We start from the raw sequence: 56,009 nt of genomic DNA, 5'->3' as shown, positions 1-56,009 counted from the left end.
CGGCCAACTGCGTCAACGACCAGACCGAACGCCCGCAGATCTTCATCCAGAATGAAGGCGGCAAGAACAAGTACTACCTGTTCACCATCAGCCACCAGTTCACCTACGCGGCCGGCATGCGCGGCCCGGACGGTGTCTACGGCTTCGTTGGCGACGGCGTGCGTTCGGACTACCAGCCGATGAACAACAGCGGCCTGGCCCTGGGCTCGCCCACGGACCTGAACCTTCCGTCCGAATCCCCGGAGGCACCCACTCCGAGCCAGAACGGCCGCCAGTTCCAGGCCTACTCGCACTACGTGCAGCCGGGCGGCCTGGTGCAGTCCTTCATCGACAACGTGAACGGCGTCCGCGGCGGATCCCTCTCGCCCACGGTGAAGATCAACTTCCGTGACGGCGTGTCCCAGGTGGACCGCAGCTTCGGCAAGAACGGCCTCGGCCCGTTCGGCTACCTGCCCACCAACCTGAAGGTCGGCGGCGAGGGCCTCTACAAGTAGCCCGCACCGCGGAACTCACCACCCGCAGTAGCCTCAACACCCGCAAGTAAAGCAGGGGCGTCCGGAACTCATCCGGGCGCCCCTGCCTTTTGTCCCTCTATATAGGGACAAATCCATAGAGGGACAAATCGGGCGATGCCACGTGGAATCCCGCAGCCCATCCGGGCTAGACTCGCACGCCGGGGACAGAACGCCATTGCCGCCCGCGGCCGGACACGGACCGGGCGGCGCAATCTCAACCAGAAAAGTGACCCTTGAAAAACCTTTCACGCCCTCTGACCGCAGCCGCCCTCTTCGCCGCCCTGGCACTCACCGGATGCTCCGCCCCGGAAGCCGGCAGCGCGCCGTCGTCGTCCGCCCCGGAAACAGCCGCAGCACAGGCGACGCCGAGCCCCAGCAAGAGTTCCGGCCCGTACGGGGACTTTCCGTCCGCCGCGGAGGCGTGCACCACCATCTCCGAGCAGGCCACCGGGGCTTCGCTGTTCCCGCTCTCGGCCGCGCAAGGCAAAACCGCGGAACTGGAACAGCTCAAGGCGGAGCTCAGCGAAACCGCGGAACGCGTTCCGGACGACCTCAAGGCCGACTTCGCCAACCTCAACGAGGTGGCCGTCGCCGGGCTGAGCGACCAGTCCGTGTACTCCAGCGGAAAGTTCGACGCCGCCATGACACCGGTTACTGCCTGGCTCGCCGCCAACTGCGCCTAGCAATTTTCGGCCCGGCGATTTTCCCTGGCGTCCGGCCGCTTGTCGCGGCCAAGGGATAGGGTGGTGTTCAAGAGAAGGGGAGTGCCTGATGGAATACCAGAATCCACATCCCGCGCCGGGGGCCCACGCTGATCCAGCCGTTGCCCTGACGGCCGGAACCGGACGAACCGTCATTTCCGAAACAGCCGTTGCCAAGGTTGCCGGCATCGCAGCCCGCGCCGTTCCGGGGGTGTATTCGCTCGGCACCGGTCCGTCCCGTGCCCTCGGAGCCATCCGGGACGCCGTCGGCAGCTCGGACCACGCCGCCGGAGTCCACGCGGAAGTCGGCGAGACGCAGGTGGCCGTGGACATCAACCTCGTGGCTGTCTACGGGACGCCGCTGCATTCCCTGGCAAACCAGGTCCGCGCCGCCGTCTATGCTGCCGTTGAGGAGCTCGTCGGCCTGCAGGTCATCGAGGTCAACGTGGAAATCAACGACGTCTACGTGGCGGGGCCCGCAAAGCCCGGCCTGCCCATGGAAGCCCCGGTTCAAAGGGAGGCCCTGCAGTGAACCTGACCGTGGTGGGAATAGCGGTGGGCGCCTTCGTGGCGTTTATGTCTTTCCAGTTCGGCGTCTGGGGCTTCCTGGTCTCGCTGCTGTTCATGGGGATCGGTGCCCTTTTTGGCCGCGCTGCGGAAGGAAAGCTTGACCTGCGCAGCGTGTTCGATGCCATTACAGGCCGGCGCTCCTCCTCATGAGCAGCACGGCCGGAACCGTGGCCGGTGGCTCCGTGATGGCCGGGCACAACCGCATTAGTACGCAGGCGCTCACCAGCCTGGCACGGGCCGCCGCCGCTGAAGCGCTGGGCGTCCCGGCGCATGACGTCCGGGCTGAGTGGTCCGACGACGACGGGCTGCTGGCCCTCTCGCTGGTCCTTCCCCTCAGGATCCCTCCGCTGACCACGGTCCTGCGGGACCCCGGCCGCGTCGGCGGCTTCGGCGGGTCCATCCGGGAGCGCGCCGTCGCCGCCAGACCGGTGATCCTGAACCGCGTTGCGGAACTTAGCGGGGCGCAACTGAGCCGGGTGGATATCCGGGTCAGCGGCGTCGCCATCAGCGAAGGGGGAAGGGTCCAGTGAACAACGCCACCGACGTCCGCTCCAAGGGTAGCCACGCGGCAGGAAACGGCGGCTCCGGTCCTGCTGCCGGTTCCCTTGCCGATACGGGAACCCCGGACTCCCGGGGTTCCGGCATGCGCCGGATCCTTGACCGCGAAACGCGCTCATCCCGTGCCGCCGTGTCCGGGATCGCTGCGGTCGTGGTGATTATCCTGTGCGGATACGGGCTGCTCGAAGCCGCGGTGCGTGCGATCGGGCAGCCGCCGTGGCTCATCGATCCGCAGACCGCCGCGGAACGCATCATCGCCCTCCCGCAGGGCATGCCGCCGCTGCTGCTTGGCGTCATCGGCGCCGTGACGGCCATGGCGGGTCTGTTCTTTTTCCTCAACGCAGTGCTGCCCGGCCGCCGCGCCAGGCACCTGCTTCCGGACCGCCGCGCGGGGGTGGTGGTTGACGATGAAGTCATCGCCTCGGCCCTGGCCCGCCGTGCCCGGCTCGCCGCGAACGTCACGCAGGAGCAGGTTATGGTCATCGTGGCGCAGCGCCAGGTGACCGTCAACGTGCGGCCCACCTCAGGCGTGCCAGTCAGCGAGAATGCCGTCCTGGCAGCCGTCCTCGACGAGCTGCGCGAGATGGCTCCGGAACCCATGCCCGAAGTGCGCGTCAACGTTGCTGCGTCAGGGGTGATCGGGGCATGAACAACACCCCCAGAACACTGAACAGGATCCTGATCGGAATCCTCGGACTGAAGCTGCTGGTCATCGGGCTGCTTCTGGTCCTGCTGGCGGCCGTCCCGGCGGTGGCGCAGTGGTGGCAGCAGTGGTCAGCCGGTGTGTGGAGCGGAATGAGCCAGCTCTTCCAGCGCACCGCAGTTCCGGGCCGAGGGGAAAGCTGGTTGTGGGCCGTCATCGCCCTGCTGCTGGCCGTGGTTATTGCCCTGATGGTCGCCTGGGTGGCCCAGCAGGGCAAAGGCCGCGCCAGCCTGATCCTCGCCGAGGACGACGCCGAAGGACTCCCCGGCAACGTGCGGATCGGCGGCGGTGTTGCCGAACAGGCACTGAGGGCGGCGTTGGCCGGGCGGCAGGACCTTGCCGGTGCCACGGTGGCAACCTACGAAATCCGCGGCGAACCTGCCCTGAAGATCCGGCTGCAGCCCCGCCAAGGCGTGCCCCCGCACCTGCTGGCAGCGGAGGTATCGGCCCTCGTGGAGGCGCTGGACGCCGTGGTCGGCAACCGGATCCCGGTGCTGATCCACATTGGCGTGGGTACACGTTCGCGGTTCAGCCGGGCCGAACGCGTGCGCTGAGTGCAGCCGTAGCAGCACCGTTCCAACATCAAAGGGCAGGGGCGCCTCCTTCCTTCCGGAAGGGGGCGCCCCTGCTGTACCGCTGCCCCTGTGGGTCGAGGCGCCGCGGGTCGAGGCGCCTGCCCGCGGGTTAGCCGGCTACAAGGTAGGCCGCCGAGTTCGGCGCGAGTTTCCGGGTGTCACCCGTGCCCGGCGCAGCGTGGGCCGGTCCGCCCGTTACGGCCTCCCGGCTGCTTGCGAGGGCAACCCGGTAGCCCTCCGGCAGGGGTGCGGAAGCAAGGCCCATGTTGGCGACCACCAGTACGTCCCCGTTGTGGAAGGCCAGCACGCCGTCAGCAGGCGCGTGCACGTCAGCCCAGCGGAAGCTTCCGGCGCCCAGCCGGTGCTCCTTGCGGAGCGCCAGGGCGGCACGGTACAGCTCCAGGGTGGAACCTTCGACGCCGTCCTGCCGGTCCGCGGCCAGTTCGCCGAAGGACTCCGGCTGGGGGAGCCAGGGGGCGGCCGGCGCGCTGACTGCGGATACGGACGCGAAGCCGTAGCCGGGCTCGGCGGCTCTCCACGGCAGGGGCACACGGCAGCCGTCGCGTCCCCGTTCCACGCCGTTGGTCCGGAAGAAGGTGGGGTCCTGACGGGCCTCGGCGGGAACCGTGGTGTGTTCCGGCAGGCCCAGTTCCTCTCCCTGGTAGAGGTAGGCCGAACCCGGGAGGGCCAGCGAAACCATCGTGGCGGCGCGGGCGCGGGCCAGGCCCAGCCGGGCGTCGGGCTGCTCGTCCTCGGCGGCAATGCCCTTCGGAAAGGTGGTGGGGTCCTTCAGCCCGAAGCGGGTGGTGTGCCGGACCGTGTCGTGGTTGCTGAGGACCCAGGTGGTAGTTGCCCCGACCGTGGCGGCGGCGCGCAGCGAATCCTCAATGGCCACCGCCGTCCGTTCCGCATCCCAGCCGGCCAGCAGGAAGTCGAAGTTGAACGCCTGCTGCATTTCGTCGGGCCGGACGTACCTGGCCAGCCGTTCGGCCGGTTCAACCCAGGCCTCGGCCACCATCATGCGGTCGCCGTCGTATTCGGCCAGCACCCGGTGCCAGTCCCGGTAGATGTCGTGCACGCCGTCCTGGTCAAAGAAGGGCGACGGCGGGTAGAGCGGCGAGACTGCCTGGTGCTCGTCGTCGGCTGCTGGCGCGGGCGAGTCGGCGCCAGCCCCGGCTGCTGCTGTGACCGGTGCAGGGTGCGCGCGGTGCGGCTCCTCGGCTTCGGAGTGGCCGCCATGGGCTTCGCCCGGAAGGTCGGTGGCTCCTTCCACCATGGCTGCCGAGCCCTCCCAGTCCGGCAGGCCCGCTTCCTTGACCATGCCGTGGGCCACATCCACGCGGAAGCCGTCCACGCCGCGGTCCAGCCAAAACCGCAGCACCGAGCGCATTTCCTCTTTAACCTCGGCGTTGTCCCAGTTCAGGTCCGGCTGCTTGGTGTCGAAGAGGTGCAGGTACCACTCGCCGGGTGTGCCGCCGGACTCCGTGACGCGGGTCCAGGCCGGTCCGCCGAAGATGGATTTCCAGTTGTTCGGCGCCAGGCCGCCGTCTCCGGAACCGGGAACGGAATCCTTGCCGGGCCGGAACATGTACCGGTCCCGTTCGCGTGAGCCCGGCGGCGCAGCCAGTGCTTCCTGGAACCAGACGTGTTCGTCCGAGGTGTGGTTGGGAACAAGGTCAACAATGACCTTCATCCCCAGCCCGTGAGCTTTCTGCAACATTTCGTCGAAGTCCGCCAGGGTGCCGAACAGCGGATCCACTTCGCGGTAGTCGGCAACGTCGTACCCGGCGTCGGCCTGCGGTGATTTGTAAAAGGGGGACAGCCAGACGGCGTCCACACCGAGCCGGCTCAAATGGTCCAAATGCGCCGTCACACCGCGGAGATCGCCCATTCCGTCGCCGTCCGCATCGGCGAAGGACCGGGGGTAAACCTGGTACACCACGGCCGTGGCCCACCATGCCGGGATTGAGGAGCCGTCTGTCGGTACTGGGCTGTGTGCCACAGATATCCTTTCCATAAACTTCGGTGTAAACGCTTGCATTTCTCACCGCAACGTTACTAGTGTGATGGGCACCACTTCAACCGCACCGCCGATTTTTGCTCGACACTCAGCGAGGAGTCTCTTCATATGAAAACCCCTAAGTTCTTACTGCCGGCAGCCACCGCCGGTGTCCTGGCGTTAACCCTTTCCGCCTGCGCTGGCGGAGGCGGTGGCGGCACCACGGCCGGCGGCGGCGACGCTGAACAGGGCCTCGACGGCCGCGGCCCCATCACCTACGTCCAGGGCAAGGACAACAGCAACGTCGTCCGTCCGCTCATTGAGAAGTGGAACGCTGCGCACCCGGACGAGAAAGTCACCTTCAAGGAACAAACCGACGCAGCCGACCAGCAGCACGACGACCTGGTCCAGAATTACCAGGCTAAGAACCCCAACTATGACGTCGCCAGCGTTGACGTTGTATGGACGGCGGAATTCGCCGCCAAGGGCTGGCTCCAGCCACTGAAGGACAAGATGGCGGTAGACACCAAGGGGATGCTGGAGCCCACCATCGAGGCCGGCTCCTACAAGGGCACCCTGTACGCAGCGCCCGTGTCTTCGGACGGCGGCATCCTGTACTACCGCAAGGACCTCGTTCCCACTCCGCCCAAGACCTGGGACGAGATGATGCAGATGTGCTCCATCGCCAAGGCCAACAACATCGGCTGCTACGCGGGCCAGTTCAAGAAGTATGAAGGCCTCACCGTCAACGCCTCCGAGGCGATCAACTCCTTCGGCGGCTCCGTGCTGGACAAGGACGGCAAGCCGAGCTTGAACACTCCGGAAGCCAAGACAGGCCTCGAGAACCTGGCGAAGGCCTACGCGGACGGCAACATCCCGAAGGAAGCCATCACCTACCAGGAAGAGGAAGGACGCCAGGCATTCCAGGACGGCAAACTTCTCTTCCACCGCAACTGGCCGTACGTCTACAACCTGGCCACCACTGAAGCGTCGTCCAAGGTCAAGGACGTGCTGGGCATGACCGCCCTGCCCGGTGCTGGCGGCCCCGGCGCCTCCTCCCTTGGAGGCCACAGCGCGGCTATCAGCGTGTACTCCAAGAACAAGGCCACTGCCTTGGACTTCGTGAAGTTCCTGACGGCCGAAGAGCAGCAGAAGTTCTTCGCCACCCAGGGTTCGCTGGCGCCCGTGCTCGGTGACCTCTACGAAAACCAGGAACTCGTCGCCAAGCTGCCGTACCTGCCGGTCCTGAAGACCTCCATCGAAAACGCTGTTCCGCGCCCCGTCACGCCGTTCTACCCGGCGGTCACCAAGGCCATCCAGGAAAATGCCTACCCTGCCATCAAGGGAGAAAAATCCGTGGAATCTGCTCTGTCTGACATGCAAAAGTCCATCGAATCCGCTAGCGCGGGACAGTAGCTACTCATGGCTACCGAATTGGGCCCGACGCCGGTAAAAAAGCCGGCGTCGGGCGGTACCCCGGTCCACCACGGCCCTAAGGGAGTCGGGGAGGACAACAAGATCCTGAGCCAGGGCAAATGGGCTTCCTGGCTCCTTGCCCCCACCATCATTGCCCTCGCGGTGGTGATCGTTTACCCGATCATCAGCGCAATCGTGATGTCCTTCCAGAAGGATGCCGGGCTGGATCCCGTCACGGGGCTTTTCACCGCCGGTGGCCCGGCGGGCGTCCAGAACTACGTGAATTGGCTGGCCCAGCAGTGCTCCGCTCCCGGCGGCGGCACTGTCGCCTGTCCGCCAGGTACGCTCGGCGCGCAGTTCTGGTCCGCGACTGCAACCACCTTCTTGTTCACCGTGATCACCGTGACCCTCGAAACCGTGCTCGGTTTCTGGATGGCCCTCATCATGGCGAGGACGTTCCGCGGCCGCAGCCTGGTCCGTGCAGCGGTCCTGGTCCCGTGGGCCATCCCCACCGCCGTGACCGCCAAGCTCTGGCTGTTCATCTTCGCTTTCGAAGGCATCGCGAACAAACTGTTCAACACCACCATCCTGTGGACCGGCAGCGAATGGCCGGCCAAGTGGGCTGTGATCATCGCCGATGTCTGGAAGACCACGCCGTTCATGGCTTTGCTCATCCTCGCGGGCCTGCAGATGATCCCGGCCGAGGTCTACGAAGCTGCCAAGGTTGACGGCGCCAGCACATGGCAGCGCTTCCGGATGATCACCCTGCCGCTGGTGAAGCCTGCGTTGATGGTGGCGGTGCTCTTCCGCACCCTGGATGCGCTGCGCATGTTCGACCTCCCGTACATCCTGACTGGCGGCGCCAACAACACCACCACGCTCTCCATCCTGGTGATCAACCAAATCAGGCAAGGGTTCAACGCGGCGGCAGCACTGTCCACCATTACGTTCATCATCATCTTCCTTGTGGCGTTCATCTTTGTTCGCTTCCTGGGAGCAAACGTTGTGGAACAAAGCGGAGCCACCGGTAAGAAGGGGAAGAAATGAGCGCCGCACCAGCCGCGACCGCCCTGAGGGCGGAGCAGGACAGGGGCAGGAAGGCTGCCCAGAACCGCGAGAAATGGGCGCAGGGGCGCACGTACATCAGTGCCGCCGTCGTTCTCATCTGGTGCTTGGCGCCGGCTTACTGGATGGTCGTGACGGCTTTCCGCGATGTGGACTTCACCTACGACACGTCGATACTGCCGACGCATATCACGCTGGACAACTTCAACACTGCATTCGATACGTCTTTTGGCAACAGGTTTGGGCAGGCACTGCTCAATAGCGTTTTCATCGGTGTCGTCGTCACGCTGGTGTCGTTGCTGATCGGTGTTTTCGCGGCCTACGCCCTGGCCCGGTTGAACTTCCGGTTCAAGTACCTGGTGCTGGGTTTCATTTTGGGAGCGTCCATGTTCCCGGGCGTAGCCCTCATCACCCCGCTGTTCCAGCTCTTCACCAACATCGGCTGGATGGGCACCTACCAGGCGCTGATCATCCCGAACATTTCGTTCGTGCTGCCGCTGACCGTTTACACCATGACGTCCTTCTTCCGGGAGATGCCGTGGGAACTGGAGGAATCGGCGCGGGTGGACGGCTGCACCCAGGGGCAGGCGTTCCGAAAGGTGATCCTGCCGCTGGCCGCACCGGCCATCTTCACCACGGCCATCCTGGCGTTCATTTCCTCCTGGAATGAATTCCTGATCGCCAGCCAGCTGTCCAGCGACGCGACGCAGCCGGTGACCGTGGCCATCGCCAGCTTTGCCGGCGCACAGCCGAACCAGATTCCGTACACGGCCATCATGGCCGCCGGAACCATCGTCACCATTCCCTTGGTGATTCTGGTCCTGGTCTTCCAGCGCAAGATTGTTGCCGGCCTCACCGCCGGTGCCGTCAAGTGACAGGATCGGCTGCGGGCGGGGAACGGAACCACGGACTGGTCCGCAGTGAACACCGGCGGGCGCGGTCCGGTGAGGACTTCGACATCATCATCGGATTCCTCGGGTTCTGGGCCGTTGTCCTGCTGGCGGTCACCGTCTGGATGGAGGTGACCGCCCAGCCGGCCCTCGGCTGGGCGCTGGGCCTGCTGGCCACGCTATTGGCGCTGTACGGGATGGTGCGGCTTCGTCGCCGCCTGCCCGCAAGGACCGCTACGCGTAAAAAATAGGAGCCGGTCAAGGGCTCAAGGCGGGGCAGAGTAGCAAGGCTGGGCAGAATAGACTGGTTTGTTGCCGCAGGGAAGCACAGGTAGCAAGAATCTGCGAACAGCTAGCAAGGGGAAACCGTGGCACGCACAACAGACAGGGCTCAACGGGGCGGCCACTCCGGCGTCAGCATTGAGGACGTCGCAGCGGCAGCCGGGGTTTCCACCGCCACAGTTTCGCGCGCAGTCCGCGGACTGCCCAGGGTTTCGCCGGCCACCCGGGAAAAGATTCTTGAGGTGGCCGGTGCCTTGGGCTACGTGGCATCGTCATCCGCGTCCGGCCTGGCCACGGGCCGGACCAAAACCATCGGAGTGCTGGCCCCGTTCGTCAGCCGCTGGTTCTTCTCCAAAGCCATTGAAGGCGCGGACCGGGAACTGCACGCCCGCCAGTACAACCTCTCTTTGTTCAATTTGGGCGGCCACGGCAGTAACCGCGAGCGGCTCTTCAGCAAGACCATGGTCTACAAGCAGATTGATGCCCTGCTGGTGCTTTGTATGGCGCTGACCCATGAGGAACTCGAGCATCTGCAAAAAATCGACATCCCACTGGTGGTGGTCGGCGGCCACGTGGAGGAGTGCCCCTATATCGGGATTGACGACTACGCGGCAGCGTCCACTGCCGTCCGGCACCTGATCAGCCTGGGCCACAAGGACATTGCCCTGCTGCACGGCGACGACGAAACCGACCTTAATTTCGATGTTCCCCGCGTCCGCATCAAGGCATTCCAGGATGTCATGGCGGGATCCGGGCTGACTGTACGCCCGGAATGGGACGAGTGGGGAGATTTCACCGTCCGCAGCGGTCAGGAGGCCTTCACCAGGATGTGGTCCCGGCCCGGGCCGAAGCCCACCGCGATCTTCTGCGCGTCGGACGAGATGGCCATGGGCGTGATCTTCGAAGCCAACAAGACGGGCGTCCGCATACCGGAGGACCTGTCCGTCATCGGGATCGACGACCATGATTTCTCGGACGCCATGGGGCTGACCACCGTGCGTCAGCGGCCTGACGAGCAGGCCGAACTCGGCACCAAGATGCTGCTGGATGAGCTGGACGGCGCTACGGGTGCCGTCCACTCAGAGGTGGCGCCGCACCAGTTGATCGTGCGGAGGACGACGGCGCCGCCCCCGCCTGCGGGCCAGGCGCCCCCGTCCGCGGCTTAGGAGGCGCGCGCCAGCTGCCTGATGGGGATCCACCGCGAAGCCAGCCTGCGGTAGGCCGCCGCGGCTCCGGTCATGTCGCCCTCTGCCAGGCATTCGATACCCAGGCGCACATCCATCGGGGACTCATCGGGATAGACCTTGTCCGCCACCGCGCCGTAATCAAGTTCCACCACTGAACCGGGGTGGAAGAGTTCCAGCCATTCGGTGAGCTGGGTCATGTCGTCCAGCATGTCCAGGTCGGGAGCGGCGAGGGCCAGATTGGCCACGGCGTAGCGGACGCGCTCCAGGGCCGCGCCGATGGGTGCCCACACGCGGACCGTGACGATTCGCCCGTCCGCTTCCACCACGTCTTGGGGATCGGATTCCTGGAAGAGTGAAAACCAGCTGAAAGGGATGCCCCAGGTGGAGGCGCGGGTGTGTACGCGGGTGGTGCCTTCACGGGCTTTGACCAGGTCGATGCGTTCCTGGTGCTTGTCCCGCTGCTCCTCCGGGATCAACAGTTCCGCGAGCGGGCCGTGGATGCCTTCCATGAGGGCGTTGGCGGCCAGTCCTGCCCGCAGCACCAGCTGGCTGGGGCAGTACAGCAGTGCCTGGTCCGCACTTCCGGCATCGGCACTGTCGGCGCCGGCAACGGCGTCACCCGGCCCGCCGGCGTCGGACGCTGCTGCAGTACCCGGTTCGCGCGACGCCTTCCGCTGCTGCGGCTGCTCCGGCTCAGCGGGAGCCGGAATGACGCGCACCAGGTCGGTGCGCCCGGTGGGGAAGGGATCGCCGCCCGGGCGGGTGATCCGCCCGAGGGAGGCCTGGAGTTCGGCGTTTTCCACGGCTGCACGGGACGCAGCCCGGGCGCCTGCCGCCCGGAGCGCGGCACGCTGCTCTTCCGGGAAGGCAGAGAGCGGCTCGTAGATCCGCAGCGCGGAGGAGAAGGGCAATCCTGCCTGGCCCCGGTAAATGTTGCCCGTCATCGCGGCCCCATCAGTCGGCCAGCTCCACGATGACCGGTGCGTGGTCCGAAGCGCCCTTGCCCTTGCGTTCCTCGCGGTCAATGGACGCGCCGGTCACGCGGGCAGCGAGTGCGGGGGAGGCGAGGACGAAGTCGATCCGCATGCCTTCCTTCTTGGGGAAGCGGAGCTGGGTGTAGTCCCAGTACGTGTAGACGCCCGGGCCCGGAGTGTGCGGGCGGACCACGTCGTGGAATCCGGCGGCTTCGAAGGCGTGGAAGGCGGCGCGCTCCGGCTCGCTGACGTGGGTCATGGCGTTGGCGCGGAAAAAGTCGATGTCCCAGACGTCGTCATCCTGCGGGGCGATGTTCCAGTCGCCCATCAGGGCAATCTGCGCCTCGGGATTTTCGGTGACCCAGGACTGCGCGTGGGTTTTCAGCATGTCCAGCCAGCTGAGCTTGTAGGGCATGTGTTCGTCGTCGAGCGACCGGCCGTTGGGAACGTAGAGGCTCCACACGCGGACGCCGCCGCACGTGGCGCCGATGGCGCGGGCTTCCTGAACAGGGTCTTTGCCGTTCTTGCCGAACACCGGCTGGTCCAGGAAGGAGCGTTCCACGTCTTCCAGCCCGACGCGGGAAACGATGGCCACACCGTTCCATTGGTTGACGCCGAAGTGGGCCACCTCGTAGCCCATGCGCTCAAAGAGTTCCCAGGGGAAATTGTCGTCCTTGCACTTGGTTTCCTGGATGGCCAGGACGTCGCAGTCGCTGCGCTCAAGCCAGGCCTCCACGCGGTCGGCACGGGCTCGGAGGGAGTTCACATTCCAGGTAGCAATCTTCACAGTCCCTAACTTACCGAACTTGGGCGCCCGGCATCTGTCCAGCGCAGCTGTTTGCCGCCGTCGTGACCCTATTTCGACAGGAAGGCGCGCAGACACGCGAGGTTCGGCGGCGGGTCTGCGAACAGACGTCGGCAAAGAAGGTCACGACGGCGGCGGGGCGCCTGTGGGTGTCCGCCCGCAGTCTGGAATTTAGTAGGAAGTCCGAGTATATTCAGCAACGAGGATGATGTAGGTCACATGCAAAGGAGCATTCCGCCATGGTTCGCGAGCTTTCCCATTACATAGACGGGCAACGGGTTGACGGCACCTCCGGGCGCTTCAGCGACGTCTACGATCCCTGCACCGGGCAGGTCCAGGCCAGGCTGCCGCTGGCCAGCGCCGAGGAAGTCCGCAATGCCATCGCCAGCGCGGAGAAGGCCCAGGTTGAGTGGGGCGCCATGAATCCGCAGCGCCGCGGCCGCATCCTGCTGAAGTTCGTGGACCTGGTGAACGAGCACATCGACGAACTTGCCGCGCTGCTCTCCTCCGAACACGGCAAGACCCTCCCGGACGCCAGGGGGGACATCCAGCGCGGCATTGAGGTGGTGGAATTTGCCGCCGGCGCCCCGCACCTGCTCAAGGGCGAGTTCTCGGACAATGCCGGGACCGGCATTGATGTGCATTCGCTGCGCCAGCCGCTCGGCGTGGTGGCGGGGATTACGCCGTTCAACTTCCCCGCGATGATTCCGCTGTGGAAGTCCGGGCCGGCCCTGGCCGCAGGCAACGCGTTCATCCTCAAGCCCTCGGAGCGTGACCCCTCCGTACCGCTGCGCCTCGCCGAACTCTTCACCGAGGCGGGCGTTCCGGACGGGGTGTTCAACGTGGTCAACGGGGACAAGGAAGCCGTGGATGCGCTGCTCGAGGATGAGCGTGTCAAGGCCATCGGCTTCGTGGGGTCCACCCCGATCGCCCAGTACATCTACGCCACGGCGGCCGCCCACGGCAAACGGGCACAGTGCTTCGGCGGCGCCAAGAACCACATGGTGATCATGCCGGACGCGGACATCGACATGGCGGTGGATGCGCTGATGGGTGCAGGTTACGGGTCAGCCGGCGAACGGTGCATGGCCATCTCGGTGGCGGTCCCGGTGGGAAAGGACACGGCGGATGCCCTGGTGTCCAAGCTCGAAGAACGGGTCAAGCACCTCAAGGTGGGCCACAGCCTGGACAAGGACTCGGACTTCGGGCCGGTGGTGGCGGCGTCCGCCAAGGAACGGATCGAAGGCTACATCCAGTCCGGTGTGGACGAAGGCGCCACCCTGGTGACGGACGGCCGCGGCCTGACCGTGGACGGCTACGACGGCGGGTTCTGGGTTGGCCCCACGCTCTTCGACAACGTCACCAAGGACATGAAGATCTACAAGGAAGAGATCTTCGGCCCGGTCCTCAGCGTCCTCCGCGCGGCGGACTATGACGAAGCGCTCCGGCTCTGCAGCGAGCACGAGTTCGGCAACGGCGTGGCCATCTTCACCCGCGACGGCGACGCCGCCCGTGACTTCGCAAGCCGCGTGCAGGTGGGTATGGTGGGCATCAACGTGCCCATCCCGGTACCCATCGCTTATTACACGTTCGGCGGCTGGAAGGCCTCCGGCTTCGGGGACCTGAACCAGCACGGGGCCGACGCGTTCCGTTTCTACACCAAGACCAAGACCGTGACCACCCGCTGGCCCTCCGGCATCCGCCAAGGCGCCAGCTACGTGATGCCGGAAGGCAGCTGATGACCGCAGGACCTACCCCACGTACGAACACTGCAAGTTCCGCAACGCCCACGGACGAAGTTCTGTTTGAGCGGCGCGGCCACCTCGGCGTCATCACGCTGAACCGGCCCAGGGCCGTCAACGCGCTCACCGCCGGCATGGCCGCCGCCATGCTTGACCAGCTCACGGCATGGGAGGACGACGACGGCGTGGCCACCGTTCTGGTGCACGGCGCCGGGGAGCGGGGGCTGTGCGCCGGCGGTGACATCGTGGCCATCTACGAGGACATGCTGGCGGGCGGTGAGGCCACGGCGGACTTCTGGCGCACCGAGTACCAGTTGAACGCGCTGATCGCCGGATACTCCAAGCCCTATGTGGCCTTCATGGACGGCCTGGTGCTGGGCGGCGGCGTGGGGATCTCCGCCCACGGGTCCGTCCGTGTGGTCACCGAGCGCACCCGCACCGGCATGCCGGAGACAACCATTGGATTTGTGCCCGACGTCGGCGGCACCCTGCTGCTGTCCCGCTCGCCGGGGGAGTCGGGCACCCATGCGGCCCTGACGGGCGCCCACCTGAGCGGTGCGGACGCCTTGTTCCTGGGCCTGGCGGACCACTTTGTGTCGTCCGGAAACCTTCCTGCGCTGGCGGCCGCGCTGGAGACCGAAGCGGCGGAAGACGCCGTCGGACGCTTTGCGGAGGAGCCGCCGGCTTCGGCGCTGGCCGGGCAGCGGGACTGGATCGACTCCTGCTACGCCAGTGATGACGCCGAGGACATCCTCCGCCGGCTCCGCACCTTTGACGGGGAAGCCGCCGATGAGGCGGCAGACACTATTGAGGCGAAGTCGCCTACTGCCGTGAAAGTGGCGTTGGCATCGCTCCGTCGCGCGCGTGGCCTGAGCCTGGAGGAAGTCCTTGCCGAGGAATACCGCGTTGGCCTGCGGTTCCTGGCCGGCGCCGACTTCCGCGAAGGGATCCGCGCGCAGGTGGTGGACAAGGACCGGAACCCGCAGTGGAAGCCGGCCGCCCTGCACGAGGTCTCCGCTGCCGACGTCGCGAGGTTCTTCGAGCCGCTGGGGGACCGGGAGCTCAACCTGCAAGCAAAGGAGGCCCGCAATGTCTGAAGTAATGCCTGAAACCACAGGAGCCGGGAAGAAGGAACACGTAGCGTTCCTGGGGCTGGGGCATATGGGCGGGCCCATGGCCGTGAACCTGGTCAAGGCAGGGTACACGGTGGCCGGGTTCGACGTGGTGCCGGCGGCGCTGGACGCGGCCCGGGAGCACGGCGTACCCACCGTTGCGTCGCCCGCCGAGGCCGTTGCCGGGGCGGACGTGGTGCTCACCATGTTTCCCAGCGGACAGCACGTCCTGGATGCCTACCGCGGGTCGGCCGGCCAGCCAGGCCTGCTGGAGGCTGCCGCGCCGGGCACCATGTTCCTGGACTGCTCCACCATCAACGTGGACGAGGCGCGGGAGGCGTCCGCGCTCGCCGTTGCCGCCGGACACCGTGCGGTGGACGCTCCTGTTTCCGGCGGCGTGGTGGGGGCCGAGGCCGGAACCCTGACCTTCATGGTGGGAGCCCTGCCGGAGGACTTCGAAGCAGTGAAGCCGATGCTGGAAGTGATGGGCAAGCGAGTTGTCCATTGCGGCGGCCACGGCGCGGGCCAGGCCGCCAAGGTCTGCAACAACCTCATTCTCGGCGTCTCCATGATCGCGGTGAGTGAAGCGTTCGTGCTCGGCGAGAAGCTGGGGCTCACGCACCAGGCCCTCTTCGACGTTGCGTCCGCGGCATCCGGGCAGTGCTGGGCGTTGACCACCAACTGCCCCGTTCCGGGGCCGGTGCCCACCAGTCCGGCCAACCGCGACTACCAGCCGGGCTTTGCCGGGGCGCTGATGGCGAAGGACCTCAAGCTGGCGCTGAACGCGCTGCAAAGCACCGGGGTGGCCGCCCTGATGGGGCCGCTGGCATCGGAGATCTACGATACGTTTGCGGCTGAGGGCGGTGCGGGCCGGGACTTCTCCGGCATCATCACCGACATCAGGGACAAATCCGCCCACTAGCAAGCCGGCAGTTTTCGAAGCAGAACCACGCTCGAAGCAGAACCACGTGAGGAGTCAGGCATGACGGAAAAGTACGGGAACATTCTGGTGGAACGGCGCGGACGGGTGGGGCTGGTGACGCTGAACCGGCCTGAAGCACTGAACGCGCTGAACAAGGCCACCATGGATGAACTTGTTGCTGCCGTCACCGCCATGGACGCCGATCCCGAAGTGGGCGCCGTGGTGGTGACGGGATCCGGCAAGGCCTTTGCTGCCGGGGCCGACATTAAGGAGATGGCCGCCCAGGGCTACATGGACATGTACGCCGCGGACTGGTTCCGCGGCTGGGAGGATTTCACCCGGCTCCGCATTCCGGTAGTGGCGGCTGTGTCAGGTTTCGCCCTGGGCGGCGGCTGCGAGCTCGCCATGATGTGCGACTTCATCATCGCCGGGGACAACGCCAAGTTCGGCCAGCCGGAGATCAACCTGGGCGTGCTCCCGGGCATGGGCGGCTCGCAGCGGCTCACCCGCGCCGTCGGCAAGTCCAAGGCCATGGACCTGATCCTTACCGGGCGGTTCATGGACGCGGAGGAAGCTGAGCGTGCCGGGCTGGTGTCCCGGGTGGTGCCCGCAGCTGACGTGGTGGAGGAAGCCATCAAGGCCGCCGAGGTGATCGCGTCCAAGTCCAAGCCGGTAACCATGGTGGCCAAGGAAGCGGTCAACGCGGCCTTCGAAACCGGGCTGGCGCAGGGCGTGCTTTTCGAGCGGCGCCTCTTCCACTCGGTCTTTTCCACCGAGGACCAGAAGGAGGGCATGGCCGCCTTCTCGGAGAAGCGCCAGCCCGAATTCAAGCACCGCTAGCGGGTCCGGCACCATTCGGGATGCACTGTCAGGCCAGGTCCGTGAGCTGCAGGGAAGCCTCCGCCGTTCCCCCGGTCGAGAACACCGTGATGCCGGTGTCTGAAGGGTCCGGGAAGATCAGTTCAGTAAGTGTCACGAGTCCGCCCTGGGCGAAGACCTCGACGGAGCAGTGGTCCACGAAAATCCGCAGGGAGTAGGTCCCGTCCCGTGCCGGTAGTGGTGCTGTGCTGATGGACGGGAAGGCCTCGTGGAAGCCCGTGTCGCCGGAGTTGGTTCGGTCCAGCATGAGTTGTCCGGTGCCGGGGCGGATGCTGATCCGGGTCCCCGATGAACCGTTCCCGGCTCCGCGGACCACCAGGCCGAACTCGCTGGCTGTCCCCGCCGTAAAGGTGGCCTCGATCAGCTGTACCGGTGTGCCGCCGTCGACCGCCACCTTGCCGTTCAAGGGCAGGCTCCGGGCCGGTCCGGGAACGGAACCTGCAGTGCATTCCGGCGCTGGCTGCTGGACGAGCCGGGGTTCACCGTGAACCGAGGCGAGGGACACTTCGCGTACCAGGCTCATGGGGCTGCGCCAGGGTGAAGTGGGGATGTGGTTGGCATACTGCCAGTTGTTCATCCAGCCGATCATCAGCCGGCGTCCGCCGGGGACATTGCTGAAGGATACGGCCGCGTAGTAGTCCCGGCCCCAATCGAGCCAGTGGTAGTCAACCACGCGCTCCGGTTCCTGCATGCCCTCCGTGACGGTCGTCCCGGAGGTGAACGTCACGCCGTCGAACTCTCCCACGAAGTACTGCCCTGCTGATCCTCCGTTGGGTCCGCCGGGGTTCATGTTCACGGTCAGGACCCACCTGGTGTTTCCTGCATCTCCGTCCACGGGCAGTTCAAAGAGGTCCGGGCACTCCCAGATGCCGCCGGTGCCGTTGGCCGGGCCGAAAGTGCTGAGGTATTCCCAGTTCTTAAGGTCGTCGGAGCGGTAGAGCAGCACGGCGTAGTCGTGGGCTTCGACGGCGGCCATCACCCAGTAGCTTCCGGCGGGGCCCTCGTAGCGGAAGACCTTGGGGTCGCGGAATTCCGGCGACTTCCTGGTGAGGACCGGGTTGCCGGAGTACTTGGTCCAGGTGTATCCGCCGTCGGTGCTCCACGCGATGGATTGAGCCTGCATGCCCTCGTGTGCTGAACCGGCCTTGTAGGCGCTGGTGTAGACGGCAACCAGCGGGGTTGTTCCGGACATGCCGAAGCCGGCGGTGTTGTCCTGGTCCACCACGATGCTGCCGGAGAAGATTTCCTCTGTTTCGTCGCACGGGATGGCCACCGGCTGTTCGTCCCAGTTCACCAGGTCCGTGGATGTGGCGTGGCCCCAGGACATGTTGTTGTGGACGTTACCGAACGGGTTGTTCTGGTAGTACAGGTGGTAAATGCCGTCGTGGAAGACCAGGCCGTTGGGGTCGTTGAGCCAGGTGTCCTTGCATGCGTAGTGCATCGCCGGCCGGTAGGCCCCAAGGGTGGGCGTGGCGGTGTTCATGGGTCAGGGTCTCGTTTCGTGGGGCTGCCGCGGTAAGTGTGGAGGCCCGGGCAGGCTGATGGAGCCGCCGGGCACGGAGATCCGTGCCCGGCGGCTGGGATGCGGGAAGGTCAGGAGTTCTTCTGGTACCTGTCGTAGGCCTGCTGGTAGACGTCCACCATCTTGTCCAGGCCGATGTTCTTCAGCTGCGAGACGTATCCGTCCCACTCCGCCTCGATGCCGCCGGAGACGATCCATTTCGCCGTGCTCTGCTTGACGATGGCGGCCACGTCCGTCTCGATGGTGCTGATCTGCTGCACTTCCTCGTTGGACAGTGCCACCGGAGGGTAGCCGTCGTTGGCTGCGAAAGGCTTGTAGTTCTCCTCGACGGTCTTCTGCCGCTCGGCCGCGCGCGGCTCGGGTGCCACGACCTTCTCGAAGTTCTCCGCGGTGTTGGCCTTCGGGCCGCCCGGCGCAACCTTCTGGCGGCGTTCGCCTTCACTTGTTCCCGCCGCCGCGGGGATCTGGGTCAGCAGTCCGGTGGCGGGGTCCTTCTGCAGGGTTTCACCGATAGGGCCCCAGTTGGCCTGGGCGGACTGGATGGGATCGTACAGGTTGTCTGCCCAGCGGATAGTGGCGGCAGGGTATTTGTTGGCTCGGGTCACAGCGAAGGCGCCGCGGGCGATTTCCTGGTTGTTGGACTGGCTGGCGAGCCGCTTGCCGTCCACGCCCTCGAGCACGGGGAGCAGTTTGTAGTCGCCGGCACGGTCGGCGCCGACCATTTCCTTGACTTCCCACCAGACGAAGGAGCCGAGGTTTGCGGTGCTGGCCTTGCCCTTCGCCAGGTAGGCCTTGTCATCCTGGGAGAACGATTCGGGATCGATCAGGCCTTCCTGGTACCAGGCATGCAGGGTCTGGAGGGCCTTCTTGTAGCCGTCCTGGGTGGCCGTATAGACGACCTTGCCGTCCTGGACGATCCTGTGGTCCATGTTGTCCGGGACTCCGCCCAAAGCGGCGATGAGGTCAACGATGTCACCGCACCAGGAGCCGGGCATGAAGCTCAGCGGGATGGTTTTACCGGTGCCTGACGCGTCCTTGGTCTTGAAGGCGAGCAGGGCATCATGCAGTTCGTCCACGGTCTTGGGCATCGGGATGCCCAGCTTGTTCAGCCACGCGGTGTTGATGGCCATCTCGTTGGGGAACTGGACGAGTCCCAGCTCTTCGACGGAGGGCAGGGAGTAAATGTGCCCGTCGGAGGAGGTGATGGCCGCTTTGATGTCCGGCCGGTCGGCGAGCAGCTTGGACAGGTTGGGGGCATTTTTCTGAATGAGGTCTTCGAGGGGGATCAGTGTTCCGCTGGCCGAGTAGGTGGCGATTTCCGCGTCGGTGAGCCCGCTGTTGAAGAAGGCGTCGGGCAGGTCGCCGCTGGCCAGGATGAGGTTTTTCTTTTCCTTGAACACCGTCTCCGGGAGGTTCTCCCAGTCGATGTGGATGTTGGTGTCCTTTTCCCACTGCTGCACCAGGGACATGGTGTTGTAATCGGGGGCGAGCGCGGACTTGGTTCCGGAGAACTTGAGCGTCAGCGTGTCCTTGACGATCGGGAAGCCGGTCTCCTGGAAGCCGAACTCCGCGGACGAGTCTTTGATGGCGGCGGAACCGTTGGAGCTGCCCGAGCAGGCGGTGAACAGCATCGTTCCTGCCATCAGGGCGCCAAGGACGGCGAGTTTGCGGCTGGTAGCCATGGGTCGTTCCTTTTCTGGGTGGGGGGTGTGGCGACGGCGAAAGGGGGTTCCGGCGTCGGGCATTGCTTTTGGTCTTCGGGCGGTCAGCTCTTCACGGCGCCGATCATGGTGCCCTTGGTGAAGTGCTTCTGCATGAACGGAAGCGCGATCATCAGGGGCAGGCTGGAGACGACGATCATGGCGTACTTGGTCAGTTCGCCGATTCTCTGCGCCGCGGCGTAGGACTCGATGTCTCCACCGGTGGTGCCGGCGGAGGAGACGTCCGACTGGATCAGGATGTTCCGGAGCACCAGCTGCAGAGGGTATTTCGTGTCATCGTTCAGGAAGATGAGGGCGTCGAAGAACGAGTTCCAGTGCGCCACCACGTGGACCATGATCATGAGCATGATCAGCGGTTTGGACAGGGGGAGGACCATCTTGAAGAAGAACGTGAAGTCGTTGGCGCCGTCCATCTGGGCGGCTTCCCGGAGCTCTTCGGGGATGGTGTTTTCGAAGAAGGACCGGGCGATGATCAGGTTCCACACGCCCACGGCGCCGGGCAGGACAACCGCCCAGACCGTGTCCAGCATGCCGAGGTCCCGGACCACCAGGTACTTGGTGATGAGGCCGCCGTCGAAAAACATGGTCACCACGAACAGGAGCATCAGGATCTTCCGCCCCGGCATGTCCTTGCGGGAAAGTGCGTAGGCGCCGAACAGGATGGTGGTCACGCTGATTGCCGAGCCCAGCAGGGTGTAAATCACCGTGTTGGCCAGGCCATTCCAGATCCGGCTGTCCGCGAAGATCCGCTGGTATCCCTCCAGGGTCACGCCGGACGGGAACAGCCAGACTTTGCCTTCGTAGACGGCGTTCGGATCGCTGATGGATGCGATGACGATGAAGTAGAGCGGGTAGACCACCGCGATGATGGACAGCGACAGGATGGTGACGGCGGCGATGTTGAAGGCGGAGTCTGCCCACCTGTCGCGGAACGTTTGTGTGCGCTTGGCGGCAGGTCGGGGCGTGGTTGCGGGGGCCGGAACGGCCACGGGTTTGGTGTTCAGGGTCATAGCGGCATCACCACAGGGTTGCTTGGTTGGCCCGGCGCGCTACCCAGTTGAAGGTCAGCAGCAACACGAGGTTGAGGATGGAATTGAACAGGCCGATGGCGGCCGAATAGCTGAACTGGGCCTGCTGCAGGCCGGCGTGGTAGACGTACGTCTGGATGATTTCCGACGTCGGCAGGTTCAGGTTTGTCTGCATGAGCAGTGCCTTTTCGAAGCCGACGTTGAGCAGGTTGCCGATGGCCAGGATGAACAGGACAGTGATCACCGGCATGATGCCCGGCAGATCGATGTGCCGGATGCGCTGCAGTTTGGAGGCGCCGTCCACCTTGGCGGCGTCGTGCAGTGCGGGGTCGATGCCGGACAGGGCGGCCAGGTAGACAATCATGGCGAAGCCGGCGTTTTGCCAGACATCGGAGATCACGTAGATGGGGCGGAACCACTCCGCGGAGCCCATGAAGAACACGGGTTCACCTCCCGCCAGCTGGATCGCATTGTTCACCAGCCCGGAACGCGGGGAAAGCAGCACGAACATGATGCCCACCACCACCACGGTGGAGATGAACGCCGGCGAGTACAGCACCGTCTGGGTGAACTTCTTGAACCGCTCGCTCTGGAGCTGGTTGACCAGGAGGGCCAGGATGATCGGGATCGGGAAGGCCACCAGCAGGCCCAGGACGGCGATCCAGAGCGTGTTCCCCACGACCTGGCTGAACTGGTAGGAGTTGAGGAACCGTATGAAGTGCTGCAGCCCGACCCACGGGCTCCCGGTAAAACCGTCCACGGGGTTGTAGTTGCGGAAAGCGATCTGCACCCCGTACATGGGCCAGTACTTGAAGACGGCGATGTAAATCAGCGCCGGGACTAGTAATACGTATAACTGCCAGGCCCTGCCAGCCCTTTTCAGGCGCAGCGGAAGAGGCTTCCTGTTTGTGGGCCCGGGTGTTGGCGCCAGCGGCGGTGCCGGCGTGGATCGGGCCAAGGTGCGGCTCATGGCTTCTCCTTTGGATGTGTCACTGAGTTCCGTTCAATCAGGGGGCAGGTCATGAACTCGACCCGTCCGTCCGGCTCGGCGCCCTGCAGGATGAGGTCGACCGCGCGGCGCCCCATTTCCACGAAGGGCAACTCAAGGGTGGTGAGACCCGGCCGCAGGTGCGGGGCCAGGGTTTCCTGGTTGTCGAAGCCGATGATGGATACATCGCGGGGAATCGACAGGTGCAGCTCCGTGGCGGCCTGGTAGGCGCCCCACGCGGTGCGGTCATTCGCGCAGAAGATGGCCGACGGCGGGTTATCGCCCGTCATCAGGTCCATGGTGTGGGTAAATCCGTCCAGTTCATTGCCGCTGCCGAAGCGCGCCAGTTCCGGGCGGGCGGGCAGTCCGGCTTCGGTCATGGCTTTCGTGTAGCCGCTGAAACGTCCGACGGCGGCGGGGAGTTCGCTCTCCAGCGTTTCGATGTTGATCATCGCCACCCGCTCATGCCCGGCGTCGAGTAGGCGCCGGGTGGCGGTGTAGCCGCCCAACTCCTCGTTCGGTGCCACGCTGGGAATTCTCAGCTTGCGGTCCTGCGAGTTCAGCACCACCGAGGGGACTGCCTGGAGGGCCTCGGGTACGTCGAGCCGCCGGTGGTACATGCCTGCGTAGACCACGCCGGCCACCTTGTAAGAGAGCATGGAGTCCAGCGAGGCTGCCTCGAGGGCTTTGTCGCCGCCCGTGTTCATGGTGAGCAGGAGGAGTCCATCCTCCCAGGCACGCTCCTGTGCCCCTTCGATGATCTTTCCTGCGAAAGGGGCGGTGGCGACGGCGTCGCCCAGGAAGCCGATGATGCCCGCAATGCCGTCCCGGAGGGTCTTGGCGTGGGCGTTGGTGCGGTAGCCAAGCTGCTGCACGGCATCCATGACACGTTTCCGGGTTTCGTCCGAGAAGCGGGAGCCGGAGACGGAGTTCAGCACCAGGGAAACTGTTGCCTGGGAAACGCCGGCAGCTGCCGCGACGTCGTGCATGGTGGGACCTGACGATGGCCGGGGCTTCGGCACGGGCACCTCCTTGGGCCTGGTTATACGAATCAGTTATTCGTATAACCGACAGAAAAAACTGTAACCTGCGTCATAGGACGCCGTCAAGTATTAGCGGTCAAACGTTGCGAAGCCGGCGGGCCGGGGTCCGGCCCTAGGGCCGGGCTAGGGCCGGGCTAGGGCCGGCCTTACGGCCGCGGCGCCCGGCGGTGGGCGCGCAGTACTGAATCGGTGACGGTGATGGAGCCGCCGTCGGCGTCCGTCACGGACCGCCGGCGGGCCTCGCAGACGTCTATTTCCCAATCGTCCGGATCCAGCCAGGCGGCGATTTCCTCCGGGGTGAAGAGCAGGCCGGGGTCGCTGGGGCGGTGGATTCCCGCCTCGAGGTCGGAGGGGTGGTGGCCCACGATCAGGAGGGTCCCGCCGGGAGCCACGGACGCCGCCAGCCGGTGGTACAGCTCGGTCCGCTCGGCCAGGGGCAGGTGCATGAACTGGGCCGAGACGAGGTCGAAGGTGCCTGCCGGGGGCGGTGAGCTGGTGAGGTCGTGGTGTGCCCAGGTGATCCGGGCGGCAGCGTCCGCATCCTGCGACGCCCTCTCGGCGGCCCGTGCCAGCGCCACCGAGGAAATGTCCACCGCCGTGACCCGCCAGCCCTGGCGTGCCAGCCAGAGTGAATCGGCGCCTTCGCCGCTGCCCACGTCCAGGGCGGAGCCGGGGCGCAGGCCGGCGGCCTCGGCCAGCAGGGTCGGGTTCGGATTGCGGCTCCAGACCGAGCCGTGCTGGCGGTAGCGTTCATCCCAGAACGACTCGTCAAACTTCATCCATGGTCTCCTTGCTGGCCGGCGTTTCCGTCCCGGCAGCGTGCCCTCAGGGGCTGCCCGCGCTACGCCGTGACACTGCCACGATACGCCGTGACGGCGTCCTCCAGCTCCTCGGCCATGAGGTCGGCGTTGATCACCACGCCGGTCCAGGCGCCGGCAGCTGCCGAGGACAACACCTGCGCGCGGAGGTCGGTGACGTTGCCTGCCGCCCAGACCCCGGGGACGCCGGTTGCCCCGTCCGCGTCGGTTTCGAGGTATTCGCCCATCCCCATCGGATGCGGGACTGCCTTGAGTCCAAGGTCCGCGAAGGCTGAAGCCCGCGCCATGAAGCGCGGCGCCGCGGCCACTGCGGCCACCGGCACCAGGCTGCCATCGGACAACAGCACGCCGGCCAGTTTGTCATTGTCCACCTGCAGGGCTGCCACGGGACCATGGACCACCGTGATTCCGCGGGCGGCGAGCTGGTGCAGTTCGAGCTCCGTGGGCTCCATCGCGTTATTGAGGAAGAGCGTGATGTTGGCGCTCCACTGGCGGAAGAGGAGCGCCTGATGGGCAGCGAAGGGCCCGGTGCCCAGGATGCCGATGGGCTGGTCCTGCACTTCCCAGCCATGGCAGTAGGGACAATGCAGCACATCCCTGCCCCACCGTTCGCGGAGCCCCGGAATGTCCGGCAGCTCGTCCACCAGGCCCGTGGCGATCAGGAGCCTCCGTCCCCGCACCACGGCGCCGTCCGCAAGTTCCACCGTGAAGGCGCCCCTGAAACCCGCGGCCCCGGAAACCTGGCCGCTGATGATCCGTACGCCGTAGGACTCTGCTTCCTCCCGGCCGATCCGGTACAGCTCGGCCGGGCTGACGCCGTCGCGCGACAGGAATCCGTGCACTCCCTTGGCGGGCGCATTCCGGGGCTCACCGCCGTCCACCACCACTACGGAGCGGCGGGACCGGCCCAGCATCTGGGCCGCATTCAGGCCCGCGGCGCCGCCGCCAACAATAACGACGTCCACCGGCGTGTTGTTCTGTTCGTCCATTTTCTTACCTCCGCATCCATCGTCGACGGCGGCATGAATAGCGGCAAAACATCTTTGCTGAAGTGGCAAACTTGGGGCATGGAAGAACTCGATGACGTCCTGGCAGCAGTGGGCCCCAGGCTCCGTGCCCTGCGGCTGAGCCGCGACACCACGCTGACTGCCTTGGCGGCTGCCACGGGGATATCCGTCAGCACGCTTTCACGGCTGGAGTCCGGCCAGCGCCGGCCCAACCTGGAACTGCTGCTGCCGCTGGCCAAGGCGCACCAGGTGCCGCTGGACGAGCTCGTGGGTGCACCCGCCACGGGCGACCCCCGCGTTCACCTGCGGCCCATCGTCAGCAAAAGGATGACCATCATTCCGCTGACGCGGAAACCCGGCGGGGTGCAGGCCTACAAGCTCATCCTGAATGCCGGCCCGCACGAGGAGCCCACGCCCCAGGTCCACGAGGGCTACGAATGGATCTACGTGCTCAACGGCAAACTGCGGCTGATCCTCGGGGACACGGACATCGTGCTGCCTGCCGGGGAAGCCGCCGAATTCGATACGCGGACACCGCACTGGTTCGGCCGCGCGGAAGAGCAGCCGGTGGAGTTCATCAGCCTTTTTGGCCGCCAGGGCGAACGGATGCATCTTCGGGCGAAACCCTCGCGCCCGTAGGCCCGGCTAGGTAGCGCTGATGCCGAACAGCCCGATGATCAGGCCCATGACCACCAGGGTGACCAGTTCGTGGGCGCAGTTCAGCACGGTCAGCCCCGCGGGGCGGCCTTCGAAGGCGTCATGCGTGATGAAGCGGGCGGCGGTGAATCCGGCCCAGAGGATGACAGCGGTGATCAGCGTGTTTTCCAGGAAGTTCCCGCCGTAGAAATGCTGGGAGATGGCGGCCGATCCGGCCAGTACCAGGGCGCTGACAAAGCTGACCACCAGCGTGATCAGGATGGGTTTGACCGCGTCCTTGGCCTCGCCGCTGGGCGTCACTTTGGCGACCTTCATCCAGTAGTTGCCGAACACTTTGGGCGTGTACCAGACAGATCCCACCACCATGCTGGACAGGGTGGCCAGCAATACGGCCCAGATGTTGATTTCCGGAATCATTGCGCTCTCCTCAGCTTCAGGTCCAGTCCTCCGAAGTCTAGGGCCGGCTGCGGGTTCTTCAACGCAACGCGGGGGTCAGTCGGCGAAGTCGCCCGCGTTCCGGCGGAATTTCCCCAGGATGCGGATCAGCTGGTCCACATCCTGGTTGCCGAAGCCGGACTGGCCGAACACCTCGGAGTTGAGTGCCGCCGTCGCACTTTTGGCCAGGGTGCGTCCCTCCGCGGTGAGTTCGATCAGGGTGGTGCGGCCGTCCGTGGGGTGCGGGGACCGCACCACGAGCCCGGCGTCCTGGAGGCGGTCGACGGCGTTGGTTACCGACGTGGGATGAACCTGCAGGAGCGCGCTGGCTTTGTTCATGGGCAGCGCGCCGCTGCGGGCGAAACTCAGGAGCGCCAGGAGTTCATAGCGGGCGAAGGTGAGCCCGAAGGGCTTGAGGACGCCCTCGATCCGTGCCAGCAGGATCTGCTGGGTCCGCATGATCGCCGTGATGGCGGCCATGGGCGCTGCAACGTCCCCCCAGCCGTGCTGTTCCCAGTTGCGCTGGGCGTCGGCAATGGGATCGCGCGGGAGCGGGTTTCCCATGGCACCTCCTGACATGTGGGTTGCTCCAGCCTAGCTTTTCAGGCCGGGGAAATCCGCCTCCGAGTACTCGGTCCCGAGGCCCTCGGGCAGCGGGCCGCCGCCGTGCCGGAGCTCTTCGTTGTGCCGCAGTTCCACGCGCCGGATCTTGCCGGAGATGGTCTTGGGCAGGTCCGCGAATTCCAGCCGGCGGATGCGCTTGAAGGGAGCCAGATGGTCGCGGCAGTAGCGCAGGATGTCCTCCGCGAGTTCGGGGCCGGGCTGGTGCCCGGCGGCCAGTACTACGAATGCTTTGGGCACGGACAGTTTGAGCGGATCGGGAGAGGGAACGACGGCGGCCTCCGCCACGGCGGGGTGCTCGATCAGCACGCTTTCCAGCTCGAAAGGGGACAGCCGGTAGTCGGACGATTTGAACACGTCGTCACCGCGGCCTACATAGGTAATGATGCCGCGCTCGTCCCGGCTGGCCATGTCGCCGGTGTGGTAGTAACCGTCACGGAAGGCGTCGGCGGTTTTCTCCGGGTCGCCGTAGTAGGCCTTCATCAGCCCTACGGGGCGAGGGTCGAGGCGGAGGCAGAGTTCGCCGTCGTCGGCTTCTTCTCCTGTGGCGGGGTCAACCAGCACCACGTCGTAGCCCGGCAGGGGCCTGCCCATGGCTCCGATCTTGATCGGCTGGCCCGGAGTGTTGGCGATCTGCACGGTGGATTCGGTCTGTCCGAAGCCGTCGCGGATGGTCTGGCCCCATGCGCGGTGGACCTGGTCGATTACCTCGGCATTGAGGGGTTCCCCGGCGGACACCACCTTGCTGGGCGGGTTCTTCAGGAGGGTGAGGTCGGCCTGGATCAGCATGCGCCACACGGTGGGCGGGGCGCAGAAACTGGTCACCTTCTCGCGGTCCATCTGTTCCATGAGGGCCTTGGCATCGAACCGGCTGTAGTTGTAGATGAAGACGCAGGCCTCGGCGATCCAGGGGGTGAACACGTTGGACCAGGCGTGCTTGGCCCAGCCGGGGGAGGCGACGTTCAGGTGCACGTCGCCGGGGCCCAGCCCGATCCAGAACATGGTGGACAGGTGGCCCACGGGGTAGGACGTGTGGGTGTGCTCCACCAGTTTGGCCTTGGACGTGGTTCCGGAGGTGAAGTAGAGGAGCAGGGTTTCGTCCGCCTTGGTGGGCGCGTCGGGGGTGAACTCGGTTGGTGCGCCGGCCGACTCCGCGTAGTGGGCGGCGCCCGCGTTGGCGCCTGCTGGAGTTGCGGGGGGAGCATCGCCGTCGGCGATTTCAATCAGTTTGTAGTTGCCGGGGACACCGGCAAACTTGCCGATGTTGGAACGTCCGACGGCGGCCCAGCCCGCCTCGCCGCGCTCCACCCGGTCCGTCAGGTCCGCGGGACCCATCAGGGTGGTGGTGGGAATCATGACGATGCCCAGCTTGATGCCGGCGAGCATGAGCTCCCACAGCTCCACCTGGTTGCCCAGCATGATGATCATCCGGTCGCCGCGGCGCACGCCCTGGCTGCGGAGCCAGTTGGCCACCTGGCCGGACCGCCGGGAAAGCTCCGCGTAGGTGCGACGCGTGGCGCTGCCGTCCTGTTCCACGATCACCAGGGCAGGGCTGGAACCCTTGTCCGGGTCCGCCGCGATCCGGTCGAACCAGTCGAGGGCGAAGTTGAACTCCTCGAAGCGGGGCCACTGGAACTCATCCCGTGCCTGGCCGTAGTCCTCGCGCAGGGCCAGAAGCCTGTCCCTCGCTGCCCGGAAGTCGTCGGTGACTGTCATGGGGGCCTTTCGCCTAGTGATCCATATCACTGTGCAATATACTAGGACATCCAAGGGTTTGGAAGAGCGAAGGGACGCGTGCCGGTGCAGCCACAACGACGTGACGGCGGGGAAACCACCATAGTTCCGGAGGCGCCGCCGTTCCCGGATGCGGACCTCATGTACATCGTGGACCTGCTGCCGGCAGGGGAGCGCTCGCGGTATCTGGAAGTGCGGGACTTCCTGCAGTCCCGTGTCCGCGCGGCGTCCATCGAGTACTGGAACCGCGAGGAATTTCCGTTCGGACTGCTGGCCGAGATGGGCAAGTACGGGCTGGGCGGACTGCAGACGGACGGGACCTCGAAGCTCTTCAAGGGCCTGATGTATGTGGAGGTTGCCCGGGCAGACGTGTCCCTGTCCGCGCTGGTGGGGATCCATAACGAGCTGATCGTGGGGATGATCGACGAGCTCGGTTCGGAAGCGCAGAAGCAGCGGTGGCTGCCAGGGTTGAAGGCGTTCACCCAGCTTGGCGCGTTCGCACTCACGGAGCCTGGGCACGGTTCGGACATTGCCGGCGGGCTGGAAACGTCCGCCCGGCTGGAGCGCGGTGAATGGGTGATCAACGGCGCCAAGCGGTGGATCGGCGCCGGGACCATCGCCGACTTCGCGCTGGTCTGGGCCCGGGATGAGGCGGACCGGCAGATCAAGGGCTTCATCGTGGAGACGGACCGCCCCGGTTACTCCGCCACGAAGATCTCAAACAAGATCGGCCTGCGGATCATGCAGAATGCGGACATCCGGCTGGATGACGTGCGGATCCCGGAATCCAATCTCCTGCCCGGGGCCACGGATTTCTCGAAGGCCAACGATCTGCTCCGCGATTCGCGCGCCTGGGTGGGCTGGCAGGGGGCCGGCATCCAGCTGGCCGCGTTCGACGTCGCCCGTTCCTATGCCCTGGAGCGGAAGCAGTTCGGCAAGGAATTGGCCCGGTTCCAGCTCATCCAGCAGCAGCTGGCTGAAATCCTGGGCAATGCCAGTGCCTCCCTGGCGCTGATGGCCCAGCTGGCCCGCATTCAGCAGGACGGCAAGCTGGAGATGGTGCAGGCTGCCATGGCGAAGTCCACCACCACCCGGCTGGCGCGCGCCTCGGTGGCAATGGGCAGGTCGCTGATGGGCGGCAACGGGATCAGCAGCGACTATGAGATGGGCAAGCTGTTTGGCGACGCCGAAATCCTCTATACGTATGAAGGCAGCTACGAGATCAACTCGCTGATCGTGGCACGCGCCGTGACCGGGAAGTCGGCTTTCGTCTGAGGTTCCCTCAGTCCTGGCCGCGCTCGTAATGGAGCAGGACCACGCCGTTGCCGAACGTCCTCGTCCCGGCCAGCTTCAGGTTCATCCGAACGTCCGGTGCCTCGAACAGCGGCCGGCCCTGGCCCTGGCCCAGGACCACGGGGTGGACGTAGAGCCGGTATTCGTCAATGAGGCCGAGCCGCATGAATGTTGCGGCCAGATTGGCGCCACCCACCGCGAGGTCGCCGCCGGGCTGAGCCTTGAGCTCCGCGATTTCTTCAGGCACGACGTCGTGCTTCACCGTGGTGTTCCAGCCCGCGGTGGTAAGGGTCCGGGAGAAGACGAACTTGGGCATGTCGCGCCAGATACCGGCGAACTCCACCTCGGCAGGAGTGCTGTCAGGATCCTGGTCGGCCGTGGGCCAGTATCCGGCCATCAGCTCGTGGGTGATCCGTCCGTCGAGGAACGCCCCCATGGCCTTGCACTCATCGTTGAAGTGCTGGTGCAGTTCCTCGTCCACCAGGTTCCAGCTGATGTCCCGGTCCAGTCCCTCGAAGTATCCGTCCACCGAAACTGAACACATCAGAATGATCTTCCGCATGGGGAGCCCTCCGTAGCTGTGCGGCGGGCGCCCGGGCGGGACCGCCGTCGTATGTTCCAGTGAATCACCCAAGGATGCGTTGGAACAGGACATGGTCCTGCCAGGTTCCGGCAATCTTGAGGTAGGACGGCGCCGTACCGATCTCGTCAAAGCCTGCGCGTGCCAGTATCCGCCGTGAAGCAGCGTTGTGTACGAGCGTCGCCGCCTGAACGCGGTGCAGCCCCAGGTGGTCCCTGGCGGCAGCCAGGACACGGCCAACGGCGGCGCTGCCGATGCCGCGGCTGTTGAATTCCCTGTCCACCCAGTAGCCAAGGTTGGCGCTGAGGAACGGACCACGGACTATGCCCGTCAGCGTGATCGTACCGATGATGCGGCTGCCTTCAAGAAGAACCCACGGAACCTCCTGCCCCGCCGCCTGCAAAGCGAGCTTTGATTCGATGACGGCGGACTGACCGGCCGGGGTGAAGAACTCCGCACTCCGGGCGGGCTCCCAAGGGCCCAGATGGTCCCGGTTCAGCTGGTAGGCGGCACTAAGCGGCCCGGCGTCAGAGGTCTGAAGCACCCGCATCTGGACAGGGCCGATCAGGGTGGAGGCATCCGCAGTCATCGTCTGACTCTATCCGCGGCGCCCGTGGCGGCGCCGATGCCGGCCGTTGCCGGGGTGGAGCGCGGCTTTGGTGGCCGAGAACGGGTCCTTGGTCCCTTACGCCCGGCCCGGAACGGGGGCCAGAGTTGCCTCAAGGGAACTGCGCTCAGGCGGTCCCCGTAGGGAAGTGCCGCAGAAGGAGGAGCCGTGAAGATCGAATCCTGGATTTTCGGAGGCCTGGCATTGTTCTTCGTGCCCGTTGGTGTGGTCTACGGACTGATCACCAGCTGGACGGAACCGGTTGGCTTCCTGGCCCTGTGGCTGGTGGGCGGCCTGGCCGGGATGATCGGACTTTACCTTGGTTATACCGGCCGGCGTATCGGGATGCGTCCGGAAGACCGTCATGATGCAGAAACCCATGAAGGTGCCGGGGAACAAGGCCACTTCAGCCCCTGGAGCTGGTGGCCGATCTCGGTGGGCCTTGCCGCCGCCACCGGCTTCCTGGGAATGGCCATCGGATTCTGGCTTGTCTACATCAGCGCCGGGCTCGCCTTGGTTGCGCTGATTGGCTGGGTGTTCGAGTACAGCCGCGGGGACCACGCGCACTAGCCCAGCCGGGGGAAAACGGGCGGCGGAGAAAAAAACTTCACCCATCGACTTGAAACTAAGCTTACTTATGATTAGGGTTGAAGTATGAAGGGGTGCGGCTTTGTACGCATAGACGCCCTTTCGGAAGGTCCCAACGGGACCGGACAGCTCGGGAGAAGGACCTGGTCCACAGGCGCTCCCGGTGCCCATTGAGGCTTAGTGCTGTTAGCAACCAAAAAGAGATGCAGTGAACCGCGGCCTGAAACCGGGCCGGAGCTACCGTTGCGGCCGTCTTGACCGCAGTCCGGGAGCGGGGTTTGCGTGCGTCAAAATCGAGGGAGCGAAACATGTCAGTTATGAAGAAAGCCACCACCGCAGTTGCCGGATCACTGTTCCTGGTCGGCATGGCCGCAGGGCCTTCCATGGCCGCGGACAACAGCACCGTCAATGACGGGCTGGTGAACGTCACGGTTGGGGACGTAACCATCCTTGAGGACGTCAACGTGGCCGTAGCCGCTGATGTGACGGCGGAGATCTGTGGCGTGGAGGTTGGGCCTGTCGCCGTTCTGGGTGAGGCCGTTGATGCCACGAGCACCGAGTCTGTCGTCTGCACCGACAATGATGGCCCGATCACCATCGTTCAGAACTGATGTACTGCGGCCTTAGCGCCGCGCAGCATTGATAAACAAGCGGCGGGACCATGTGGTCCCGCCGCTTTGCTGTCTGCGATGCCGGGTGTACGTAGTACGCTCGTAGACACGAATCGGCACGGAAGGCGCCCACATGACTCTGCACGCCGAAGCGGCACGACGGATTCCGCTGAACCGGGAGCGGGTGCTGACGGCCGCCGTCGTCCTGGCGGATGAGGCGGGCCTCGAGTCACTGAGCATGAGGCGGCTGGCGCAGGAGCTGGGCGTGGTGCCGATGGCGCTGTACAAGCACATCGCCAACAAAGAGGAACTCCTCGACGGCATGGTGGACGTCCTCGTGGGAGAAATCGACCCTCCCGATCCCGATGCAGGCTGGAAGAACGCGGTCCGGCTCAGGGTGCTCTCGGCAAGGAGATCCCTGCTGCGGCATCCATGGGCACGCCAGGTACTGGAATCCCGCACCACCAGGACGCCCGCGGTTCTCGGGTACATGGACTCGTTCATCGGAATGTTCCTGGCCGGCGGCTTCTCCGTCGATCTCACCCATCACGTGATGCATGCCCTCGGCAGCCGAATGTGGGGGTTCACCCAGGAGCTGTTCGACGACCCGGCCGGCGGGGCGCCGGCTGATCTCCCGCCTGAAACGCAGGCAGCGATGCTGCAGGAGATGGCAAGGCGGTACCCCAACATTTTGCAGGTCGCCATGGCAGCCAATCACGACGACGGCTCGGTGGTTTCGCGGGGCTGCGACGATCAGTTTGAGTTTGAGTTCGCTCTGGATCTTCTCCTGGACGGGTTTGAGCGGTTCCATCAGCAGGGGTGGACGTCGGAGCGGGCGAAGCTGGAGCGATAGCTTACCGGGTGCTAGCTTGTGGGGATGGAGGCGCTCGACTGGCTGCTCGACTCTGACCCTGCGATCCGCTGGCAGGTCCTGCGCGACCTCACAGACGCGGCGCCCCCGGAAGTGCAGGCCGAACGCGCGCGCGTCGCCACCCGCGGCTGGGGCGCCCGCCTGCTCGCGCTGCAGGACGAAAACGGCCAGTGGGACGGCGGCACATACTTCCCGGCGCGGTTTGACGAATCGGAGCCCGGCCAGCCGTGGACGGCCACCACGTACAGCCTGTTGCTGCTGCGTGACTTCGGGCTTGACCCCGGCAGCGGGCAGGCCCGCAACGCCGTCGCACGCGTTCGGGACAACAGCCGCTGGGAGGAGGGCAATCAGCCCTTCTTCGAAGGGGAAGTGGAGCCGTGCGTCAACGGCATGGCCGTGGCACTTGGCGCCTACTTCGGTGAGGACGTCGACGGCGTTGTGCGGCGGCTGCTGAACGAACAGCTCGATGACGGCGGATGGAACTGCGAGGCCGAACGCGGCTCGGTGCGCTCCTCCTTCGGCACCACGATCAATGTGCTCGAGGGCCTGCTTGAGCATGAGCGTGCCACCGGAGGATCCCCAGGTTCGATAGCGGCCCGGCAGCGTGCGGAGGAGTATCTGCTCGAACGCGGGCTCCTCCGGCGGAAGACCACCGGCGGGCTGATCGACAGCGACTGGTTGGCGTTCTCGTACCCCACCCGCTGGTTCTTCGACGTGTTGCGCGGCCTCGACTACTTCCGCGCGGCGGGCAACCGCCCGGATGAACGCGTCGCCGAGGCAGTGGAGGCGCTGGCCTCGAAACGGCAGCCCGACGGCACCTGGCTGCTGGAAAACACCCACCCCGGCCGGACCAATTTCGCCCTGGAGGAAGGTGACGGACGCCCGAGCCGGTGGAACACCCTCAGGGCCCTCCGCGTGCTCGAGTGGTACGAGGGCCAGTAGCACTCACGGCCTTGTCCGGCAGCCGCCGTGCAGCGGCGCAACCTTGCTCAGCCGCGCAACCTTGCGACCAGTTCGCCGCGGCTCCCCACTCCCACCTTCTCAAAGAGTGACTTCAGGTGGTCATGCACCGTGTGCGGCGAGATGAACAGATGATCGGCGATTTCCGCCGTCGTCGAGCCGGAGACCAGCTCAAGGCAGACTTCCCGTTCCCGTGACGTGGCGCCGTAGGCGGCGAGCAGAAGGCCGGCCATTTCATGCGTGGTTGCGGGTTCCACCGTGACCACCATCTGCCCGGGATCGTCTCCGGTGATGAGCCGGCTGGCCTGGAGTGCCACCCAGTTGTCACCGGCGTCGCGCATCCTCATGCGTGCCGTTCCGGACGCAGCCGCCTTCGCGGCAGCCACCACGGCATACAGTGTGATGCTGAAACGGCCGGGAGCCTGATCGTCCAGCTCCGCAAGCCATGCGGCGGCTGCCTGAGTCGCGGCCCGCAGCTCACCGCGTGGTCCCACCAGAACGATCAGGGGACCGTCCGGTCCCCGCATCGCTTGCCGCTCCAGGCGCACCGCCACCCGGGTGGCCGCGGCCAGGGAAGCGGCGATGGAACTCAGGAAATCCACTTCCCGGTCGGTGAAGTCCGGACCCGGCTCCCGGAAGACGCCGCCCACGGCCCAGCACGCGTCGTCGGTCCGGAACACAGCACGCAGTTCGTGTTCGAGGCCCTGCGGACGGAGCAGGTCGTTGAGCCGCACGCTCCTGACAACGTCGCGGTGCGGAGCATCGGATAACCGGGCGGCAGGCAGCGGCCGCCGGGTCAGCTCAGCGAAAGGATTCGGTTCCGTGCCCGCGTATTCCGTCTCGGCGAAGCGCGCGGCGTATTCATCCGGCGCCGGCCACGGCGGCCAGTTGGTGATCGAGGTCATGATGAGGGAACCGGGGTCGACGCCGGCCCAGCAGGCCTGCTGGAACGGCACCGTCTGGTGCACGACGGCGAGCGCTGCGGCGTGCAGGTCGGCCACCCCCATGCCGGTGGCCGCCATGGCCGAAATCTCGCGGCGGGCCCGCTCTGCGCGATCCTCCCACATGCTTCCAGTATCCGCCGCCGGAGGCGGACGGCAATCCCCTGAGCAGGGGATCTTCGGTTGCGGCCGGTACCCCTCGGCAGGGGATGGGAGTGCTCCTCCCGGCGCACGTAGTGTTCGACCATGAACACCGTTGCGCAGCTGTTTGCGCTGCTTCAAGCATTGATTTATATCTCGGTCTTCCCCCTTGAGGCCTTCTTCCTGCGCCGGCCGGCAGTGCAAAGGTTCCTGAGCACGCCGGCAAAGAATGTTCCCGCCGTCATGATGTGGGCAATTCCCGTCGGTTTCCGGAACCTGCTCATCGCGCTGGGCGTCATTGCGGGGCTTGTGGCGTTGAATACCGGGAGCGTGGACGCGGGCCGTGCCCTGGTTATCTACTGCTGCGCCTACATGGTCCTGGCCGGAGCCACCATGGCGCTGGCCGATGCGTTGGGGCACTACCCGAGGAAAGGCGACAGCATTCCCGGAACCCTCGCCGCCACGGTGCCGGCGCTGGTCGCACTCATTGCATCGGCGTTCTGACGGAGGCTGGAGCGCCGGCCCGAATGGGCTCCGGCTACAACGAAGGCCCGCCTATGGGGGACAGACGGGCCTTCGCACTTAAAACGGTACAGCGCTTCTAAATAGCCATCGAGTGGACTTGGTGACGGTGCGGGCGGCGACCCGCGCCGGTCCTTTTGAGGGGCGGGCACGGCGTCCTCCGTCAGCGTCATTACCCTTTCCGAGTCCCGGGTTACGGCGTAGTCTCCCTCCTATCAGGCCATCCGGCGGGAGGATCCATGGACGGCTATGCCGAGCTTCGGGCGTTCCGTGCCACGCACCCGTACCGTTCGCTGACCGTGGGCGGCGTCGAATGGCAGTACGTAGCGGGACATTCAGCGGAGGGTGAGCGGCCGGCACTTCTCGTCCTGGGCGGCGGCTTCTCCTTCGGCGATTCCGCGTTCCGCACCATCACGGCTTTCGAACCCGGCTTCCGAGTAATCTCACCCTCTTATCCCGCGGTGCGGACAATGGCCGAACTCCTGGCCGGGGTTGCCGCCATTCTCGACGCCGAGGGCGTCCACTCCGCGAACATTTTTGGCCACTCGCTCGGCGCCGGAGTCGCGCACGCCTTTGCCCGCCGTTATTCGCAGCGGGTGGACAAGCTCGTCCTTTCCGGGTTCGGTCTCTACACCCGTGCACACGCTCGGCTGGTGGGTGCCTTTCTCCGTTTGTTCTCGGTGTTGCCCAAGGCCGCCCTGGCCGCTTTCTACCGTCCCAGGGTCGCACGCCTTCTCGCGGGGGCGGACGACGACGAGCGTGCTTTCCTCAGCGCCTATACGGAGGACCTCTTCGGAGCGCACACCAAGGAATCGGCCATGGCACGACTGGCCGTGCTTGTGGATCTGGCGGCTCATCCGGACCGTTACGCCGCCGCGTCCACGTTCGAGCGTCCGGAGGACGTGCTGCTGATTGCTGCTTCCGACGACCGCGGCTTCTCGTCGCGGGAACGCGAAGCCTTGCTGGCCGCCTATCCAGGGGCACGTGCATACGTTTTTGGACAAGGCGGCCACTGGGCGGCGGTCACCCACCCGGCCGAGTACGACGTCGTCGTCCGCCGCTTCCTCGAAGGCCGTCCGCGTCCCAGGGAGGAAAACGTAAGCCGTGCCGTCCCGCCGCGCCGCACCTTGCTTAAACGCGGCGGTGAAGAGCAGGTTCCCGCCGCGACCCTGGACGCCAAACTCGCTGCTTTCCGTGCCGGCCACCGGTACCGCACGCTCGACGTCGACGGTGTGCGCTGGCGCTACGTCGTCGGCGGTTCGGGGGAGCAGGTGCTGCTTCTTCCCTCCGGAGGGACAAGGCTGCCGGATATGTACCTGCTACTGATCGACGCACTGGAACGGGACTTTCGCGTTCTTGCACCTGCTTACCCCGCCGGCGCCGGCATCGACGGGCTCGCGGACGGTCTGCTTGCCATCCTCGATGCGGAGGGAGTCGAGCAGGCGGATGTACTGGGATCCTCGTTCGGTGGTTTTGTGGCCCAGGTGTTCGCCCGGCGGCACCCTGAACGCGTGCGGCGCCTCGTGCTGGCGAACACCGGGGGCCCGGCCGCGGCCCCGCTGCCGGTGCTCCCGCTCCTCATCCGCTTCCTTGCCGTCCTTCCGGAAAACGCCGTGCGCTCGCTGACCGGCTGGAATTGGCGCCGCTGGTTTGTGCCGGAATCGCAGGATGATGGGAAGTTCTGGAATACGCTGCTGTCGGACATCCTCAGCCGGCTGGGCAAAGAGGATCTGCTCTCTGCGCTGAGGGAGATGAACGACTTCACACATCTGCCGCCCGTAAGTGCACCGGAGGTGCCCGCCGCCCCCGTTCCCGTGCTGCTGATCGAATCGGAGCATGACGAAGCGTTTTCCCCGCAGGCGCGTGCGGCGCTCCGCGCCCTCTACCCTGAAGCTGAGGTCCGCCTTTTCGCGGGCACGGGCCACGGGGTGATGGCAACGCGGACCACGGAGTACGTCGAGACAGTGCGGGAGTTCCTTCGCAGGCCCTGACTTTCTCCTAACCCTTGTCCTTCATAGCTCCATGCCCCATTCTTGGCCTGAAGGGGACTGGCGGAAGGAGCATGGAATGTCCGATGCGTCTTTGGAAGGCGTCCGGCGGCCTGCGACGGGTGCCCTCGCCGCGGCAGCCGTCTGGCTTGTCGGTATCAGCCCGGTGTCGCGCGTCTACCTCGAGCCGGACCCCGTTCGCCGGCTCGAAATGCTCCGCAGGGGGAGGCGGTCATGGGTTGTCGGGCAGCACATTGCCGCGGCAGGCACCGCGGCTGTGCCGGCCGCTTTCGCCCGGGTGGCCATTTCCCTGCCGCCGGGAAGGGCGAAGGTGTTTGCGGCCACCGCCGCCGTTGCGCTCGCCGCAGGGGCGCCGTTATTCGTGTCCCAGCTGGCCTTGCGCGCGTCGGATCTTGAGCGCTTCGCCGCGCGGCGTCTTCCGGCGTGGCCGTTCCTTGCCTACTCGTGGCTGCACGTGCTGGCGCTGGGCTCACTCTCCGGTGACTTGGCGGGCCTGCCGCACAGGGGGAAGGAAGCCACTGCCCTCGGCCTCGCCGCAGTTGGCTCAGGCGCCGTCCTGGCCACGACCGGTGACATCCCGCCGTTCGTGTTCTACGTTTCCGAACAGGTCGCTGCCGCTAGCCTCCTTCGCCGCGTTTGACCTCTGTCAGTACTCGCCCTTGATCACGAAGTAGGAACCGCGGATAACGCCTGCCAGCTTCGATTTCTGCCGGGCGAACTTGAAGCGTGGCGCCAGCTCCTCCGGAATTTCCATGCCGTCGGAGAGTTTGAACCCGACGGCTCGCTTCCCGCCGTCGTCGATGCTGTACATGACGTTGATCGCCAGCCCAGACTCGTAGAACACATAAGCCATCTGCAGTCCGTCCACTTCGAAGGCTGTCGCTTCGAGCGGGCGGGAGCCGATGACGATATCTCGCTCATCCCTGAGGATGCGGCTCACCCGCTCGACCACCTCGGGGACTTCGCTTGCGGGGCTCACGGTGAAGACGTGGTCATACTTGTTCCGGTAGTAGCGGGCCTCGTTGGCGCGCAACCCGGCAAGTGCCTCCGCGACAGGAGACGATTCCAGGCCGACCGTAGAAACGTCCTTGAAGTCAACGATGTACGGCATGCGCGCCTCCTGGTCAGATGTGTTGGGACCAACGATAACGTGACGGCGTGCTGCGCGGGCGTCCGATGGCAAGCTCGGTGGGGAACCGATGCTTGCGAGGGATGTTTAGGGCAGACTGGTGGCGTGAGCGGAATCCGGTGGGTGCTGCATGTCGATCTCGACCAGTTCATCGCGGCGGTCGAAGTGCTCCGGCGGCCGGAGCTTGCGGGCAGGCCGATCATTGTCGGCGGTCGGGGCGACCCCACGGAGCGAGCTGTGGTGTCGACCGCATCCTACGAAGCCAGGGCCTTCGGCGTGGGTTCCGGAATGCCTTTGCGCATCGCGGCCCGGAAAGTGCCCGACGCGGTGATCCTTCCCGTCGATCAGGAGGCTTACCTCGCGGCGTCTGAGACGGTGATGGCTACGCTGCGCGCGCAGCCCGGCGCCACAGTGCAGGTGCTGGGCTGGGATGAAGCCTTTGTAGGCATTGAGACGGAAAATCCGGAAGCCTACGCCCGTCAGGTGCAGGCCGCTGTGTTTGAGCGAACGCAGCTGCATTGCAGTGTTGGCATCGGCGACACCCTGGTGCGAGCCAAGGTCGCCACCGGTTTCGGCAAGCCGGCCGGCGTCTTCCGTCTCACTGCCGGGAACTGGCTCGACGTCATGGGCAGCCGGCCCACCAGGGAGCTGTGGGGCGTCGGAACCAAAGTGTCGGGCCGGCTCGCCAAACTCGGCATCAACACGGTCGCCGAGCTCGCCGCGACCGACCCCCAGGACCTCGTCCCGGAGTTCGGCCCCAGGATGGGTCCTTGGTACGCGGAGCTCGGACGCGGGGACGGCGCCAGCGTTGTGGACGACACCCCGTGGGTCGCCCGCGGGCATAGCCGGGAGACCACGTTCCAGCGCGACCTGACCGAGCCCGCCCAGGTGGACGACGCCGTGAGGGAGCTGACAGCGCGTGTCCTTGAGGATGTTGTGGCCGAAGGACGGCCCGTGGTTGGTCTGACCCTCAAGGTCCGGTACGCGCCGTTCTTCACCAAGACCCACGCGAGGAAGATTCCCGAGACATTCGACCGGAACGAAATCATCGCGCGGGCCGTGGACCTCGCAGCCGGAATCGAAGCGGGCCGTCCGATCCGGCTCCTGGGCCTTCGCGCCGAAATGGCAATGCCCGACGATGCCCGAAAAGGACATACGCCGACGCGCGGGGGTTGGTAACGGCGTCGTGCCTTTCCTTACAAGTGCGGAGACAATAAGGGTCCTATGAGACATTTCCACTATTTGTTGGAAGCTTATTTTCCCAAGGCATGAGGAAGAATGTAGCGGCGGCGAGAAGGATCCCGATCGCACAGATCATGCTGGCCAGCTCGTATCCGAATCCGCGAATAGAAGCGTTCAGATTGATCGCCGTCGGAAACCAGGCCAAGATCCAAATGGCAACGTCAATCCAACATGCCCACCAGTGTCCAATCCTCAACAGGAGAAAAGCGCAGGCGGAAAACAAGGCGGCCATCAGTCCGGTCATGATGATGAGAGCGGGTCCCCTGATCACGTCATTGTCGGCATGGAGGCCCCTAGCCTCGTAATCAGCTAGCCTTGCGGCGAGCTCAACGGACCACGTGATGAACAGGAAAGTGCCGCCGATGAACAATGTGGTGTTTATCGTTTGCAGGCTGATGTAAAAACTTCTGCGCACGCTCATTTATGGTCTTCTTTGGGAGCCATGTCAACAGTGCTCCTTCCTCGGTCTCAGCCCAGCTCAAAGCGAATCGTTGCGGTCTATCTCTTGGTTTCGCTCGGGCAAGGTGCCTGGACAATGAAGCTAATCGAGTTCGACGATGATTTTATCGCCCTCGTAGAAGCCCTCGCCATCGGCCTGGATCATTGCCCCGTTGTTGTCGACGAAGTAGGTAAGGACATGCCCCAAGGCCGCATAGCCATCCTCATCGATGTCGGAGGTTAACAGCTGTGCCGCGACGATGAACCGCGTATTCCGCAGCATCTTCTCTACACGTCTTCGATTCTTTTTGTTCGGCGCGTCCTCGAGGAACTCGATGAACTCCCTGATCTCTTCACGCATGAGGGACTCATCGTCCCCGTCGTCGCGACTGACTTCGAGCAGAATCGGCGCCTTGTTGTCCTTGTAGACGATGCCAACCTGCTCCCAGTTGTCGTCGTCAAGGGCTGGCCTGCTGACCTCTGGATCGAGGGCTAGACGGAGGCCGCGCTCCGCTGAAAAGTCGAGGACCGGCCGCAGCGGCGGAGGTTGGCCCTGGGTGCAAAACGCTCTGACGTAGTAGCCCATGACTAGGAGGATACCGTCCAGCCTGCCTTCATCGGGAAGTTATGATGCCGCCCGTAGGATGAGGCCACGCGGCCTGCCAGAGCGCTTATCGCCGGAGTAATTTTGGTGTGCCGACCGCACAGTACAGCTTGACTCACCTGCGGCGAGAGGGGGAGCCGATCGGCGCTCAAAGGAAGGCCCTGCTCGGTTTGAGCTTCTTAGGGATGCTGCTTGTTCTGGCCGGCGGCGCTAATTTCTCCACGAGGACTCGTTAGGGACCATTCCAGCAACCGAACCTTGAACGGGCCGAAAAATGGTTGTTCAGGACGTCTGACCAAGGATGGCCAGGAAAGAGCAGTCCCTACGATTGCAACCTTTACCGGGCGTAGGTATCGGCCACTCTAGCGGACTCTTACAGTTCGTGGTTCAGTTCATTTATGCCGTCTCAATCATCCAAAATAAGCGGCTGGCCTCGTGACGGCGCAAGTCCTGAGGTGAAGCGCAGATTCCATCGCGTCCTTTGGTGGATGTGGGCCTGCTTGTTGGTCATGACCGTGGTGAACTTTTTACCATTTGAGACCGAGCCGTGGCTTTGGACGAAGCTCATCCTGAGTGGTGCTGCCGCCGTTGTGATGGGTATCAAAGTGACTCGGTTTTCGTTGTGGCAACGAGACGAGTACTGGCGGGAGCGTGGCAAGGACCCCAAACATCCCGAACGTATTGTCCCGCCGGCCGGCTAAGGGAACGCGTTTACTACTACTAGTGCGTCCGCTTGAAGAAGGCGTGAGCGCTAGTGGAATCGAGAGCAAGCGTCGGTGCAGTCCCTGTTGCGCAACCTTCACCGGGCCGAAAATCGGCTCTCCGAGACCGAGAAGCCGAAGTGCCAGGAATGAGCGGGTTCAAAGGATTGCAACCTTTACCGGGCCGAAAAGTATCGATCCGAAGCGTGGGACCAAATATTGCCAGGAATTTGGCGCCCACAGCAAAGCTAACCTCAACGGGCAACCAAAACGGCTGCATCCCAATTCCTCAGATCCGGCATGAGCCGACCGACGCTAGGCTGGGAGTATGGGGCATTGGGGAATCGACAGGCAGCGCTCGGCTACATGGACAGGAGTAGCCGGATGCCTGCTCGTGGTGGGCTACGCAGTTGCCGGCGCGTTACAGGTTCTAGTGTGGAACCCCCTGGCTGCCGTCCCAGGCGCCACGCTGGCTGAAATCCGCACAGCTATGGACCAGGCGAATGAATCACTTGCCGCGCCGACGGTTCTTATATGGGCCGCCATTGGAACATTCCTAGCGGCAGCAATTCTGATTGCTGCCCTGAAGCATTCCATCTCGGGAAAAACCGCTGCCGCCCTCAACCTATTGCTGCTCGTGTTAGCGGCTCCGTCACATTGGATGGCGTCCTTTGCCGCCGGGATGGGGCTCGCTGACACCTTTGCAATATCGGGCGGAGATTACGCGCCCTGGGGCAAGGTTCTCTATACCGTCAGCGCCATGTCGTTGGTAGCACTGCTCGCGGTTGTCGTCCGAAGGAACCGCACCCCACACGCGCCAGCCGTCTGACTTTCCCATCGCGTTGCTTCCCACGCCTCTGGGAGCGCCGCAGAGAGAGTGTCCATTTCCTGCGATAGGGACGTCGGGTTAGAGGAACCCTGACCGGGCGGAAAATCGACTCTCTGACACTGAAGATCAGAAAGTCGTCTTAAGGGGCGGGTCCGAAGGAATGCTACCTTCACCGGGCGCTCGGCAGGCTGTGAACCCAGAGCACGTGATCAAAACGCGGACTTCGATCCACGCTCTCCAAGTGTGCGGCGGTGCGCTTGCCATTGGCACCGCAGGGGTTCTCGCCCTCCGTTTCAGGCCACGGCGAAGGCCTAGCAGCTTAAACAGGCGTGCGGTGGCAGACTACGAACGAAAGCACTCCAGCAGTCACCATTGACCAGGGCGTGGGGGGTCGGGAGTCCGACCCCCCACTCAGTCAGCCGAAATCGAAAGAACGCGGGGATCGATCCATTTGGACACCTTGATTGCCTTGGCTGGCATCCTGGCGGTGCCGATTGCACTTGCCGTTTGCGTCGTCTGGAGAAGCGTCCGCCAAAACAGGAGGGCGAAAGAGAAGCCGCCCGCCCACAGGGGGACGTTCCAATCCCAGCGTGGCAGGGTCTACCGGAACGGCGGGACCTATCGCAACGCGAGCCCTAGCGACGGCACTGGCGGCGGCTACTAGCCCCAGGGCTCCTTGCACGTGAGAAGCGTTCGATCGGCGCGAGGACATGAGGCCCCCGGAAAATCTTGAGCCGAACCCTTTGCGGCGAGAAGCGATACTCCCGTTTCAAATAGGGACGAATGAGAATATGCTCCGTACAACAGTGCACGAGGCCGCCAGTTGTCCGGCTCCGGAGGGCTAAATGACAAAACGAGAAATTTTCGGATCTATCTTGGGCCTGATAGTCACCATCGGCGTGACGGTACTGGTCATGTCCTTTATGTTCCCTCCGGGCCATCCAAATTTTGCTGTAATGGTGGGAACGATTGTGACCGTTTTCGTGCTCTTCGAGGTTGCCCGAAACCTTTGGATTCACAGAAGGCGCCGAAGTAACAGCCAATGACCTAGCTCAGATGCTCGGCACTGCCTCTGTGCGGTCCCGCATCGGCTCGCTTGTAGACCCAAACCTCCTTGAGCAGGCCGAAAATTGGGCCGCCTCGCACATCTCGCCCGAAGTGCCCAAAAACGAGCGGTCCATGGCAATGAAACCCCTAGCGGGCGTCCTTGCCGCGTTAAAACCTCGACTCGGTTAGTCCTCCGGCTTCCGGCGGTCTGTTTTCCGGACGGGCGGGTTCCTGACTTGCTGGACTCCTAGATTCGCCATGTATCCCACGAATAGGGCGCCAGGGATCGCGGCGAGGAAAAGTGCCGATTCCGGCAGTAAGAGTCGCAGGACGAAGAAGCCGAGAATGGACAACGCAAACCAGAACAAAATTCTGGCGGCTGTGGGCCAGTTCTTCACAGGTGATCTCCCTCATTCGGCGTACCTCTGGTTGCAGCACGGTCGAGCAGACATTTGTGTGGTGCGTCTTGCCGCGATCTTATCGGCTTCTTCAGAAACATCGCGGGAGTAATGAATCAAGAAGTGGCAAGGAACCCTGACCGGGCCGAAAATCAGCAGTCCAGCTCGTTGGGGCTCAAGCCGGCCCAGAACGAGCCGCTCGAAGGATTGCAACCCTCTGCGGGCTTCGCTGGCAGCGTGAAGGAGCCGGCAAGAGGTTGTACTCGTGAGGACCTCGGCGCAGAGTTGTATTTAGCTCCCCGCCGGAAGGAATGACCATGTCTCGAAGAATTATCTGGCCAGGGATAGCAGCGGTGATAGTGGCCGGCATAGCGGTTGGGTATTTGTTTGGTCCCACTGAAGCTATCGCAGTCGTCGTTTGCTCCGTTCTTTTGTCGGTTATTTCGGCTTGGTCTTACATAAAGGGCAATGAGACAGCGCGAGATACTGATGAATACCGCGAGCAGCTGATAAGTAGGCGTAGACCACCTAAACGAGAGAGTGATTCCTAGAATCGGGTGGGTCCGCCGCCGAAATGACAAGGACGTTGGATGCAGCGACTCTCGCCAGTAGACATTGCTCGGCCGGCGGCCGCTCAAGCCGGTCCGTAAGCCAGGCGGACATACCTGGACGCTTCCTTCGTCCAATCAGGAACCCTCACTGGTCCGAAAACTGGCCGGTCAAGGCCTTGGGCTCAAAGCAGCCGAGAATGCGCGTCCCGCAAGGAATGCAACCTCTTACGGGACGTCATTGAGGTCGTGGCCGATCAGCCAAATGAGTCCGCGCCGACCATCTTCATCGGAAGAAACCAGGGCAATGGAATACATGCTGTCGCCTGCCTCATTATTCGCCCAAGCCTTGGTTTCTGAGAATGTTGCATCCGCTATGTCGAAGGTGCTGACCGAATAGCCTGGACCAGGCCCCGCAAAAAAGTACACGCGAAAAGTGCTCCGGTGTCGTTCCCATTGGCTGTCGCGTTCGTCCGACGTTGCTACATGCATGAAAAGGATCCTACGTGCGGGGGCAACAAGGCAGCTTGGATTCACAGCGACTTACGTCGCAGGCCGGCCGTCAGCCGAACCCTGAGCGGGCGGAAAAACAGCCTCGCCAGCACCAACCCTCCAAGGTGGCCACGAGTAGGCGGTCCGGAGGATTGCAACCCTGACCGGGCGGAAAATCATCCTTGGGTAGCCGCCAAGAGTAGGAACAATGATGGCAATACGCCCAAAAGGGCGCACAGAACATTTACTCGCGCCGTGGAAGCCGCCCGCGCGCGAAGCTTTCTACAAGCTGATCAATTTCCTCCAAGCAAGCGCGTTGGGCTGTCTCGTCACCCGGGGGCCAGGTCCATTCCTGATACTCCACGTCGCCTGATACGCACACGTCATGGTCGAGGTTGTCGTACCAAACCTCAATCACCCTTTCCGGCTCCGCCACCAGGGCAATCTGGGTGCGCCATCCGTTGACGGTTTCGCGGCCGGATTCCCAGCCCTCGTAGGAATGAGCCGCGGCGACGACGGTCCTATTCCGGGCCACGGCGGAATCAATACTCATACGAAGATCGACTAAGAATGTCGGACTAACGGGCTCGGCTAGCACACGGCTGTGGCGCGGACGCTTGATCATTGTTGGCGCTCGTCTCCTTCGTTCGCAGCCTCAGTCTGTCGTGGAGTAAAGCGAGTCTAGGCTTCGTGGCAGTTGCCTTCAAGACGACGAAATTTCCGACGGCGCAGCACAGATTAGGAACCCAGACCGGGCCGGAAACTGGCGATCTGGTACCTGGGACCGCGCACTCCTTCTGGAGTGCGGCACGAGCAGCCGCGTGCGAAGGCGATAGCCTACAGGCGCTATCCTCTTGTCATTCTTATCCAGTTCTCGCTAATTAGCAGAGATGATCAGTGCCCCGACAATAGCGATAAGCCCCGCACCCATTGCGATAGGAAGCAGCTTCTTTTGTCGGAACAGTTCTCCCGTTCTGACCCTGTCAATGAGCAGATACATCCCAAGTCCCGCAAAGGTTAGCCCGGCGACCGCAGCGACGATGATTCCTAGGGTTTTCAATGTCCATCTCCTTTGGCGGGAGTCCGGCGAACCATTACAAGCATTGTGACAGTGGCGACCACGCCTACTGCGTAGTATGGTCAGTCACTTCCCCCGGAAGCCAGATGAAGGATCAGTTGGGTCGCTGTCCCCAGAATGAGCAGCGAGATCCCAACTGTCATGAAAAGCTTTTGCCTCGGGGGCATTGGTCCTAGACCAAACATTGAGCTCCTCTCGTTGGATAGATCTTGCGTCCTTGGGGTTTGGCCCTGCTGCCGTTCGTTTCAGGTCATAGGAAAAACGGTGAAGGCATCCTTCGATCGTTTTACGCCCCAGAGCGAGACCGATCCGTCATCTCTTCGGACGGCCACGGACCGTTTGACGGTCAATATGTCCACGTCCTCGGGGTACTGATCCGCAGTGTGTGCCGTGAACTCTTCCGCGAATCGGTGATTGATGACGGAAGTGAGCTCTTTCTGCTTCCGCGTCCCGTAGATGGAAAACGCGAGCTGGAGCGCAAGAGCGACGGCCATGACGGTTAAGAAGGGCGCTTTCGGAATTTCTGCTGGTCCGAACAAGGAGACCCCCAACGGGATCCAGAGCAGGACAAAGAACACGGCCGATAGGGTGTTGGCGGCTCTGACTTTCCTGGCTTCCGGGAATGGAACGGTAAAGGCTTTGCGGTTGTCATCCATGAAGCGCTCCTGGGTCCAAAGGTACAGATCGCGGTTGTTTCCTGCACCAGCAGGGCGACGACTGGAAGCGCTTCGGTCTCAGCGGACGCATCCCCACCGGCACCTTTCCCACGGCCCCGTTTCCCGAGCCGACCCCTTGGAGAAACATGCGCCCATGCCTGTGCCCGGGCCACCGTGGGTCCGAGTACTGGCGCAACTGCCACTGAGGGTTGCATCCGAGGAAACTACCTCTCGTAAGAACTTTATGCCTCAAATCTAGGTCCGGACTGAGTGTCAGCTACCTGTTTTCCTCGGCCACGGTAATTGAGAAGATGCCGGAAATGGCCGAGGTACTCTTCCGGGCACCCGCGCGCGCCCACCACCCCACGAAACACAGCGAAACATTTCTCGCATACCCGCCCGCACAAGCCGTCCCGTAAGCCGGTCCTCCTCCGGGCAGACCCGCCCCTCACCAGCACAAACGCAGTCCCGCCGAGAGACTGTGCTTTTCAGAGCTATTTGGCAAGGTTTTTGCAGCGCTATTTGGCGCCTGGTCCGGTTTCTGGTCGTGCCGTCGGCGAAGATCGGCACGAAGGCGGGTGTGGCCGGTCGGGTGGTCTGGTAATCCGCCGGATCTCAGTTTTGCCAAGGATTTGATTAAACCGTTGCTGTTTCGGAGGGGCCGCTTTAGGGTCGGGCGTATCACTCGTCGGGGGATCGGGCTTTCGCGATATTGGATCGCCCAGTGATCTGTTTCGTAGAAAGTTCAATGCGGAATGCGTACTGTGCGATGCCGGCGCGAGCCTGCCTTCTTCCAAGCAATGACCGCAGCTCGTCTGGCCCGGTCTCGGCTCTACCATGAAGGTCTTGGCCCCGCAGGGAAGAGTGTCGTCAGTCAGGTCTGCGTCCTGGGCAGGGGATTGTGATGACCGGGGAAGTCCGTCCTGTTTCCGGGTTGAAGCTGTGGTTGTGTGTTCTGCTGGCCTTGGCTGTTGGTCCGGCAGGCCTTGTTGGTATTGCCGGTGCGTTGCCGGCGGCGAGGGCTGCGGTGACGGTGATCACGAATCAGACGCTGACCTCGGACACGGTGTGGACGGCGGCCGGGTCGCCGTACTGGGGTCGCCGTAGTACTCGCCGAGAATCGGGCGGATATGGCTGGCCAGCGGTAACCGGCCGTTCAGTCGCGTCTGGTGCTCGGCTGGAGCGCGGCGAAGTCGGCGTGGGCCTGGTCAACGGCTTCGGGGTAGGCCTGGCGTTTCTCGTGCTCGGTGAGCGCCCGGTAGATGCTGGCCAGGCTGGGGTTGCGGCCTTTGCGCTTGCCGGTGGGGATGATCAGGTCCGGGCGGATGTCCTCCACGGACTCGCCGTTCGCGCGGCGGCGCAGCACGGTGTGCAGCATGTCCTCGGTGATGACCGGTGGGCGTCCGCCGTGGTTTCCCTTGCGGGCCGCGGCATTCAAGCCTTCGAGGGTGGCCTCGCGGATGTTCTCGCGTTCGGTCTCGGCCATCGCGGCGAAGAACGCGAACAGCACCCGGCCGGTGCCGGTCGGATCGTAGACGCCGGTCAGGGGCCCGGCGAGCATCTCCAGGGCGATGCCGTGCGCGGTGAGGTGGTCGGCCAGCGCGGTCAGCTCGGCGGAATCCCGGCCAAGGCGTTTCATCTCGTAGACGGTGAAGATGACCCGGCAGTGCGGGGCGTGGGCCTTGATCTGCCGGGCGGCGTCGAGGGCAGCTTCGAACTTCGGGCGGACCCGCACGCGGGTGGAGATCTTCTCGGCGAAGATCTTGTCGCGCGGGATGCCATGCGCGGCCAGTGCATCCAGCTGCGACTGGAGTTCCTGGGTCAGGTGCGAGCACCTCGCATAGCCGACGCGGATGTCCGCGCTCGGCGTGCCTGCGGGGATTGGTGCCGGCGGCGGAGTGCCCGGCCGCCAGGGCTGGCCCGGTCCACGGTCGGCCGGGGTAGGCACGCGCAGCTCCTTCGCCAGGCGAGGGACTTTGGTGAACCGGCCGGTGTGGTAGGTCGAGGCTACCGCACCGGAACGGGACCGGCACGGCGAGCCGGGCTGAACTTCGCAGCGGGGGCACGGATGCCGTTCGACCTCATCGGCGTCGGATGAGGCGGTGGCTTCGGTCTCGCTCCTCATCCCAAAATCTTCTCACAAACATTTCTTAGAAGCTGCCCCACGCCTTCTTGAGTGAGAATGGGTTCTGAGAACAAATCCGACCTTCGCCGGTCAGCCGAGCCTCATTGTCGATCGCTCTCTCAAAATCGAGCGTTTGTGAGACAAGCCCGGGAGCCGAGAGCGTTCCGGGTTCGCGGGTATGACCTGAGAGCTTCAGAGTTATCTGGCACGGTTTTTGTATTGCTGTCTGGCGCCCTATCGAGGTCTCATATGGGAGCCGCTGGAACCAAGGGCGAGTCGTGGCAGGCCAGCAGTCAAGTTGTTCCGACTCGCAGTTTTTCCCAAGGGTTTAGCAAGGATCCTTGATTACTCCGGCCAGCCTCTCCTACTCTCATGCCTATCACTCTTTGGGGGACCGGGCTTTCGCGATATTGGGTCGCCCAGCGATCTATTTCGTAGAAAGTTCAATGGGAATGAATACTGTCCGCTGCCGGCGCCAGCCTGCCTTCTTCCATTCGTTTCCAGGGGCTTCTTTGGTCCGGTCTCTGCCCCTGTATGAGGGTCTTTCCCCCTTCCTCGTCAGGGGTGTCTGCAATGATGTCGGCGTCCTGGGTGGGGGATTGTGATGACTGGGGAAGCCCGTCCCATTTCCGGGTTCAAGCTCTGGCTGTGCGTTTTGCTGGCCTTTGTCATCGGCCCGGGGGGCCTTGTCGGTATTGCCGGTCCGTTGCCGGAGGCCCAGGCTGCGCCGACAGTCATCACGTCCCAGACGCTGACGGCGGACACGGTGTGGACGACCGCGGGGTCTCCGTACTGGATCCAAGGGACGCTGAAGGTCGCAAAAGGCGTGAGGTTGACGATGGAACCTGGTGTTGTCGTGAAACTTGGCAATTCAAGTAACCAGTCCGCCACGCTTCAGGTAGATGGCCAATTGATCGCCCGTGGTACCGCTGTTGCACCGGTCGTGATTACTTCCGCCAAGGACGATTCGGTTGCAGGGGATACCAATGGTGACGGGGCCGCCACGGCGCCGGCGCGGGGCGACTGGTATCACATCAGGTTCACGAACAGTGCCGCAACGCAATCCGTTATCGACAGGGCCCAGATACTTTATGGCGGGTATGGATCTGGGCATGCTTGTTCAACGTATGCGAGTGTCAGCGTAGCTGGTGGGGCATCACTTTCGCTGACAAACAGCGATCTTAGGGAAAGCCAATATGCGGGGGTTAGCGTTCAATCTGGAGCCGGTGATGTACGGGTTGCAAATAACCGCTTCTACGACAGCGGCTGCGGCGCAGTTGCCTATACCGGAGCCTTCACGGGCAACGTGTTCGAGCCGTCAATCGAGACGAACGCAGCGCGGTTCTACAACCCGAATGGCATCAAGTTCTATGACAACCATGCAGCAAGACCCGTTCAGACCTCGGTATCAAGTGGGGCCCCCACGCGCGAACAACTTGATTTGCAGGGCAACGCGTTACCGGCCGGAGTATCGACAATCGGTTCCGTTCCGGAGGACCTGTCCGGTAACTGGTGGGGGCGGGTCCTGGAAGACCAGCCGACCGGCTGCTACGACTACAACACCACATATATCCCCGCGGTAACTTACGAGTCGATCCCGGGCAGCGCCTGCTACCAGCAGGGCAAGCAGACCATCACGGGTTATTTCACGAAGGTCATTCCGGCGCTGACGGAAGCTCCGCCGATGCCGTCAGCGGGCGTGAATGGCGTGGGCACGTATGCCGGTTCTGTGGATGAAGGCCAGGTTTATGGTCCGGATGGGGGTTCGGAGTTCGGTGCCGCTCCGGTTGGGTCGCAGGCGGATCCGGTGAATACCGCGATCGGCGCGCTGGTGCATTCGGAGTCCGATCTTGGCCTGGCCTCGAAAACGGGGAGCCTGTCGGTGAACCGCTTCTATACCTCCGCCGACGCTACTGAAGGGCCGTTCGGGCGGGGCTGGAGCCTGGGTTATGACATACGTCTGACCGTGCTGGGGACCGAGGCTGTGCTCAAAGCGGGCACCGGCCAGCGGATCAAATTCACCCAGAACCTGGACGGCAGCTTCACGGCGCCGTCCGGTGCCACCTCAGGCCTGGTCCGCAACCCTGACGGGACCTTCACGGTCACCACCCGCTCAGGACTCGTTCATGCCTTCGACACCGCGGGGCGGCTGACAGGACTTACTGACGGTTCGGGCCGCGGCCCGACATACACGTACGACGGCGGCGGCCGTTTGACCCAGGTCACCGACGGGAACCGGTCGATCTCCTTCACCTGGGACACCGCCACGGGAAGGATCACCGGCGCCCAGACCTCAGCCGGGCAGTCCGTCACCTACAGCTACACCGGCGGGCTGCTGACCGGCGCCACCAACGCCCTCTCCGGCACAACCACCTACACCTATGACGTGGGGCAGCGGCTGGCGGAGATCAAGGCACCTTCTGGCCGGACGATCGTCCGGACCGCGTACGACATCCTCACCGGGCGGGTGTCCGAGCAGTGGGACGGGCTGGGAAACCGCAGCGCCTTCGCCTGGGACGCCGCGACCTCGACAGCGACCATGACGGACCCGCGCGGTGGGGTCTGGAAGGACATCTACGCCGGTAATGTGCTGCAGCGCCGTGTCGACCCGGTCGGCAGCACAACGGATTATGAGTACGATACCCAGTTGCGGCTGATCGCCACGCATGGGCCGGACGGGATCCGGAACGCCTTGGACTACACCCCGGGCGGGGACGTGAAGTCCTTCCAGGGCACCACACGGATGGTCCGGACCGAGTACAACGCCCAGCACCTGCCCACCACCACGACTAACGCCCGCGGCTACAGCAGCACCCGCGGCTACGACGCGGCGAACAACCTCACCCAACTGTCCCGTCCCAACCCCGCCGGCGGAACCCTGACCAGCTCCCTCGCCTATGACGGGATGGGCAACGTCACCTCCGCGACCGACCCGAACGGCAACACCGGCACCTTCGAATACAGCCCGGACGGGGACCCCACCAAGGCCACCTCCCCGCTGGGTTTCGTGACCTCCATGGCCTACGACACCACCGGGCGGGTCACCAGCATGGTCTCCCCACGGGGCAACGCCCTCGGGGCGGACCCGAACCAGTTCACCTGGCGGTACGAGTACGACGCGCTCGGCCGGATGGTGAAAGCCACCAACCCGGCCGGGCAGTACGAAACCGTCGAATACAACGCGGACGGCCAGGTCACCAAAGCCACCGACACCGCCGGCCGCTCCACCGCCTACCAGTACGACGCCGCCGGCCACGTCACCGCCGTGCAAGGACCCGATCCGAATGTCCCGGCGACCACGACGGCCTATGACGCCAACGGCAACATCACCGCCGTGACCGATTCCATGGGCCGGACAACAACCTTCCAGTACGACGCGGCCAACCGCGCCACCACAGTCACCAACCCGCTGGGAACCTACACGCTCACCTACACGAAGCGGAACCAGATCGCGAGCGTCAAAGACCCGCAAAACGCCATCACCTCATACACGTACGACCCCGCGGGCCGTCTGACCCGGGCTGATCTGCCCGGCACGGACAGTGACGTCACCTACACCTACGACAACAACGGCAACCGCGCCTCCATGGTCGACCCCAACGGCACCACCACCTACGCCTACGACTCCCTCGACCGGCTCACGGCCGTCACCCGCGGCGGCCGCACCTTCACCCTCGCCTACGACGCCGCCTCTCGGCTAACCGGCCTCACCAGCCCTGGCGGGGCGGTCACCGGCTACACCTACGACGCCGACGGACGGGTCACCGAAGTCAAGAACGGCGCCGCCGTCGTCGCGACCTACACCCACGACCCGGACGGAAACACCCTCACCGTCACCCGCGCCGACGGCTCAACAGCCACCCGGGCGTACAACAACCTCGGCCAACTCACCAGGATCACCGACGCCACGACCGCCGCGACCCTGCTCGATGAGACTTACGCCTACGACGCCGCAGGCAACCCCGTCACCATCACCCGTCCGGACGGCACCGCCGACACCTTTACTTACGACACCCTCGACCGGCTCACCAAAGCCTGCTACACCGCCGCCTGCGCCAGCAGCACCGAAGTCCTGGAATGGACCTACGACCACGCGGACAACATCCTCACCGAAATCCGCAACGGCCAAACCACCACCCACGCCTACAACACCAAAGGACAGCGCACCCAAACACTCGACCCTGCTGCAGGGACCACCGACTACACCTACGACTACCGCGGCCAGGCCCTCACCGCAGGCAACAAAACCTTCACTTACACCAAGGGCGGCCGCACCGCCACGACCACCACACCGGCCGGCACCACCACCTACAAATACGACGGCGACGGTCGCCGCCTCAGCGCAACCCTCGGCACCGCGAAGACCAGCTTCGAGTGGGACCCGTTCTACCGGCTCGCCAACGAACTGGACACCAGCGGCGCCCTTCTCCGGCACTACACTCACGGCGAGCAGCCCCTCACCGCCCACGACCCAGCGGGGGCGGCCGCGTACTTCCACACCGATCGTCTTGGCTCCGTCCGGACCGTCACCGACGCGACCGGAGCAGTCACATCAGCCGGGGCATGGGAACCCTACGGTCGGCCACGAGCCACCGGGCCCAACAATCCGAACGCCCCGCCCCTGGGCTGGCTGGGCCAGTACCAGGACCCCACCGGACTGGCCCACCTCAGGGCCCGCCAGTATGACCCGGTCGCGGGCATGTTCCTCACGCCTGATCCGGCCGCGTCCACCAGCATCTCCGGAACCTACACCTACGGCTCCGCGAACCCGCTCCGGTACATCGACATCACCGGACTGTTCTCCTGGGACGAAGCCCTCGGCGGAGTCCAGGACATCAGCGGCATCGTCTCCGACGTCGCCGGCGTCCTCGCGATCGTCGCACTGGCAACCGGCGTCGGCGCCCCGGTAGCAGCCGTCCTGGGCGGCATTTCTATAGCTGCGGGAGCAGTCCACGCCGGCACCAAAGCCATCCAGGCCTACAACACCTGCAACAGCAGCAAAGGCTCCTGCGGCGATGCTGTCGCAGAAGCACTCCTCTCAACCGCAGCCATCGTCCCCGGCGGCAGACTCATCAAAGGCGCCGCGGCTGGAGCAAAGGCCCTCTCCGGGGCGTCAAGAACCGCAAACACAATGGCGAAAGCCTGCTCCTTCTCCGGAGCAACGGTGGTGCTCATGGCGGACGGCTCGCGTAAACCGATCGAGGACGTCAAGGTCGGTGACAAAGTCATCGCTACCGACCCTGAGACGGGAGAGCAGGTCAGCAAACGTGTCGAGCACGTATTCGTTCATGATGACACTGTCCTCGACTTAGTCGTCGACGACCAGGTTATTACCACCACCGAGGATCATCCCTTCTGGTCCGTCACCGACCAGAGTTTCGAACGCGCCGACCAACTCGAGTCAGGAGAGGAGGTCCTCGGTGCAGATGGGCGCACCATCAAGGTCTCGAGGCTCGAGCTCGGGACCGCTCGGCAGGCGATCGCGTACAACCTGGAAGTGGAGGGCATCCACACCTACCACGTCGGCCACGACGAGATCCTCGTCCACAACACATGCAAGGTGCGCGGATTTTGGGAGATCACGCAGGAGGGAACGACCGCCACCAAGCGCGGGCCGTATGGAACTCTCTCGAAGAGCAAGTCGGATGGCCTTTGGTGGTCAAGGGACACTGCCGGGCATGGCGGCAGCGTCTGGAAGGTCTACGAAGAGTCATCGCGAGGATTGATCTGGCGCGCTGACGCCAACCAGTACGGGGACTTCATCGTCGGCAAGCACAAGAGCGACATCGGCACTTTCATCCCCTGGAAGGACCTCCATTGATCCAGACAGCAGCAGAGTTCGTCCAACTCCGCACCAGCGACGACCCGGCAGACCAGGCACGCGCAAGCCACGACGAGGCCAGTGAAGAGGTCTGGCTGGACATCATCCACTCTCATCCCGAGATGAGGCGCTGGGTCGCCCATAACAAAACAGTCCCAGACAGGATCCTTACGCTCCTGGCCCGCGATGCTGACCCGGCCGTCCGATGGGAAGTTGCGGGGAAGCGGAGGGCAACCGGAGATCTCCTGCGGATGCTCGCGCTTGACGATGACGACACGGTTCGCGTCAGAGTGGCCAGAAATCCACGCACGGGTATCGAGGAACTTCGTGCCCTTGTCGCTGATCGGTCTTGGGTCGTCCGAGAAGCGGCCGAGTTCGCTCTGGCGTCTCGTGAGGGCGACGTGTAGTAACCTGTGTCTGCCTTATCTCAGATGCGATGAGTGAAACGAATCCCTTCACGCAAGTGCCAATGGACCTTAGCTTTCGCGTCCTTGGCGCGACAGAGGCGGTTACCTCAGCTATGCAGGATAAATGGGCCAATTCCGGCATCACCGTCCGCGGGGTTCGGGGTCGCAAGATGCGCACGACAAAGGCACTCTTCAACGAAGTTTCGGCCGATCTGCAGTTCCCCTACTACTTCGGTGAGAACTGGGATGCTTTCGATGACTGTATTTGCGATCTGGACTGGCTTCTGCCCACGCCGGGAATCATTGTGCTCATATACGGCTATGGGCGTGTGCGGATTGACGATAATCCAAAGGAGTTGGCCAGTTTCATCAGCGCAATGGGTTACGGAATGGAGGAACTGAGTCGGCCCGTTGCACAAGGCGACTCCCTAGATCGGCCTGCGGTTCCATTCCATGTTGTCTTACAGAACGATCCACATGACGACTTCGAAGCCGCGGCTTCGCTCTGGAAGTCTTCCGGTGCCAAGCTCATAGCCTTGGACTTACCAACCGAGTAAAGCGCTTGGCGTCTTTGTCGCCGAATCTGGCGGGAGGGCGTGATGAAGGAGGTTCCTGTCGACCGCACGCTACCAGCCGGGCGCCGACCGCCGCGACGCCGTCGGCTAAGCAGCCCCTGCGCCGCCTGGCCGGGCCCCTGGTTTCAGAAGAGGGTGTCGCGTACACGCAAGGGCCGGTAGCCGGTCGGGCCGAGCTGAGCCAGCTCGCCCTCGATGTCGACGTCGATGGAGCCGAAGAAGTTGATGTTCTCGCTGTGCGCCGGGGAGATGTGCGCGAGGACGTCGTCGTCGATGCGCCGCCCCGCCTGCCGCATCGAATCCACCGCCAAGCCGTAATACTCTGTC

General features: G+C 64.4%; 55 protein-coding genes (2 of these 55 cut by a window edge). 30 read left to right on the top strand and 25 right to left on the bottom strand.

The annotated features are described in order from the left end of the window. The 7 genes from RW112_RS07260 to RW112_RS07230 all read left to right on the top strand — a co-directional run. Window positions 1-494, top strand: partial view of a glycoside hydrolase family 68 protein gene (locus tag RW112_RS07260; protein ID WP_317781108.1) — the end only. The gene continues 1,099 nt to the left of window position 1, outside the view; 494 of the gene's 1,593 nt are visible here — the last part of the coding sequence; its start codon lies beyond the left edge, outside the window; the stop codon is at window positions 492-494. A 254-nt stretch (window positions 495-748) separates the two neighbouring features. Next, window positions 749-1,198: a hypothetical protein gene (locus RW112_RS07255; RefSeq protein WP_317781107.1), complete on the top strand. Its 450-nt coding sequence runs from the start codon at window positions 749-751 to the stop codon at window positions 1,196-1,198. Between the two features lie 88 nt (window positions 1,199-1,286). Further along, the gene (locus tag RW112_RS07250) at window positions 1,287-1,748 is read left to right on the top strand and encodes an Asp23/Gls24 family envelope stress response protein (protein ID WP_317781106.1); all 462 of its coding nucleotides are present in this window, start codon (window positions 1,287-1,289) and stop codon (window positions 1,746-1,748) included. Continuing rightward, the gene (locus RW112_RS07245) at window positions 1,745-1,936 is read left to right on the top strand and encodes a hypothetical protein (RefSeq protein ID WP_028272905.1); all 192 of its coding nucleotides are present in this window, start codon (window positions 1,745-1,747) and stop codon (window positions 1,934-1,936) included. The genes RW112_RS07250 and RW112_RS07245 overlap by 4 nt, the downstream gene beginning before the upstream one ends. After that, window positions 1,933-2,316, top strand: coding sequence for a hypothetical protein (locus RW112_RS07240; protein WP_317781105.1), 384 nt, complete (start codon window positions 1,933-1,935; stop codon window positions 2,314-2,316). The genes RW112_RS07245 and RW112_RS07240 overlap by 4 nt, the downstream gene beginning before the upstream one ends. Further along, on the top strand, window positions 2,313-2,993 hold the full coding sequence (locus RW112_RS07235) for a hypothetical protein (protein ID WP_411709873.1): 681 nt from the start codon (window positions 2,313-2,315) through the stop codon (window positions 2,991-2,993). Before RW112_RS07240 ends, RW112_RS07235 begins: the two co-directional genes overlap by 4 nt. Next, the gene (locus RW112_RS07230; protein WP_317781104.1) at window positions 2,990-3,601 is read left to right on the top strand and encodes a hypothetical protein; all 612 of its coding nucleotides are present in this window, start codon (window positions 2,990-2,992) and stop codon (window positions 3,599-3,601) included. The genes RW112_RS07235 and RW112_RS07230 overlap by 4 nt, the downstream gene beginning before the upstream one ends. A gap of 130 nt (window positions 3,602-3,731) precedes the next feature. Here RW112_RS07230 and RW112_RS07225 read toward each other — a convergent pair whose 3' ends face one another. Continuing rightward, window positions 3,732-5,639 (bottom strand): alpha-amylase family glycosyl hydrolase, encoded by a 1,908-nt coding sequence (locus RW112_RS07225; protein ID WP_411709872.1) that lies wholly within the window; start codon window positions 5,637-5,639, stop codon window positions 3,732-3,734. A gap of 111 nt (window positions 5,640-5,750) precedes the next feature. On the opposite strand from RW112_RS07225, the gene RW112_RS07220 reads away from it, so the two are divergent. The 5 genes from RW112_RS07220 (at window position 5,751) to RW112_RS07200 (ending at window position 10,440) form a co-directional block, all read left to right on the top strand. Beyond that, on the top strand, window positions 5,751-7,037 hold the full coding sequence (locus RW112_RS07220; protein WP_317781103.1) for an ABC transporter substrate-binding protein: 1,287 nt from the start codon (window positions 5,751-5,753) through the stop codon (window positions 7,035-7,037). 6 nt (window positions 7,038-7,043) lie between these two features. Next, a complete protein-coding gene (locus RW112_RS07215; RefSeq protein WP_317781102.1) occupies window positions 7,044-8,084 on the top strand; it encodes a sugar ABC transporter permease in 1,041 nt (346 codons plus the stop codon). Next, window positions 8,081-8,977: a carbohydrate ABC transporter permease gene (locus tag RW112_RS07210; protein WP_317781101.1), complete on the top strand. Its 897-nt coding sequence runs from the start codon at window positions 8,081-8,083 to the stop codon at window positions 8,975-8,977. The genes RW112_RS07215 and RW112_RS07210 overlap by 4 nt, the downstream gene beginning before the upstream one ends. Next, a complete protein-coding gene (locus RW112_RS07205; protein ID WP_317781100.1) occupies window positions 8,974-9,243 on the top strand; it encodes a hypothetical protein in 270 nt (89 codons plus the stop codon). Before RW112_RS07210 ends, RW112_RS07205 begins: the two co-directional genes overlap by 4 nt. A gap of 117 nt (window positions 9,244-9,360) precedes the next feature. Next, complete coding sequence (locus RW112_RS07200) at window positions 9,361-10,440, top strand: LacI family DNA-binding transcriptional regulator (RefSeq protein ID WP_317781099.1); 1,080 nt, start codon at window positions 9,361-9,363, stop codon at window positions 10,438-10,440. On the opposite strand, the gene RW112_RS07195 is transcribed toward RW112_RS07200, so the two are convergent. Together RW112_RS07195 and RW112_RS07190 are read right to left on the bottom strand one after the other, a co-directional pair. Further along, a complete protein-coding gene (locus tag RW112_RS07195; RefSeq protein ID WP_317781098.1) occupies window positions 10,437-11,405 on the bottom strand; it encodes a hypothetical protein in 969 nt (322 codons plus the stop codon). The two genes, RW112_RS07200 and RW112_RS07195, sit on opposite strands and share 4 nt — an antisense overlap. Window positions 11,406-11,415: 10 nt before the next feature. Next, window positions 11,416-12,222, bottom strand: coding sequence for an exodeoxyribonuclease III (locus RW112_RS07190; protein WP_317781097.1), 807 nt, complete (start codon window positions 12,220-12,222; stop codon window positions 11,416-11,418). 257 nt (window positions 12,223-12,479) lie between these two features. Between RW112_RS07190 and RW112_RS07185 the strand changes: the two genes are divergently transcribed. The 4 genes from RW112_RS07185 to RW112_RS07170 are packed head-to-tail and all read left to right on the top strand — an operon-like array spanning window position 12,480 to window position 16,856. Continuing rightward, window positions 12,480-13,979: a CoA-acylating methylmalonate-semialdehyde dehydrogenase gene (locus RW112_RS07185; RefSeq protein WP_317781096.1), complete on the top strand. Its 1,500-nt coding sequence runs from the start codon at window positions 12,480-12,482 to the stop codon at window positions 13,977-13,979. Beyond that, window positions 13,979-15,079, top strand: coding sequence for an enoyl-CoA hydratase/isomerase family protein (locus RW112_RS07180; RefSeq protein ID WP_317781095.1), 1,101 nt, complete (start codon window positions 13,979-13,981; stop codon window positions 15,077-15,079). Before RW112_RS07185 ends, RW112_RS07180 begins: the two co-directional genes overlap by 1 nt. Continuing rightward, window positions 15,072-16,016 carry a 3-hydroxyisobutyrate dehydrogenase gene (gene mmsB, locus RW112_RS07175; RefSeq protein ID WP_317781094.1) on the top strand — a complete coding sequence of 315 codons (945 nt, stop codon included), beginning with the start codon at window positions 15,072-15,074 and terminating at the stop codon, window positions 16,014-16,016. The genes RW112_RS07180 and mmsB overlap by 8 nt, the downstream gene beginning before the upstream one ends. Window positions 16,017-16,076: 60 nt before the next feature. Further along, window positions 16,077-16,856, top strand: a complete 780-nt coding sequence (locus RW112_RS07170) for an enoyl-CoA hydratase (RefSeq protein ID WP_317781093.1) — start codon at window positions 16,077-16,079, stop codon at window positions 16,854-16,856. A 28-nt stretch (window positions 16,857-16,884) separates the two neighbouring features. Here RW112_RS07170 and RW112_RS07165 read toward each other — a convergent pair whose 3' ends face one another. From RW112_RS07165 to RW112_RS07135, 7 genes are all read right to left on the bottom strand, one after another. Next, on the bottom strand, window positions 16,885-18,378 hold the full coding sequence (locus tag RW112_RS07165) for a glycoside hydrolase family 32 protein (RefSeq protein ID WP_317781092.1): 1,494 nt from the start codon (window positions 18,376-18,378) through the stop codon (window positions 16,885-16,887). 110 nt (window positions 18,379-18,488) lie between these two features. After that, a complete protein-coding gene (locus RW112_RS07160) occupies window positions 18,489-20,099 on the bottom strand; it encodes an ABC transporter substrate-binding protein (protein ID WP_317781091.1) in 1,611 nt (536 codons plus the stop codon). A gap of 83 nt (window positions 20,100-20,182) precedes the next feature. Then, window positions 20,183-21,148 carry a carbohydrate ABC transporter permease gene (locus RW112_RS07155; RefSeq protein ID WP_317781090.1) on the bottom strand — a complete coding sequence of 322 codons (966 nt, stop codon included), beginning with the start codon at window positions 21,146-21,148 and terminating at the stop codon, window positions 20,183-20,185. Window positions 21,149-21,155: 7 nt separating this feature from the next. Continuing rightward, window positions 21,156-22,136, bottom strand: coding sequence for an ABC transporter permease (locus tag RW112_RS07150; RefSeq protein WP_317781089.1), 981 nt, complete (start codon window positions 22,134-22,136; stop codon window positions 21,156-21,158). Further along, window positions 22,133-23,176 (bottom strand): LacI family DNA-binding transcriptional regulator, encoded by a 1,044-nt coding sequence (locus RW112_RS07145; protein WP_317781088.1) that lies wholly within the window; start codon window positions 23,174-23,176, stop codon window positions 22,133-22,135. The genes RW112_RS07150 and RW112_RS07145 overlap by 4 nt, the downstream gene beginning before the upstream one ends. Before the next feature lie 167 nt (window positions 23,177-23,343). Then, on the bottom strand, window positions 23,344-23,976 hold the full coding sequence (locus RW112_RS07140; protein WP_317781087.1) for a class I SAM-dependent methyltransferase: 633 nt from the start codon (window positions 23,974-23,976) through the stop codon (window positions 23,344-23,346). Window positions 23,977-24,038: 62 nt separating this feature from the next. Continuing rightward, window positions 24,039-25,004 carry an NAD(P)/FAD-dependent oxidoreductase gene (locus tag RW112_RS07135; RefSeq protein ID WP_317781085.1) on the bottom strand — a complete coding sequence of 322 codons (966 nt, stop codon included), beginning with the start codon at window positions 25,002-25,004 and terminating at the stop codon, window positions 24,039-24,041. A gap of 78 nt (window positions 25,005-25,082) precedes the next feature. Between RW112_RS07135 and RW112_RS07130 the strand changes: the two genes are divergently transcribed. Further along, the gene (locus RW112_RS07130; protein ID WP_317781084.1) at window positions 25,083-25,661 is read left to right on the top strand and encodes a helix-turn-helix transcriptional regulator; all 579 of its coding nucleotides are present in this window, start codon (window positions 25,083-25,085) and stop codon (window positions 25,659-25,661) included. 6 nt (window positions 25,662-25,667) lie between these two features. Here RW112_RS07130 and RW112_RS07125 read toward each other — a convergent pair whose 3' ends face one another. The 3 genes from RW112_RS07125 to RW112_RS07115 form a co-directional block, all read right to left on the bottom strand. After that, a complete protein-coding gene (locus tag RW112_RS07125; RefSeq protein ID WP_317781083.1) occupies window positions 25,668-26,096 on the bottom strand; it encodes a DUF1761 domain-containing protein in 429 nt (142 codons plus the stop codon). A 75-nt stretch (window positions 26,097-26,171) separates the two neighbouring features. Next, window positions 26,172-26,678 (bottom strand): MarR family transcriptional regulator, encoded by a 507-nt coding sequence (locus tag RW112_RS07120; RefSeq protein ID WP_317781082.1) that lies wholly within the window; start codon window positions 26,676-26,678, stop codon window positions 26,172-26,174. A 30-nt stretch (window positions 26,679-26,708) separates the two neighbouring features. Next, the gene (locus RW112_RS07115; RefSeq protein WP_317781081.1) at window positions 26,709-28,451 is read right to left on the bottom strand and encodes an AMP-binding protein; all 1,743 of its coding nucleotides are present in this window, start codon (window positions 28,449-28,451) and stop codon (window positions 26,709-26,711) included. 159 nt (window positions 28,452-28,610) lie between these two features. Between RW112_RS07115 and RW112_RS07110 the strand changes: the two genes are divergently transcribed. Beyond that, window positions 28,611-29,744 (top strand): acyl-CoA dehydrogenase family protein, encoded by a 1,134-nt coding sequence (locus RW112_RS07110; protein WP_317781577.1) that lies wholly within the window; start codon window positions 28,611-28,613, stop codon window positions 29,742-29,744. A gap of 7 nt (window positions 29,745-29,751) precedes the next feature. Here the strand turns inward: RW112_RS07110 and RW112_RS07105 are convergent, their stop codons facing one another. Together RW112_RS07105 and RW112_RS07100 are read right to left on the bottom strand one after the other, a co-directional pair. Beyond that, complete coding sequence (locus tag RW112_RS07105; RefSeq protein ID WP_317781080.1) at window positions 29,752-30,324, bottom strand: dihydrofolate reductase family protein; 573 nt, start codon at window positions 30,322-30,324, stop codon at window positions 29,752-29,754. A gap of 64 nt (window positions 30,325-30,388) precedes the next feature. Then, entirely contained in the window at window positions 30,389-30,931 is a 543-nt protein-coding gene (locus RW112_RS07100; protein WP_317781079.1) for a GNAT family N-acetyltransferase, read from the bottom strand. Between the two features lie 186 nt (window positions 30,932-31,117). Here RW112_RS07100 and RW112_RS07095 point away from each other — a divergent pair, with 186 nt between their 5' ends. The 4 genes from RW112_RS07095 (at window position 31,118) to RW112_RS07080 (ending at window position 33,961) form a co-directional block, all read left to right on the top strand. Further along, the gene (locus RW112_RS07095; protein WP_305943354.1) at window positions 31,118-31,519 is read left to right on the top strand and encodes a cytochrome c oxidase subunit 4; all 402 of its coding nucleotides are present in this window, start codon (window positions 31,118-31,120) and stop codon (window positions 31,517-31,519) included. 326 nt (window positions 31,520-31,845) lie between these two features. Further along, the gene (locus RW112_RS07090) at window positions 31,846-32,148 is read left to right on the top strand and encodes a hypothetical protein (RefSeq protein WP_317781078.1); all 303 of its coding nucleotides are present in this window, start codon (window positions 31,846-31,848) and stop codon (window positions 32,146-32,148) included. Window positions 32,149-32,281: 133 nt separating this feature from the next. After that, window positions 32,282-33,001 (top strand): TetR/AcrR family transcriptional regulator, encoded by a 720-nt coding sequence (locus RW112_RS07085; protein WP_317781077.1) that lies wholly within the window; start codon window positions 32,282-32,284, stop codon window positions 32,999-33,001. Between the two features lie 24 nt (window positions 33,002-33,025). Next, window positions 33,026-33,961 carry a hypothetical protein gene (locus tag RW112_RS07080; RefSeq protein WP_317781076.1) on the top strand — a complete coding sequence of 312 codons (936 nt, stop codon included), beginning with the start codon at window positions 33,026-33,028 and terminating at the stop codon, window positions 33,959-33,961. Between the two features lie 47 nt (window positions 33,962-34,008). Here RW112_RS07080 and RW112_RS07075 read toward each other — a convergent pair whose 3' ends face one another. Beyond that, window positions 34,009-35,046, bottom strand: coding sequence for a helix-turn-helix transcriptional regulator (locus RW112_RS07075; protein ID WP_317781075.1), 1,038 nt, complete (start codon window positions 35,044-35,046; stop codon window positions 34,009-34,011). Between the two features lie 120 nt (window positions 35,047-35,166). Between RW112_RS07075 and RW112_RS07070 the strand changes: the two genes are divergently transcribed. From RW112_RS07070 to RW112_RS07060, 3 genes are all read left to right on the top strand, one after another. Next, the gene (locus RW112_RS07070) at window positions 35,167-35,565 is read left to right on the top strand and encodes a DUF1304 domain-containing protein (RefSeq protein WP_317781074.1); all 399 of its coding nucleotides are present in this window, start codon (window positions 35,167-35,169) and stop codon (window positions 35,563-35,565) included. Between the two features lie 257 nt (window positions 35,566-35,822). After that, complete coding sequence (locus RW112_RS07065) at window positions 35,823-37,574, top strand: alpha/beta hydrolase (protein ID WP_317781073.1); 1,752 nt, start codon at window positions 35,823-35,825, stop codon at window positions 37,572-37,574. A 76-nt stretch (window positions 37,575-37,650) separates the two neighbouring features. Further along, on the top strand, window positions 37,651-38,232 hold the full coding sequence (locus RW112_RS07060) for a hypothetical protein (RefSeq protein ID WP_317781072.1): 582 nt from the start codon (window positions 37,651-37,653) through the stop codon (window positions 38,230-38,232). A 6-nt stretch (window positions 38,233-38,238) separates the two neighbouring features. Here RW112_RS07060 and RW112_RS07055 read toward each other — a convergent pair whose 3' ends face one another. Next, window positions 38,239-38,703 (bottom strand): phage tail protein, encoded by a 465-nt coding sequence (locus tag RW112_RS07055; protein ID WP_317781071.1) that lies wholly within the window; start codon window positions 38,701-38,703, stop codon window positions 38,239-38,241. Window positions 38,704-38,844: 141 nt separating this feature from the next. Between RW112_RS07055 and RW112_RS07050 the strand changes: the two genes are divergently transcribed. After that, window positions 38,845-39,900 carry a DNA polymerase IV gene (locus RW112_RS07050; RefSeq protein WP_317781576.1) on the top strand — a complete coding sequence of 352 codons (1,056 nt, stop codon included), beginning with the start codon at window positions 38,845-38,847 and terminating at the stop codon, window positions 39,898-39,900. A gap of 43 nt (window positions 39,901-39,943) precedes the next feature. Here RW112_RS07050 and RW112_RS07045 read toward each other — a convergent pair whose 3' ends face one another. Together RW112_RS07045 and RW112_RS07040 are read right to left on the bottom strand one after the other, a co-directional pair. Beyond that, window positions 39,944-40,384, bottom strand: coding sequence for a hypothetical protein (locus RW112_RS07045; protein ID WP_317781070.1), 441 nt, complete (start codon window positions 40,382-40,384; stop codon window positions 39,944-39,946). Window positions 40,385-40,504: 120 nt separating this feature from the next. Next, window positions 40,505-40,987 (bottom strand): hypothetical protein, encoded by a 483-nt coding sequence (locus RW112_RS07040; protein WP_317781069.1) that lies wholly within the window; start codon window positions 40,985-40,987, stop codon window positions 40,505-40,507. Window positions 40,988-42,100: 1,113 nt separating this feature from the next. On the opposite strand from RW112_RS07040, the gene RW112_RS07035 reads away from it, so the two are divergent. Further along, window positions 42,101-42,535 (top strand): hypothetical protein, encoded by a 435-nt coding sequence (locus RW112_RS07035; RefSeq protein ID WP_317781068.1) that lies wholly within the window; start codon window positions 42,101-42,103, stop codon window positions 42,533-42,535. Between the two features lie 2,221 nt (window positions 42,536-44,756). Here RW112_RS07035 and RW112_RS07030 read toward each other — a convergent pair. From RW112_RS07030 to RW112_RS07010, 5 genes are all read right to left on the bottom strand, one after another. After that, window positions 44,757-45,020 (bottom strand): hypothetical protein, encoded by a 264-nt coding sequence (locus tag RW112_RS07030; RefSeq protein ID WP_317781067.1) that lies wholly within the window; start codon window positions 45,018-45,020, stop codon window positions 44,757-44,759. Window positions 45,021-45,264: 244 nt separating this feature from the next. After that, window positions 45,265-45,645 (bottom strand): hypothetical protein, encoded by a 381-nt coding sequence (locus tag RW112_RS07025; RefSeq protein ID WP_317781066.1) that lies wholly within the window; start codon window positions 45,643-45,645, stop codon window positions 45,265-45,267. 252 nt (window positions 45,646-45,897) lie between these two features. Continuing rightward, complete coding sequence (locus RW112_RS07020) at window positions 45,898-46,080, bottom strand: hypothetical protein (RefSeq protein ID WP_317781065.1); 183 nt, start codon at window positions 46,078-46,080, stop codon at window positions 45,898-45,900. 263 nt (window positions 46,081-46,343) lie between these two features. Further along, window positions 46,344-46,754, bottom strand: a complete 411-nt coding sequence (locus tag RW112_RS07015; protein ID WP_317781064.1) for a hypothetical protein — start codon at window positions 46,752-46,754, stop codon at window positions 46,344-46,346. Between the two features lie 1,156 nt (window positions 46,755-47,910). Further along, entirely contained in the window at window positions 47,911-48,702 is a 792-nt protein-coding gene (locus RW112_RS07010; protein WP_317781063.1) for a recombinase family protein, read from the bottom strand. Between the two features lie 1,618 nt (window positions 48,703-50,320). Here RW112_RS07010 and RW112_RS07005 point away from each other — a divergent pair. The 3 genes from RW112_RS07005 to RW112_RS06995 are packed head-to-tail and all read left to right on the top strand — an operon-like array spanning window position 50,321 to window position 55,664. After that, window positions 50,321-54,700, top strand: coding sequence for a polymorphic toxin-type HINT domain-containing protein (locus RW112_RS07005; protein WP_317781062.1), 4,380 nt, complete (start codon window positions 50,321-50,323; stop codon window positions 54,698-54,700). Beyond that, a complete protein-coding gene (locus RW112_RS07000; RefSeq protein WP_317781061.1) occupies window positions 54,697-55,107 on the top strand; it encodes a hypothetical protein in 411 nt (136 codons plus the stop codon). Before RW112_RS07005 ends, RW112_RS07000 begins: the two co-directional genes overlap by 4 nt. Window positions 55,108-55,136: 29 nt before the next feature. Further along, window positions 55,137-55,664 carry a barstar family protein gene (locus tag RW112_RS06995; RefSeq protein WP_317781060.1) on the top strand — a complete coding sequence of 176 codons (528 nt, stop codon included), beginning with the start codon at window positions 55,137-55,139 and terminating at the stop codon, window positions 55,662-55,664. A 143-nt stretch (window positions 55,665-55,807) separates the two neighbouring features. Here the strand turns inward: RW112_RS06995 and RW112_RS06990 are convergent, their stop codons facing one another. Further along, window positions 55,808-56,009, bottom strand: partial view of a Tn3 family transposase gene (locus RW112_RS06990; protein WP_317781059.1) — the 3' portion only. 2,813 nt of this gene lie beyond the right edge of the window; only the last 202 of its 3,015 coding nucleotides appear in the window; its start codon lies beyond the right edge, outside the window — the gene reads right to left on this strand; its stop codon occupies window positions 55,808-55,810.

The sequence above is a fragment of the Arthrobacter sp. B10-11 genome (genome assembly GCF_033142195.1).
GTDB classification, from domain to species: Bacteria; Actinomycetota; Actinomycetes; order Actinomycetales; family Micrococcaceae; genus Arthrobacter; species Arthrobacter oryzae_C.
This window is presented reverse-complemented; position numbering and strand designations above follow the sequence as displayed.

What these genes read in the sequence shown, in the direction of transcription:
- RW112_RS07080 (WP_317781076.1), top strand. Translation starts at nt 33,026, where the DNA reads ATGGAGGCGCTCGACTGGCTGCTCGACTCTGACCCTGCGATCCGCTGG.
- RW112_RS07170 (WP_317781093.1), top strand. Translation starts at nt 16,077, where the DNA reads ATGACGGAAAAGTACGGGAACATTCTGGTGGAACGGCGCGGACGGGTG.
- RW112_RS07165 (WP_317781092.1), bottom strand. Translation starts at nt 18,378, where the DNA reads ATGAACACCGCCACGCCCACCCTTGGGGCCTACCGGCCGGCGATGCAC.
- RW112_RS07225 (WP_411709872.1), bottom strand. Translation starts at nt 5,639, where the DNA reads ATGGAAAGGATATCTGTGGCACACAGCCCAGTACCGACAGACGGCTCC.
- RW112_RS07055 (WP_317781071.1), bottom strand. Translation starts at nt 38,703, where the DNA reads ATGCCGTACATCGTTGACTTCAAGGACGTTTCTACGGTCGGCCTGGAA.
- RW112_RS07240 (WP_317781105.1), top strand. Translation starts at nt 1,933, where the DNA reads ATGAGCAGCACGGCCGGAACCGTGGCCGGTGGCTCCGTGATGGCCGGG.
- RW112_RS07115 (WP_317781081.1), bottom strand. Translation starts at nt 28,451, where the DNA reads ATGACAGTCACCGACGACTTCCGGGCAGCGAGGGACAGGCTTCTGGCC.
- RW112_RS07160 (WP_317781091.1), bottom strand. Translation starts at nt 20,099, where the DNA reads ATGGCTACCAGCCGCAAACTCGCCGTCCTTGGCGCCCTGATGGCAGGA.
- RW112_RS07045 (WP_317781070.1), bottom strand. Translation starts at nt 40,384, where the DNA reads ATGAGCGTGCGCAGAAGTTTTTACATCAGCCTGCAAACGATAAACACC.
- RW112_RS07140 (WP_317781087.1), bottom strand. Translation starts at nt 23,976, where the DNA reads ATGAAGTTTGACGAGTCGTTCTGGGATGAACGCTACCGCCAGCACGGC.
- RW112_RS07065 (WP_317781073.1), top strand. Translation starts at nt 35,823, where the DNA reads ATGGACGGCTATGCCGAGCTTCGGGCGTTCCGTGCCACGCACCCGTAC.
- RW112_RS07075 (WP_317781075.1), bottom strand. Translation starts at nt 35,046, where the DNA reads ATGTGGGAGGATCGCGCAGAGCGGGCCCGCCGCGAGATTTCGGCCATG.
- RW112_RS07185 (WP_317781096.1), top strand. Translation starts at nt 12,480, where the DNA reads ATGGTTCGCGAGCTTTCCCATTACATAGACGGGCAACGGGTTGACGGC.
- RW112_RS07215 (WP_317781102.1), top strand. Translation starts at nt 7,044, where the DNA reads ATGGCTACCGAATTGGGCCCGACGCCGGTAAAAAAGCCGGCGTCGGGC.
- RW112_RS07085 (WP_317781077.1), top strand. Translation starts at nt 32,282, where the DNA reads ATGACTCTGCACGCCGAAGCGGCACGACGGATTCCGCTGAACCGGGAG.
- RW112_RS07135 (WP_317781085.1), bottom strand. Translation starts at nt 25,004, where the DNA reads ATGGACGAACAGAACAACACGCCGGTGGACGTCGTTATTGTTGGCGGC.
- RW112_RS07180 (WP_317781095.1), top strand. Translation starts at nt 13,979, where the DNA reads ATGACCGCAGGACCTACCCCACGTACGAACACTGCAAGTTCCGCAACG.
- RW112_RS07100 (WP_317781079.1), bottom strand. Translation starts at nt 30,931, where the DNA reads ATGACTGCGGATGCCTCCACCCTGATCGGCCCTGTCCAGATGCGGGTG.
- RW112_RS07090 (WP_317781078.1), top strand. Translation starts at nt 31,846, where the DNA reads ATGTCAGTTATGAAGAAAGCCACCACCGCAGTTGCCGGATCACTGTTC.
- RW112_RS07060 (WP_317781072.1), top strand. Translation starts at nt 37,651, where the DNA reads ATGTCCGATGCGTCTTTGGAAGGCGTCCGGCGGCCTGCGACGGGTGCC.
- RW112_RS07220 (WP_317781103.1), top strand. Translation starts at nt 5,751, where the DNA reads ATGAAAACCCCTAAGTTCTTACTGCCGGCAGCCACCGCCGGTGTCCTG.
- RW112_RS07195 (WP_317781098.1), bottom strand. Translation starts at nt 11,405, where the DNA reads ATGACGGGCAACATTTACCGGGGCCAGGCAGGATTGCCCTTCTCCTCC.
- RW112_RS07025 (WP_317781066.1), bottom strand. Translation starts at nt 45,645, where the DNA reads ATGATCAAGCGTCCGCGCCACAGCCGTGTGCTAGCCGAGCCCGTTAGT.
- mmsB (WP_317781094.1), top strand. Translation starts at nt 15,072, where the DNA reads ATGTCTGAAGTAATGCCTGAAACCACAGGAGCCGGGAAGAAGGAACAC.
- RW112_RS07125 (WP_317781083.1), bottom strand. Translation starts at nt 26,096, where the DNA reads ATGATTCCGGAAATCAACATCTGGGCCGTATTGCTGGCCACCCTGTCC.
- RW112_RS07230 (WP_317781104.1), top strand. Translation starts at nt 2,990, where the DNA reads ATGAACAACACCCCCAGAACACTGAACAGGATCCTGATCGGAATCCTC.
- RW112_RS07040 (WP_317781069.1), bottom strand. Translation starts at nt 40,987, where the DNA reads ATGGGCTACTACGTCAGAGCGTTTTGCACCCAGGGCCAACCTCCGCCG.
- RW112_RS07030 (WP_317781067.1), bottom strand. Translation starts at nt 45,020, where the DNA reads ATGCATGTAGCAACGTCGGACGAACGCGACAGCCAATGGGAACGACAC.
- RW112_RS07110 (WP_317781577.1), top strand. Translation starts at nt 28,611, where the DNA reads ATGTACATCGTGGACCTGCTGCCGGCAGGGGAGCGCTCGCGGTATCTG.
- RW112_RS06995 (WP_317781060.1), top strand. Translation starts at nt 55,137, where the DNA reads ATGAGTGAAACGAATCCCTTCACGCAAGTGCCAATGGACCTTAGCTTT.
- RW112_RS07105 (WP_317781080.1), bottom strand. Translation starts at nt 30,324, where the DNA reads ATGCGGAAGATCATTCTGATGTGTTCAGTTTCGGTGGACGGATACTTC.
- RW112_RS07210 (WP_317781101.1), top strand. Translation starts at nt 8,081, where the DNA reads ATGAGCGCCGCACCAGCCGCGACCGCCCTGAGGGCGGAGCAGGACAGG.
- RW112_RS07155 (WP_317781090.1), bottom strand. Translation starts at nt 21,148, where the DNA reads ATGACCCTGAACACCAAACCCGTGGCCGTTCCGGCCCCCGCAACCACG.
- RW112_RS07070 (WP_317781074.1), top strand. Translation starts at nt 35,167, where the DNA reads ATGAACACCGTTGCGCAGCTGTTTGCGCTGCTTCAAGCATTGATTTAT.
- RW112_RS07250 (WP_317781106.1), top strand. Translation starts at nt 1,287, where the DNA reads ATGGAATACCAGAATCCACATCCCGCGCCGGGGGCCCACGCTGATCCA.
- RW112_RS07120 (WP_317781082.1), bottom strand. Translation starts at nt 26,678, where the DNA reads ATGGGAAACCCGCTCCCGCGCGATCCCATTGCCGACGCCCAGCGCAAC.
- RW112_RS07015 (WP_317781064.1), bottom strand. Translation starts at nt 46,754, where the DNA reads ATGGATGACAACCGCAAAGCCTTTACCGTTCCATTCCCGGAAGCCAGG.
- RW112_RS07150 (WP_317781089.1), bottom strand. Translation starts at nt 22,136, where the DNA reads ATGAGCCGCACCTTGGCCCGATCCACGCCGGCACCGCCGCTGGCGCCA.
- RW112_RS07130 (WP_317781084.1), top strand. Translation starts at nt 25,083, where the DNA reads ATGGAAGAACTCGATGACGTCCTGGCAGCAGTGGGCCCCAGGCTCCGT.